Origin of the sequence: Azospirillum halopraeferens DSM 3675, from assembly GCF_000429625.1 — a bacterium.
Lineage (GTDB): Bacteria > Pseudomonadota > Alphaproteobacteria > Azospirillales > Azospirillaceae > Azospirillum > Azospirillum halopraeferens.
Map to the genome: position 1 here is coordinate 54,945 of NZ_AUCF01000020.1, position 55,899 is coordinate 110,843.

Sequence of the window (55,899 nt, forward strand, 5' to 3'; positions counted from 1 at the left end):
GGGATCGGTGTCGGGCAGCGACTCCAGCGGCACCATCCGGCGCCCCTCGCCGCGGTCCAGAGCCTCCACCGTGGCGACCAGCGAACCGGTCGCGGCAAGCACCCGCTCCACCCGTTCCGGTGTCGTACCGAGATGTTCGGCAATCAGATCGTTTCGGGTGCGTGCAATTGCGGCGCGGCCCTCGGCGTCGTCCGCGCCCGCCTCCAGCGCCAGGTCGCATTCGGTGTCCAGACCCATGGACCGATTGGCGAGGTTGGCCGAGCCGATGCGCAGCAGCCGGTCGTCGACGACCATCAGCTTGGAGTGGACGGTGATGCAGCGGTCGCCGTCGGTCACTGCGGCGTAGAGGCGGAAGCGCCCGTGCCGGTCGGCCGCCCGCAGCGCCTCGAACAGGCGGCAGCGGGCGGCCGACATCACCGCGTTCTCCATGCCGTTGGGGGTGCGGATGGGATTCACCACCACCACCTCCGGCCCGTCCGGTTCGGCCAGGCGGGCCTTCAGCGCCTCGGCCACGGCGTCGGCGGCGAAATACTGGCTCTCGATGTAGATCGAGCGGCGCGCCGCCGCGATGGCCGTGCGGAACAGCGTCTCCACCTCCACCACCTGCGGCCGGCCGTTCCACGCGGGATCGGTGCGGGCGATGGCCACCGTGCGGTCGCGCAGCAGCGGTTGCAGGCGCATCGGCCAGGGGTCGCGCCGCCCGCTGCCGCGCGGCGGCGGCGGCAGGACGGGGGGCGCCACCTCCTCCCCCGTGGCGCGGCGCCAGCGCTCGCGCAGCAGGTCGCCCAGCGCGCGGGCGGCATCGCCGTCCACCGCCATCATGGTGTCGTGGAAGGGTTCGTACGGCGTTCCGTCGGGCTGCCGGCGCAGCGGTTCGTCGGCGCGATGGGCGCGCGTGTCCCAGCGGTTGGCGGTGATGTCGATGCCGCCGCAGAAGGCGACGCGGTCGTCGATCACCAGGACCTTCTGGTGGTGGCAGCCGCCGGTGGGGTGGTCGGTGTCGATGCGGTAGCGCAGGCGCGGGTGGGTGAACCAGCTCTTGATGGCCAGCGGCTTCTGCCAGCGGGTGACGGCGAACAGCTCCGCATAGCCCCACTTCAGCACCCGGATCTCCAGTCCCGGCCGCGTCGCCGCCAGCCAGTTGAGGAAGGTGCCGAGCCGGTCGGGGCGGCCGTGGCGGCGGTCCTGCGGCGTCAGGCGGACGCGGGTGTCGACGTCCCAGGCGGCCAGCAGGATCGACCGGCGGGCGCGCCGCATCGCCTCCTTGGCGGCGGCGAAGTACTCCTCGGCGTCGACCAGGACGGCGACGCGGTCGGCCCGCTCCAGCCGCCAGCAGGTCTCGCCGGGGACCAGCAGAGGCCGGTCGGCGGAGGGATCGGACGCGGTTCGGGCGGACGGAGCGAACATGGATCGGCTTCGGTCGGTGGATGCACCCGAGAGTAACACCGCGGCGGCCCGGGTCTCCCCAACAACGTTCGGGCATCCCCCTACGGAGACCGGAAACCCTTGCCGCCCGGCGCTGCTGCGCTTACCGTCGCCGGGTCCGGGGCTGTCCGCACCGCCGGTCTCCGTCCCCCTCTCTTTCCCCGTCCCCGATGATCCCGTTGCCGCACCGGCCCGCCACCGCCCCCTCCCGATCGCCGCGACGGGCACGCCGATGCTGAGCGCGGCGGCGCGACTGGCCGGCCTGCTGGGGGGCCTGGCGCTGCTGGCGGCCGCGGTGGCGTTCGCCGCCCCGGAACCCGTCGCCGCCGCCCTGGCGCGGGCCGCCGCCGGCCTGCCGGACAGCACCGCACTGCTCCTGGCCGCCCTGGCCGGCGGCCTCGCCGCGGGCACGGCGCTGGGCCTGGCGGCCGCACGGCCGGCGGAACCGGGGACCGGCACCGACGGCACACCGGCAGGACCGGCGGTGCCGGCCTTCCTGATCGTGGCGGTGGCGGTCGCCGCGGCCGGCCGGCCGGGCACCGCGGTGCTCGCCGCCGCCCTGGCGGTGGTGCCGCTGGTGCACACGGCCCGTCTGGCCCGGCGCAGCCTCGGCGCGGCGCTCGGCGGCGGTGTCGTGCTGGCCGCCCGCGGCCGCGGCGCGGCCGCCCGCACCGCCCTGTGGCGCCACGCTTTGCCGACGTCCCTGGCGCCCGCGGCAGCCGCCATCGGGCCGCTGGCCGCGGCGCTGGTGCCGGGCGTGGTGGCGGCCGAGGCGCTGACGGGCCGGCCGGGCGCCGGCGCCACGCTGGTGGCGGCCCTGGGCGACGGCGACGGGGTGACGGCGCTGGCCGCCGCGGCGCTGCTGGCGGCCCCGGTGGCGGTGCTGCACGCCGCCGGCGTCACCCTGCGGGCGGTGCTCGACCCGCGGCCGCCGGCGCGCTGAGGAGGATCGCGATGGCCGGCTCCGGTACCGGGCACCCCCTCGAGACGCCGGCACGGCGCGCCTGGCGCCGCTTCGCCCGGCACCGGCTGGCCGTCCACGCGCTGGGCCTGCTGACCGCCCTGCTGCTGACGGGACTGCTGGAGCCGCTGATCAACGGCCGGTACCAGGCCGATCCGCTGCTGCGCGCGCTGGGCGCGGCACCCGAGACCCTGGCACTGGCGGTGCTGGCCGGGGGAACGGGCGCGGTGGCCGGGCTGGCCTGGGGCTGCGCCGCGGCCCTGGCGGGCGGGCGGGCGGCGCGGGCGCTGGTCGCCCCGGCGCGCGCCCTGGCCGTGCTGCCGCTTCCCCTGCTGCCGGTTCTCGCCGCCGGGCTGTGGGGCCGCGATCCCGGCCTGCTGGCGCTGGCCATCGGCGCCGCCATGGCCCCGGCGGTGGCCGTAGCGGCGCACCGGGCGACCGTCGCCTCGGCCCGGTGGACCCACCTGGCGGCGGCCGAGGCGGCCGGGCTCGGCGCCGGCCGCATCCTGATGCACCACCGCCTGCCCGGCCTGACGGGTCCCTTCCTGCTGGCCGCCTGGCCGGCCTTGCCCGGCGCCCTGGCGGCGGAGGGCTTCGCCGGGCTGCTCGGCTTCGGCATGCCACCGGAGCCGGCGACCTGGGGCACCCTGCTGGGCGCCGCGGCGGCGGGCCCGCTCGGCGCCGGTCTGCTGGCCCCGGCCGGGCTCCTGGCACTGGCGCTGGCGGCCCTGCACGTCATCGGCGACGGGGTGCGCCGCGCCGTGGGGGAGGTGGCGCCGTGAGCCATGCCGCCCCCCTGCGGGCCGAGGGGCTGACGGTCCGGGCGGGATCGGTCCTGCTGCTCGACCGCATCGCCCTGACGGTGGCGCCGGGCGAGGTGGTGGCGATCCGCAGCCACGGCGACCCGGGGGCCGGCCTGCTGCTGCGCGTGCTTGCCGGCCTGCCGCCGCCGGGCGTGGCGGTGGAGGGCACGGCCGCCGCACCGGCCCGCGCCGTGCTGCTGCCCCGCGGCGGGCCGCTGACGCCCCACCGCACCCTCGGCGCCCACTTCACCGAGGTGCTGGCCACCCGGGGCCTCGACCGCCGCGCCGCGGAACGCCGGGCGGTGGAGCTGCTGGAGGAGCAGGAGGTGCCGGCGGCGGCGCGCCGGCTGGTCCTGCGCCCGCACGAACTGACGCCCGGCCTGCGCTGGCGCGCCGTTCTGGCTCTGGCGCTGGCCGCCGCACCGGCGGCCATACTGGCCGACGCGCCGGCCGCCGAGCTGGACGCGACGGTGCGGGCGCACCTGCTGCACCGGCTGGCGGCGCGGGCGCGCGCCGACGGCATCGCGCTGCTGCTGGCCGGACGGGACGGCGACGGCACGTCCGCCCCGGCCGACCGGGTGCTCGACCTGGACGGCGGCCGGCTCGGCCCGGCTCCGGCGGCGGTGCCGCTGCCCGCCCTCGGCGACGCCGCGCCGGCCGGACCGCCGGCCCTGTCGGTGCGCGACCTGCGCGTCGTCTTCCCTCTGGGGGGCGGCAGGGACCTGGCCGCGGTGGACGGCGTCGGCTTCGATGCCGCCGACGGCGATGCCATCGCGCTGCTGGGCGAGAGCGGCAGCGGCAAGGCGATCCTGGCGCGCGCCCTGGTGCGGCTGGTGCCGGTAGCCGGCGGGCGCATCACCTGGCTGGGCCAGGACCTCACGGCCCGCGACCCCGCCACCCTGCGCCTGGCCCGCCATGTGGCGCAGCCGGTGTTCCCCGACGCGCGGGCGGCGCTGACCCCCGGCCTGACGGTCGGCGAGCAGATCGTCGAGGCGGTGGCGGCCCTGGTGCCCCGGGCCGACCCGGCGGCCCGCCTCGACCTGGCCCTGCGCGAGGCGGGGCTGCCCGCCGCGGCGGCCCGGCGCTATCCCGCCGACCTCACGCCGGGCGAGGCGGCGCTGGCCGGCCTGGCCCGCGCCCTGGCGCCGGGGCCGGCGCTGCTGGTCGCCGACGAGCCGCTGGCGATGCTCGACGCGGGCGAGCGGGCGGCCGTGCTGGACCGGCTGCTGCACGCCCGCAGCGCCCATGGCCTGACCCTCGTCCTGGCCACCGCCGACGCCGGACTGGCCCTGCGCGCCGCCCACCGCATCCTGGTGATGATGGGGGGGCGGGTGGTGGAAAGCGCCGACGCCGACACCCTGCGCCGCGGCGCCCTGCACCCGCTGACCCGGGCCCTGCTGGCGGTGGCCGACGGCCGCCCGCCGGACCTGACGGGCGACCCGCCGTCACCGCTGATGCCGCCGTCGGGATGCGCGCTGCGCCTGCGCTGCCCGCACGCCCGCGACCATTGCGCCGGCACCGTGCCGGACCTGGAAACCGTCGGCCCCGGCCACCGCGTGGCCTGCCACTTCCCGGCGGACGCCGGGGTGCCGCGGCCTCTTCCCCCGGCATAGGGACAAAAAGTCGCAACCCCCGTCCCTTGCCTGCGGATGAGTGTGTCGGTTCTGTTGCCGATGAGTCTATCGTACGAGTTGATGCCGAACGATCCTTGCCACTCGATGACCGCAATCCACCCAGAAATGACCGGGTGCGGCGGGTTCGGTCTGCTGGAGGGGCTGTCGACGCCGCTGTGGCTGCTGCGGTTCGACGGCAACGTGGTCTGGCTCAACCGGCCCGCCCGCGCTCTCCTGGACCTGCCCGACGGCTTGCCCCTCCGGACGGCGCGCGCCGACGTGCCGGCGGCGGTGCTCGACGCCCTTGCCGGGGCCGGGGCGGACGCCAGGGTTGATGCCCGCATCGCCTTCCGCTGCGGCGATCGCCGCGGCGAGGTCGCGGTGGACGCCCGCCTGTCGGTGGCCCGCGACCCCGCGACGGCGGCGCACGGGCGTCTGGTCCTGGTGGAGGCACCGGGGGACGCGCCGGCCCGGCAGGAGGTGATCCGCCTCACCGAACAGCTCGTGGCGCTCTCCTACGCCTATCCCGACATGCGCTTCGACCTGCGGCACGACGGCACGATCCTCGACTTCGCCGCCGCCAGCCCGTCGGAGCTGAACATCCCGGCCGAGCGGTTCCTGGCCCGGCGCGTGCAGGACGTGCTGCCCGATCCCGCCGGCGGCCTGATCGGCGCGGCGCTGGAGCGGCTGCGGTCGGGCGACACCGTCACCGGGGTTGAGTTCGAATTGCCCGGCCCGCAGGGGGAGCGGGTGTTCGAGGCGCGGATGGTGACGCTGCCGGATGGCGGGCGCATCCTGTGTTCAATCCGCAACGTGACCGAGCGGGTCACCGCCGAGCGCCGGGCGCGGCACGCCCACGCCCTGCTGATCCACGCCATCGAAAGCATCGACCAGGGCTTCGTGCTGTACGACGCCGACGACCGGCTGGTGCTGTGCAACGGGCGCTACCGCGAACTCTACTCCACCTGGGCGGACCTCATCCGGCCGGGCGCCCGCTTCACCGACATCCTGCGCGCCGGTGCCGAGCGCGGCCTCTACGCCGTGCCGCCGGAGGCGCTGGAGGCGTGGCTGGCGGACCGCCTGGACCGCCACCGCGATCCCGGTCCGCCCTTCGAGCAGTTGATGAGCGACGGCCGCTGGATCCTGGTGGAGGAGCGGCGCACCGTCGACGGCGGCACGGTCGGCCTGCGCACCGACATCACCGACCTGAAGCGCCGCGCCGCCGACCTGCAGGCGGCGCGCGACGAGGCCGAACGGGCCAACCGCCGCAAATCCGACTATGTGCACCACCTCAGCCACGAGTTGCGCACGCCGCTCAACGCCGTAATGGGCTTCGCCCAGATCATCGCCGACGAGATGATGGGGCCGGTCGGCACCCCCTGCTACCGCGACTACGCCGGCCAGATCGCCACCGCCGGCGTCTACATGCTGGACCTCATCAACGGCATTCTCGACCTGGCCAAGATCGAGGCGGGCCGGATGACCGTCGCGGACGAGCCCTGCAACCTCGCGCTGATCATCGACCTGACGTTCGGCATGATGCAGCCCCGTGCCGAACGGGCCGGGGTGGTGCTGGTCAGCGACGTCCCGCCGGAGTTGCCGGCGGTGCTGGGCGACGTGCCGCAGATCCGGCAGATGCTGACCAACCTGATCGCCAACGCCATCAAGTTCTCACGCGGGGAGGATCGCCGCGTCATGGTGCGCGCCGTGCGGTGCGACGACGGCGGCATCGTCGTGTCGGTGGAGGACAACGGCATCGGCATGGCGCCGCAGGACATCCCCCGCGCTCTCGATGCCTTCGGGCAGGTTCACGACCGCCCGCTGCCCGGCGACCGGGGCACCGGCCTCGGCCTGCCCCTCACCCGCGCGCTGATCGAGCTGCACGGCGGCAGCCTCGCCATCACCAGCACGCCGGGCGTCGGCACTACGGTGAGCCTCGCCTTTCCCGCATCACGGGTGGCGGCGGAATAGGCGGACAAAGAGAGAAAAAGCACAAAAGAAAAGGGCGGCGCACGGAACCGGCGGGCCGCCCGGCAGGAAAGACCGGCGCTCCGGCGGGCGCGAAAGGCCCGGCCGGGAGCGTCCCGAACGGGATCAGGCGGCCTTCTTCAATGACGCGGCCTCGCCGAAGGCCTTCACCACCTGCTCCACGAAGGCGGGCAGGTCATCCACCGAACGGGCGGTGATCAGGGTGTCGCCGACGACCAGCGGCTCCTCCGACACGGTGGCGCCGGCGGCGGTCAGCTCGTCCTTCAGCGCGTCGGGAGCGGTCAGGGTGCGGCCCTTCAGCTTGCCGGGAATGGCAAGGAGCTGCACACCCTCGTCGATGGCGGCCACCGGCTTGCCGGCGTCCAGGAAATGGCCGACGATGCGGCGGGTGTGGGCGTTCTGCAGCAGCTTGACGATGCTGCGCTCGCCACCGGGCAGCAGCAGCATGTCGTAGTCGGAACCGAGAACGTCGCCCACCTGCTTGTCGACCGGGAAATAGTGGCCCCAGGCCTTGCCGTGCCAGCCGTTCACCAGCCCCTGCTCGGGCGAGATGGTGCGCAGCGCCGCACCGGTCTTCAGCAGAGCCCGCTGGGGCTCCGTCATCGTGGTCTCTTCGAAGCCGTTGGCGACGAGAATGGCAATGGTCTTTCCTGCAAGGGGTTGATCCATGCTGTACGATCCTCTCGTTTGTTGGTCCTGAACGACGAAGCGGCCCGCGGCCGTCACCCCCTACGCCACCCGGCTTGCGCGCGCTTCGGACGCGCCCGGCCGGGTAGAGCCTTCACATCCGGAAACGGCGATCCGCCACCGGGCCGGGGAACGGGCGCGGTGCGGCGAAGGGACCCGACGCCGGTCCTTCATGGGGTGCCGGCGCAGGGGCAGGGATGCCCCGGTCGTTTCGATTTTTGCATGCAACACAAGTGGGGCCTCGAAGGTCCCGAGTCAATCATTAGATTCCGCGCTGCACCGTATGCCGGACCCGCGGCAGGCGCAGGCGAGGCCGTCGCCATTTGTGGCGTCGGCGCGCATGCCCTATGCTCGTCACCCGGACGACGGCTTCGGGGGCGGGTGATGCGGGGTGGACGGCGGACCGGGTGCGGCGGGCGGGCGGTCCCGGTGGTGGCGGCGGCGGTGCTGGCCGGTGCGGCGGGAAGCTGGCCGGCGGCGGCGCAGGTGGCTACCGATGGCACCATGGGCCCGGCGGTGACCCTGACCGGCCCCGACGTCGCCATCCCCGCCACGCTGGGCACCCGCACCGGCGCCAACCTGTTCCACTCCTTCGCCACATTCGGCGTGCCGGCGGGCGGCAGCGCCACCTTCGGCGCGCCGGCCGACGGGGCGCCGGTGAGCGCCGTGGTGGCGCGGGTCACCGGCGGCGGTGCCAGCGCCATCGACGGGCGCCTGGCGTCGGAGGTGCCGGGGGCCGACCTCTACCTGCTGAACCCGGCCGGCATCGCGTTCGGCCCGGGCGCGTCGCTGGACGTGCCGGGCGCCTTCCATGCCGCCACGGCCGACACCCTGCATCTGGCCGACGGTGGCCGGTTCGACGCGCGCGACCCCGGCGCCTCGGTGCTCACCGTTGCACCGCCCTCCGCCTTCGGCTTCGCCTCCGCCAACCCGCCGGCGGCGCTGACGGTGGATGGCGCGACGCTGGCCGTGGGAACGGGACGCACCCTGTCGCTCGCCGGCGGGGCGGTGGCGCTGAACGGGGGGCGGGTCGCCGCCCCCGGCGGCACGGTCACCGTCACCGCGGCCGACGGGCCGGTGACGATGGGCGGCGGGGCCGTGGTGTCGTCGAGCGGCAACGGCGGCGGGGAGGTGCGCATCGTTGCCGGGTCCCTGGTGGTGGAGGGCGCCGCGGTGCGCGCCGACAACACCGGTGCCGCCGACGCCACGGCCGGTGTCACCATCGCCGCCGGCACGGTGACGGTGCGCGACGGCGGCCAGGTCACCGCCCACACCGGCGGGGCCGGGCGGGCGGGCACCGTCGCCGTATCGGCGGACCATGTGGCGGTGATCGGCGACGGCCGGACGGTGAACACCGTCGTCGGCGCCCGCGCCCTGCGCGGCTCCGCGGGCGACGCCGGCACCGTGCGGGTCACCGCCGACGTGGTGGAGGTGCGCTACGGCGGCATGTTCAGCACCTCCAGCCTGGACGCCGGCAACGCCGGCCGCATCGAGGTGGAAGCCGGGCGCACCGTGATCAGCCACGACGACGGCGCGGTGGGATCGGGCACCGGCCTGTTCTCGCTGGCCTCCGCCGCCTCGCGCGGCGACGCCGGGTCCATCGTCATCCGCGGCGGCAGCCTGGAGGTGCTGGGGGGTGCCCAGGTCAGCACCCGCACCGCCTCGACCGGACAGGCGGGGTCGGTCGACATCAGGGTCGGCCACCTGGCGGTGAGCGGCCACAGCCGCGGCGACCCGTCGCTGATCAACAGCCAGAACGCCCCCGGCACATCCGGCGACAGCGGCAGCATCACCATCGTGGCCGACGCCGTCGAGGTCCGCGACGGCGGGCGCATCGGCTCCAACACCCGCGGGTCCGGCAGCGGCGGCGTCATCACCATCACCGCCGGCCGGCTGGTGATGGCCGACGGCGTGGCCGGGCTGGACACCGGCATCGGCAGCCGCGCCACCATCGGGTCCACCGGCAACGGCGGCACCGTGGTGATCCGCGCCGGCCACCTGGAGATCCGCGACGGCACGGGCATCACCACCTCCACCAGCAGCACCGGCCAGGCGGGGTCCATCACGGTGACGGCGGGGACGCTGGTGATCGACGGCGCCCGCGCACCGGCGGGGTCCACGCCGACGGGCATCACCTCGTCGGTGGAATCGACGGCCGCCGACGCCGGGAACGGCGGCAGCATCGTGGTGCAGGCCGACCGCGTGCGCATCGCCGCCGGCGGCCGCATCGCCGCCACCAGCGACGGCGGCGGCACGGCGGGCGACATCCGCATCACCGCCGCCGACCGGCTGGAGCTGCGCCCCGGCGGCTTCATCACCACCGCCACCACCCGGTCCGACGGCGGCAACGTGGCGGTGGACGCCGGCCACCTGGTCCACCTGTCGCAGGGCGAGGTGACCACCAGCGTCGCCGGCGGCGCCGGCAACGGCGGCAACATCGCCCTGACCACCCCCATGCTGGTGCTGCGCGACGGCACCATCCAGGCCAACGCCTGGGGCGGCAACGGCGGCAACATCGCCATCTCCGCCGAAAACCTGCTGTCCACCCCGGACAGCCGGATCGAGGCGTCCTCCCGGCTCGGCCTGTCGGGCAGCGTGACGGTGCAGGCACCCGACGGCAAGGCCACGGCCAACGCCGTGCCCCTGTCCACCGACGTCACCGACCCGGCGACCCTGCTGCCCGCGGCCTGCGCCGCCCGCGCCGCCGGGGCCCCGGCCAGCACGTTGGTGGGCGGCGGGCGCGGCGGCGTCGGCCCGCTGCCCGACGGGCCGCTGCTGGCCTCCGCGGAACCGCCGGCCGCCCCGGCAGCGGCCGGCGGCGGCCCGGTCGTCGTGGCGTGCGCCCCGTGATGGCGGCGGTCCGCGGCACCGTGTGCCGGGTCGCGGCGGTGCTGCTGCTGGCGGCCGGCCTGTTCCCGGCGGTTCCGGCGGCGGCGGCGGACACCGCGACGTCGGTGGACGGGCTGACCGCCACCCTGTCCACCCCCGGCACCGCGGCGGCCGAACGCGCCGCCCTGCTGCTGCGCCGCGCCGACGCCCACCGGCGCCTGGGCTTCGTGCCCCGCGCCGCCGAGGATTTCCGCCGCGCCCTGGCGGAGGCCGAAGCGGCGGGCGACGGCGCCCTGGTGCGGCGCGCCCACGCCGGCCTGGGCAACGCCTACCTGCGACTGGGCGAGCGGGAGGCGGCGCACCGCCACCTCGACGCCTGCGCCGGCCTGTCCCGCAGCGCGGGCGACGCCGCCACCGGTGCCGCGGCGCTGGTCGGGCTGGGGGTGCTGCACGACCTGTCGGGGGACCGGCCGGCGGCGGAACGGGCTTTCGCCGCGGCGCTGGAAGCCGCCGACGCCGGCGGCCGGCCGGTGGTGGCGGCGCGCGCCGCGCTCAACGCCGCCCGCCTCGCCCTCGACACGCCGGATGGCGCCGCGGCGGCCCGGCCCTGGCTTGCCGCCGCCGCGGCACGGCTGGCCGCGGCACCCGACGACGCGGACACGGCGATGACCCTGGTCGCCTTTGCCCGCCTCGACCACCGGGCCGCCGGCGGCGCCCCGACCGAGGCGGCGCACGGCTCCCTGGTGCGCGCCGCGGAGCAGGCGGAGCGCCGCGGCGACCGCCGCACCGCGTCCTTCGCCCTGGGCACGCTGGGGGGACTGTACGAGTCGGCCGGACGGACCGCCGACGCCCGGGCGCTGACGGCGCGCGCCGCCGCCGCCGCGGTCGCCGCCGGCGCGCCGGAAAGCCTGTACCTGTGGGAATGGCAGGCCGGCCGGCTGGCCGAGGCGGCGGGAGACGGCGACGCGGCGCTCGGCGCCTTCGCCCGGGCGGTGGAGGTGCTGGACACCGTGCGCGGTGAACTGGCCGCCGAGGCCCTGCCCGGCCCCGGCCTGTTCCGCGAGGTGGTGGAGCCCGTCTACCTGGCCTACGCCGACGCCCTGCTGCGGCGGGCCGGACCGGACGGCGACCCGGTGCTGCTGCGGCGCGCCCGCGCCGCCATGGAGCAGCTCAAGGCGGCGGAGCTGGAGGACTACTTCAAGGACGACTGCGTGGCGGCGCTGGAATCGCGCACCCGGCCCATCGACCGACTGGCCCCGCGCACCGCGGCACTCTACCCCATCCTGCTGCCCGACCGCACCGAACTGCTGGTCAGCATCGGCGACGACATCCGCCGCGTCACCGTTCCGGTCGGCCGGACCCTGCTGGCGCAGACGGCGGGCACCTTCCGCCAGCTTCTGGAGAAACGCTCCACCCACCAGTACCGCGAGCCGGCGCAGCAGCTCTACGACTGGCTGATGCGGCCGCTGGAAGGGATGCTGGAGGCAGCCGGCGTGGACACGCTGGTGGTCGTCCCCGACGGCCCGCTGCGCGCCGTCCCGCTGGGCGCTCTGCACGACGGACGGGACTTCCTGGCCGCGCGCTACGCCGTCCCGGTGTCGCCCGGCCTCACCCTGGTCGATCCCCGTCCGCTGCCCCGCGACAGGGTGGAGACGCTGCTGGCCGGCCTGTCGGTCAGCGTGGACGGCTACCCCGCCCTGCCGCAGGTGCGGGCGGAGCTGGAGCGCATCGCCGCCCTCTACCCCGCCCGCGTCCTGCTGGACGAGGACTTCCGCGCGGAGTCGCTGGCCGGCGCGCTGCGGCGCACCGCCTACACGGTCGTCCACATCGCCTCGCACGGGGAGGTCCTGGCCGATCACAGCCGCAGCTTCCTGCTGACCCACGACGGGCGCCTCACCCTGGACCGGCTGGAAGCGCTGGTGAAGCTCGGCCGCTTCCGCTCCGACCCGGTGGAACTGCTGGTGCTGTCGGCCTGCCGCACCGCGGCCGGCGACGACCGCGCGGCCCTGGGCCTGGCCGGGGTGGCGATCAAAGCCGGCGCACGCAGCGCCCTGGCCAGCCTGTGGTACGTCAGCGATGACGCCTCGGCCGAACTGATGCAGGGATTCTACGCCACCCTGCGCCGCCCCGGCATGTCCAAGGCCATGGCCCTGGCCGGCGCGCAGCGGTCCCTGATGGCCGACCCGCGCTTCCGTCATCCCTATTACTGGTCGGCATTCCTGCTGATCGGCAATTGGCTGTGACGATAACTTTCGCAGGCGCGGCGGGGGTGCTGCATACGCGGATACGCGATCAATTCAACCTATTTCGCAACCAGTGCGGATATGCTAAGGTCCCGCTCAGGTTTGAATGCGAACCGTGGGCGCGGCATGACCGCTGCACCGGATTCGGCGGGAAAGGCATCGGCACGATGACGCATCGGTCCGGAACGGTCCGGGTGATCATGGGGACGGCGATGGTCGCCCTGGCGTTGGGCCTGTCGGCACCGGCGGGTGCGGGCGAGGCGGACGGCATGGCCGCACACCCGCCCGCCACCGCCACCTCCATCGTCTTCAGTCCCACCGGCCGCGGCACGCCGGGAACCCGCATCATCGGCAGCGTGCGCGGTGTCGCCGGATCGCCGCTGGTGGCCGCCCTGACCCCCCCGGACACGGGTGAGACGACGCTGGCCCAGCCGACCCTCCACTGGTTCGTCTCCCACCCCGTGGAAGCGCGGGTGGAGATCACCGTGGTCGACGAACGCACCCAGCGCACCGTCCTGGAAACCACCGCCGATGGTCCGGTCCGTCCCGGCATCTGGGCCTTCCCCCTCGGTCCCCACCGGGTGACCCTGGAGCCGGGGGTGGAATACCGCTGGTCGGTGTCCCTGGTGCGCGACCCCGCACAGCGGTCGCTGGACCTGTTCGCCAGCGGCACCATCCTGCGCGTCGACCTGCCGCAGGACCTCGCCGCCCGCCTCAACCGTTCCCGCCCGGCGGAACTGCCCTACGCCCTGGCCGGAGCCGGGCTGTGGTACGACGCGCTGGCCATCCTGTCAGCCCAGATCGCCGCCGACCCCGCCGACCCCGCCCCCCGCGCCGCGCGCGCCGACCTCCTGCGCCAGGTGGACCTGCCGGAAGCGGCGGCGTTCGACGGGGCGAGGGGCTGACCGTCCGGCCCCGGCCCGCTCATACGGCCGGAAAAAGATCCGTTCCATTGGTTTCCGGCCGTGAAGCCCGACGGATCAATGCTTTGCATTGATCGATAGGGTGATACCGACGGCATCATTCTGATGCCGTCGGTATCAGAACGGGACCACGGTCAGGCGGAAATGGATGCCCCGGTCCTGGAGATCGGTGCGGCCCGGCATCTGCACCCGCTCGAATCCGTGGCCGTAGTAGACGGTCATGCCGATGTGGCGTGTCGGCGACCACAGCAGGCCGAAGCCGGCGCCGGTCAGCCGGTCGGGACCCGCCGAGTCGCCGCCGCGGTCGAAGGCGCGGCCGACGTCCACGAAGGCGGCAACCTGCACGGTGCCGTCGTCGGCATCGCTGCCACCGGGCGCCAGACGGGCGACCGGCACGCGCAGCTCCGCCGAGCCCACCAGGGCGTTGTCGCGCACCAGCAGGTTCTCCCGGAAGCCGCGCACGGTGGACAGGCCGCCGACGGCGAACCGCTCGATGGCCGGCAGCGGACCGTCGGCGAACTGGGCGTCGGCGCGCAGGATGAGCTGGGCGCCGCTTTCGGTCAGCCGCCGGGCGAACTGCACCTGCCCCAGCCAGGTGACGAAGCGGCCATCGCCCCCCTGCGCCGACCGCGTCGCCCCGAGGACAGGCAGGCCGAGGCTGAGGGTGGAGCGGGCGGCCAGCGCCGTGTCGGTGCCGCGCCGCGTCCAGGTCTGCCCCAGCCGCAGCACGCTGACGTCCACCACTCCGTCGGACCCGGAGAAGCCGAACCGCTCCCCCAGGAGCCAGGTGGAACTGCGCCGCCGCGCCGCCGTGACGTCCAGGCTGACGTCCTCCACCGCCGTGCGGTGCACGGGATGGCTCAGCCCGACCTCCAGGGTGGTGGTGCGGCTGACCAGGTCGAGAACGGAGAACGGCGCCTCCACCACCCGCGCGTCGGTGTGGTCGACGGCGACGCGCAGCCGGGTGCCCGCCGCCGCCAGCGGCACGTCGGCCGCCAGCCCGACGTCGGTGAGTCCGCGGGTGGCGGCCGCCCGCGCCCACCAGCGGTCGCCGGCCCCGGACAGGTTGCGCAGCAGCAGGTCGCCGCGGGCCGCGGTGGCGCCGGTGGCCGGGGTGCGGTCGTTGGCCAGGGTCACGGTGCCGGAGGCGAGCGGCGTCTCCTCCACCCGCACCGCCAGCACCCCCTCGCCGGGGCGCAGGCCGGGCTCCAGCCGCGCGTCCAGCCGTTCGATCATGGGGTCGCGCAGCAGCACGGCGATGCCGTCGCGCAGGGCGGCGATGTCCAGGGGCTCGCCGCCGGTCCGCTCCAGCCGGCGGACGACGTAGCCGGGGTCGAGCCGTTCCGGCCCCGACACCTCCACCGCCGTCAGCCGCCCTTCCACGGCCTGCATGACCACCACCCCGTCGACCACCCGCTGGTCGGGCAGGACGAAGCCGGAGTTGACGAAGCCCCGCTCCACGTACAGGGCGGTCAGGGCGCGGCGCAGCGCCTCCAGCTCCGCCGCGCCGACGCGGCGGCCCACATAGGGGGCGGCGGCGGCGCGGATGGTCTCCTGCGGCAGGACGCCGTTGCCGACGACGCGCAGCTCGCGCAGAAGGACGCTCGCACCGGACGACGGCGTGTCGGATGCCGGCGGCGGCAAGGGCGGCGGCGGCAGGGTGAAGGGCGGCGGTGCGGCGAAGTCCGGCAGCGCCGGCCGCACATCGCCGGGGCGCACCGCCGGCGGGGCCGCCGGCACGCCGATCCCCTGCGCCGCCCCCGGCGGCGCCGCCACGACCAGGGCGCACGCCAGCAGCAGCGCCGCCGACGACGACGGGCGGAAGGCGCGGCACCGGGGCGGACGGGCATGGGGCGGCGTCACGAGCGATCGCAGCGGTCGGGGAGCATCGAAGGGGCGCCAACTTAATGGCAAAGCCCGCGGCGGGCAAAAGCAATCGCCACCGGCAGGCGGTCGCGCGCATCCCGGCGCTTCCACTAGGCAAACGCGCGCGGATCGCCTAGAAATCGTCCATGAGCACTGCACTGCGAATCGGCACGCGCGGCAGCCCCCTGGCGCTGGCGCAGGCCCACGAGACCCGCGACCGCCTGGCCGCGGCGCATCCCGACCTCGCCGCCCCGGACGCCATCGAGATCGTGGTCATCAAGACCACCGGCGACCGCATCCTGGACCGTACCCTGGCCGAGGCCGGCGGCAAGGGCCTGTTCACCAAGGAGCTGGAGGAGGCGCTGGCCGACGGCCGCGTTGACCTGGCCGTCCATTCCATGAAGGACGTGCCGACCTGGCTGCCCGACGGCATGGCCCTGGCCTCCCTGCTGCCCCGCGAGGATCCGCGCGACGCCTTCTTCTCCCGCGGCGGTCACGGGCTGGACGACCTGCCGGCGGGGTCGGTGGTCGGCACCGCCGGGCTGCGGCGGCAGGCGCAGGTGCTGGAACGCCGCCCCGACCTGACGGTGGTGCCGCTGCGCGGCAACGTGCAGACCCGCCTGTCCAAGCTCGATGCCGGCGAGGTGGACGCCACGCTGCTGGCACTGGCCGGCCTGCGCCGTCTCGGCCTGACCGAGCGGATCACCGCCGTGCTGGAGCCCGACGTCATGCTGCCCGCGGTCGCCCAGGGCGCCATCGGCATCGAGACGCGCAGCGCCGACGACCGCACCCGCGCCTATGTGGCCGCCCTGAACTGCCCCGCCACCGCCACCCGCGTGACGGCGGAGCGGGCGCTGCTGGCGGCCCTGGACGGATCCTGCCGCACGCCCATCGCCGCCTTGGCCCGCCTGGACGGCGACGCCCTGACGCTGGAGGCCAAGGTGCTGTCGCCCGACGGTCGCCGGGTGTTCCGCGCCGGGCGCGCCGGCACGGCGGCCGAGGCCGCCGCCATGGGGGCCGACGCCGGCGCCGAGATCAAGGCGCAGTTGCCGCCCGACTTCTTCCGCACCTGACGGCGCGCCGGTGAGCGACGACCGCACCCGCGTCCTGATCACCCGCCCGGCGGAGGACGCCGCCCCCCTGGCCCGGCGCCTGGCGGCGCTGGGCTATGAGGCGTCGGTGGAGCCGATGCTGGACATCGCCTGGCTGGACGGGCCGGAGCCCGGCCTGGACGGCGTACGGGCCCTGCTGTTCACCAGCGCGAACGGGGTACGGGCGTTCATTCGGCGTACGGCCCGGCGCGAACGGCCGGTCTATGCGGTGGGCGACGCCACCGCGCGGGCGGCGGCGGACGCCGGTTTCCGCCATGTGGAAAGTGCCGGCGGCGACGTGTACGCCCTGGCCGATCTGGTGGCCCGCCGCTGTCCCGCCGGGGAAGGGCCGCTTCTTCATGTCGCAGGCACCGTGGTGGCCGGCGATCTGGCGGGCCTGCTGGGCGAAAAGGGCTTCGTCGTACGGCGCGAAGCCATGTACGAAGCCCTCCCTTCGGCCGGTCTGACGGCGCGAACGGCGCACGACCTGGACGAAGGTCACATCCGGGCCGTGCTGATTTTCTCTCCCCGTACGGCGCGTTCGTTTGTTAGTTTGGTCGGTGAGGCCGGGCTGATCGAACGCTGTCGTACGGTCGACCTCCTCTGCCTCAGCCCCGCGGTCGCGGAGGCTGCCCGTACGTGCGGCGAGGAGCCGGTCCCCTGGCGGTGCGTACAGGTGGCGGAACGGCCGGAGCAGGACTCCCTGCTCGCCTTGCTGCCGGATCGCAGCGGCGGTGCGGCGTAGGGGTTCCGAACGCGGACGAGGCTGCGGCGCATCCAACGCCGCGGCCCGGTTGCCGTTGAACCATTCAAGACGTGAATCAGTCAAGAACGCGACCAAGCGCGACCAAGAAGGCAGTTCATGACCCCTCGCCCAGGCTCTGATCACCCCGAGGGGGAACCGACCGGCCAGACGCCGTCGGAGTCCCCGTCCGCCACCGACGGTGCCGCCGTCGAACGCATCATCGAGCGGTTCGGGGGCATCCGCCCCATGGCCCACAAGCTCGACACGCCGGTCACCACCGTGCAGGGCTGGAAGAAGCGCGGCGCCATACCGCTGTCGCGCCACCCCGACCTGCGCGCCGCCGCCGTCAAGTTCGGCATCCCGCTGGACGAGGCCGACCTCGAAGCCGCCACCCCGGCAGAGGACCGCTCCCCGCCGACCGGCGAACCGGCCGACGCCGCCGGAACCGTGCCGGAGACCGGGGCCGCCGCGCCGGAGCCGCAGGACCGGGACGAGGCGCCCGCTGCCGCCGCCGCCACCCCGCCCACGGCCACACCCACGGCCGCCGGAGAGCGTCCCTATTCCCCGCCGACGCCGGTGGTCACGCAGGACACCCGGTCCGGCGGCGCCGGCTTCGCAACGTTCGTGTCGCTGGTCGCCCTGCTGGTCGGCACCGCGGCGCTCACCGAGCGCTGGTGGGCGCCCCACGTCCCCGGCTGGCAGGCCGAGGTCGCGGCTGAGCCGGACCCGGTGCTGAGCGAGCGCATCCGCACCCTCGACGACCGCATCGCCGCCCTGGAGAGCCGGCCCGCTCCGGCGGCCGGGGTCGCACCGGGCGAGGTGCAGGCGCTGGCCGACCGTCTCGCCGAGCTGGAACAGCGGCCGGCCCCGGCCGCCGGCAACGGGACCGCCGCCGGAGGGGCCGACCCGGCCGCCCTGGACGCCCTGGCCGAACGGGTCGCCGCCCTGGAGAACCGGCCGGCGGAACCCGCCGCGGCCGCCGAACCGGCGCCGGATCCGCGCGTCGGCCAGCTCGCCGACGCGGTGACGGGCCTGCGCGACAGCGTGGGAACGCTGGAGGGCCGGCTTTCCGCGGTCGACGCCAACGCCCGCGCGGCGGAACAGCTCGACCAGCGTCTCGCCGGTTTGCGGCAGGAGGTCGAACAGCTCGCCGGCCTGCGTCAGGAGGTCGAGCAGCTTGCCGGCCGGGTGCAGGCGGGCAACGACCGCGAGGCGGCGATGCAGGCGCTGGTGCTGGCCGCCGGCCAGCTCCGCAGTGCGCTCGCCGCCGGCCAGCCGTTCCGGCAGGAGCTGGATGCAGTGCGGTCCCTGGGCATCCGCGACGACGCGGTGGCGGGGGCGCTCGACGCCGTCGCGCCGTACGCCGACCGGGGCATCCCGACCCGGCCGCAACTGGCCGAGCGGTTCGAGCCGCTGGGCAGCAGCATCGTGCGCGCCGACATCCGGGGCGAGGGCGGCGACTGGCTGGACCAGGTGCGCGGCACCGTGTCGACGCTGGTCACCGTGCGGCGCCAGGGCGGCGGCGTGGTGGGTGACAGCGCCGAGGCGGTGGTCGCCCGCGCCGAGGCGGCGGTCCGCGAGGGCAGCCTCACCGATGCCGTGCGGGAGCTGGAAACCCTGCGCGGCCCGGCCGCCGAGGTGGCGGCCGACTGGGTGCAGGCGGCGCGCGCCCGCCTGGCCGCCGACACCGCCATGAACACCCTGTCCGGCCGCGCCATCGCCCTGCTGGGCGAAGGAGCCCGCTGATGGCCCGCGCCCTCTGGTTCCTCATCAAGGTGGCGATCGTCGTTGCGATCGCCGTCTGGCTCGCCGAACGGCCCGGAACGGTGGCGATCGCCTGGCAGGGCTGGGTGGTGGAAACCTCGGTCGGCGTGGCGGTGCTGGTCACCGTCGCGGCGCTCGGCCTGGCAGCCCTGCTGTACCGCCTGTGGCGGGCCGTGTGGGGCGGGCCGTCGTCCCTGCGCCGCTACCGCCGCACGCGCCGGCGCGAACGCGGCTATCAGGCGCTGACCAAGGGGCTGGTGGCGGTCGCCGCCGGCGACGCCGGCACCGCCCGGTCCATGGCGCGCAAGGCCGACGGGCTGCTGAACGAGCCGCCGCTGACCATGCTGCTGTCGGCCCAGGCCGCCCAGCTCACCGGCGACGACGCGGCCGCCCGCCGCTATTTCACCGCCATGCTGGAGCGTCCGGAGACCGCCTTTCTCGGCCTGCGCGGCCTGCTGACCCAGGCGCTGCGCAAGGGCGACCGGGTGGAGGCGCTGACGCTGGCCCGCCGGGCGCGGCAGATCCAGCCGGACACCCCGTGGCTGCTCGCCACGCTGTACGATCTGGAGGCGCGCTCCGGCGATTGGGCCGCGGCGGAAGCGACGCTCGAGGCGGCCGTCCGGGCCGGCGCCGTCACCCCAGAGGACGGCCGGCACCACCGCGCCGCCCTGCTGCTGGAACGCAGCTTCGAGGCGGAGCGCCGCGGCCGTTCCGATTCGGCCCTGCACCACGCCCGGGCGGCCCACGACCTGCTGCCCGGCTTCGTGCCGGCCGCCGCCCGTCTGGCCGGCCTGCTGGCCGGCGGCGACCGGCTGAAGCAGGCGGCCAAGGTGGTGGAGCGGACCTGGCGCCTGCTCCCCCACCCGGAACTGGCCGACGTCTACCGCCAGGTGCTGGAGGGCTACGACCCGCTGGCCCGCGTCAAGATGTTCCAGAAGCTGCTGTCCCAGTCCCCCAACCACGTGGAAAGCCATCTGGCGCTGGCCCGCGCCTGCCTGGACGCCAAGCTGTGGGGTGAGGCCCGCACCCACCTGACCAAGGCCATGGAGCTGCAGCCCTCGCGCCGCATCCACCGCCTTCTGGCCGAACTGGAGCGGGGCGAGCACCAGGACGAGGACGCGGCGCGCGCCTGGCTCGTCCAGGCCGCTTCCGCCCCCGCCGACCCGGCCTGGACCTGCCGCTCCTGCGGCGCGGTCAGCCGCGATTGGGCCGGCCTGTGCGGCCATTGCAGCGCTTTCGACAGCCTGGACTGGAAGCAGCCGACGGTGGCCTTGCACCCGGCACCGGCGGATGCGGTCACCGGCCCCGCCCCGGCCCTGCCCACCGCCATCGGGACGCTGCCCGCGGTCCCCGAACCGGCGCGCTGACCACCGCCCATCGCGTTCCGCCACAGCGCGGCGATCACCGGGGCCCCTCGTCCGCACGGCGGAGGAGGGGCCCCGCGTCGTTTGGCCGTCTGGATTCGCCCTGCGGGAGTCCCTAAGCTCGGCCGGACAACCGATCCCGGCCACCCCCAACCCGCAGGATGCGCATGACGTCCGATCCCCCCGACGCCATGCCCGAGAACCCGGCCCCCGAACATCCAACCGATGCCCTGCCGCGGGCCATCGTCGACGGTGCGCTCGACGCCATCCTCGTCATGGATGCCGACGGGCGCCCGGTGACGGTCAATGCCGCCGCCGAGCGCATCCTCGGCTTCGACCGCCACGCCGCGGCGGGACGCCCGGTCGAGGAACTGATCGTCCCACCCGACGGACGCGAGGCGTTCCGGCGGGCGGTCGCCACCTGCCCGGGACCCGGCGGCGCCGTGAACGGCCACCGGGTCGAGACGACCTGCCTGCGGGCCGACGGCAGCGCCTTCCCGGCGGAGATGACGCTGACCCGGACGCCGGTGAACGGCACACCATACGTCGCCATCCACCTGCGCGACATCGGCGAACGCAAGGCGCAGGAGCGGGCGCTGCTGGAGGCCAAGGCGCGGGCGGAGGCGGCGGCCCGGGCGAAGAGCGTTTTCCTCAACACCATGAGCCACGAGCTGCGCACCCCCCTCAACGCCATCATCGGCTTTTCGGAGTTGATCCGCGACGGCGCCCTGGGGCCGCTCGGCGATCCGAAGTACGGGGAGTTCGCCGCCGACATCACCGAAGGCGCGCGTCACCTCCTGGGGATCATCAACGACGTCCTCGCCGTCTCGCGGATCGAAGCGGGCGAGCAGCGGCTGATGCCGGAAACCATGGATCTGGGGGCCGTGGTGCGGTCCTGCCTTCAGATGGTGCGCGACCGGGCGGCCAAGGCCGGGGTTACCCTGGTCGACGACACCGGGGCGCTGCCGGTCGGCCTTCACGCCGACCGCGGCGCGGTCATGACCATCCTCGTCACGCTGCTTTCCAACGCCGTGAAGTTCACCCCGCCCGGCGGCGAGGCGCGCATCGGTGTGGCCATGGGGTCGGACGGCACGCTGCTGCTCACGGTGACCGACACGGGCATCGGCATCCCGCCCGACGCCGTGGACCGGGTGTTCGAACCCTTCCATCAGCTCGACGCCGGTCCCGGCCGCCGTTACGAGGGCGCCGGCCTGGGCCTGACCATCGCCCGTGCCCTGATGGAGCGTCACGGCGGCTCCATCGACCTGGCCGGCACGCCCGGCGGCGGGACCACCGCCACCCTGCGGTTCCCCCCGGTGGACCGGTAGAGGTATCCTTCAGCCCTCGGGACCGCCGCGGGTGCCGTCCAGGATGGCGCCGTCCAGCCGGGCGTCGGTGGCGATGCAGCCGGTGAGGTCGGCCCGCGACAGGTCGGCCCGGCGGAGGTCCGCCGCGATCAGCGACGCGCCGGCAAGGCGGGCGCGCACCAGGGAGGTGTGCAGCGTCTGCTTGGCCCCGGCGATCACCAGGGCCGACAGGTTGGCGCTCTCCAGGTCGGCGCCGATGAGGATGGCGCGGTCCAGCGTGGCGCCGCGCAGGTCGGAATGGCGCAGGTCGGCCGACCGCAGGTCGGCGCCGTCGAAGCGGACAGCCTGGAGCTGGGCGCCGGCCAGCACCGCGTTGCGCAGGTTCACCTCACTGCCCACCGCCAGCGTCAACACCGCACCGGTCAGGTTGGCGCCTTCCAGGTTGCGGCCGGACAGGTCCATCCGGCGCCCGACCTTGCCGCCGGAGCCGAGCCACAGCATGTGCTGGCGCTGCATCTCGGCAAACACCACCACGGTGCCGTCCGGGGGCGGCGCGGCCACCGGGGGGTGGTGCGGGGAGGCGGGCTGCCGCGCCTCCGCCGCCGCCGCCTGTTCGTCCGTGCGGACGGCGGCGGTCAGGTCCAGTTCGTTCATGAACGCGCCGTCCAGGCTGGCACCGCGCAGGTCGGCGTCGGTCAGATCGGCGCCGTGCAGATCGGTGCCGACGAAGGTGCAGTCGCGCAGGTCCGAACGGTCCAGCCGCGCCCCGATCAGGGAGCTGTTGGTGAAGTCGACGGAGCGGGCCAGGCTGCCGGTGAGCCGGGCGCGCGACAGGTCGGCGTTGGTGACCCGCGCCGTCGACAGGTCGGCCGGGCCGGGGATGAAGCCGACCACCTTCGTCTCCGCGGTGCTCTGCTTGGAGACGGTGCTGCTGTCGCGCAGGTCCACCTCCACCAGCGCCGCCCCTTCCATGTTGGCGCCGCGCACGTTGGCGCCGCGCAGGTCGGTGCGGAACAGGCGGGCGTTGCGCAGATCGGCGTTGCGCAGGTCGGCGCCGAACAGGTCGGCGTGGTCGAGGATGGCACCCTGAAGCCGGCCCCCGCGCAGGATGGCGCCGGAAAGGTTGGCGCCGGCCAGGTTGCGGCCGGAGAGGTCGAGACCGGTCAGGTCGAAGAACGGCAGGTTGGCGCGCGCTCCGCCCGGCCGGCCGTCGGCGAAGCGGGCATGCCGTTCGCAGACCCGGTCCAACTGCTCCTGGGTGAGGCGGATGCGTGTCCTGAGCTTGCCGTCGTAGGCCATGGTCCGTCAGGCGAATAGTTTGTCGATGTCGTCTTGCGAGAACTTCTCCACCTCGCCCGGCGGCGCGGCCGGAGGAGGAGGAGGTGGTGGTGGTGGTGGTGGTGGTGGTGGCGGCGGGGCCGCGGCGGGAGTCGGAGCCGGCGCCTCGCGCTCCAGCACCTCGGGCATGCTGGTGGCCATCTGGTCGAAGATGGCGTCGATCTCGCCCTGGCTGACCCCGTGGCCTTCGAGCTGCGGACCGTTCAGCAGATGGGCGTCGGGACGGTCGTCGTTGAGCTTGCGGTGGGCCGCCACCTCGCCGTCGCCGAATCCGAGGGCGGCGCGGTCGACCCCCCAAATCTCGATCATGGTGTTCACGCGCTGCTCGATGTAGCGCAGCGTGTTGACCACCTTCGTGGTGCGCTGGCCGGTGATGTCCTGGAACGAGCAGGCGGTCATGATGTCGATGCACTGCGCCTCGATCCCGCCGCCCAGTTCGGCCCAGTCGGGGTCGTCGCGGGGGATGCGGGAGGCGTAGTCGAGAATCCGCTCCGTGGCGTTCAGGATGTCGCTGGTCGCCCGTTCGGTGGCGGCCACGATGGCGTCCAGTTCGGCGGTGGCGGCCATGATGCGGTTGGCGCCGTTGTCCGACGGCTTCAGCGCCGCGATGTCGCTGCGCGCCTGCTGCACGAAGCGGCCGATGGCGTTCAGCTCCTCCTGGATGCGGGTCAGGGCGCCGTCGCCGGGACCGGGGGCGGGAGCCGCAACGGCGGCGCGCCCGGCGGAGGCGGCACCGTGCAGCGCGCCCAGCCGGTCCACCTGAGCCTTCAGGTGAAGGGCAACCCGCTGGAAGTCGTCCACGGCGGCCAGACGGGTGCGGCGATCGCGCATGCGCAGGAAGGCCCTGCCGCGGGCTGTTTGCGACAGAGCTTCTTCAACCTGAAGGTATTCCTGCTCGCTGATCTCGAGCAGAGGCATATCGGTCATCCCCGGCTCCGGCAAGGGCGGGTTGCATGGTTCGTCCGCTGGGCGGACTCTATCCTTCCCCCGGCGGTGCGTAAAGCCGCGCCGCTGCACTCAGGCAGCGACAAGTGTGCGCCGGCCCCATAATGTCGCTTATGATCCGTCTCATCCGGGATACATCGTTGCGTTCATGAAACGTTACCTGCTTCCCGCCGGCCCCCGTCCCCGCGATGCTGCGGCCGCCGATGCCCCCGGCGCGCCCGCCGGCTGGGGTGTGCGCCGGCACCTGGTGGCGCTGGTGCTGGCGGTCACCCTGCCCATGGTGACCCTGGCCGGCGTGCTGAGCGTGCGCCTGGCGCACGTCCAGGGCGCCACCCTGGAACGCTCCCTGGACGAGACCGCCCGCGCCCTGGCACTGGCGCTCGACGCCGACATCGGCGGCGTGGCGGCGGTGCTGGAGGCGGCGATGCTGGCCGGCGGGCTGCCGGCCGCCGACCCCGAACGGTTCGCCGCCACGGCGGCGGCGCTGATGGCGGCGCAGCCGTCCTGGCGTTCCCTGTTCCTCACCGACCCCTACGGCCACACGCTGGTCCGCGCCGGGGAGGCGCCCGACGCCGCGGCCGGTGCGGCGGTGGCGGCGACGGTGCGCGCCGTCATCATCGGGAACCGGATGATGGTATCGGACCTGCTGCCGGCGCCGGCCGGCGGCTCGCCGGTGGTGGCGCTGGCGGTGCCCGTGCGCCGGGAGGGCGCCGCGGAGGGGCCCGTGGACGGAGTCCTGGGTGTGACCCTCGCGGCGGCGCGGTGGAGCCGCATGCTCCAGGAACACCGGGTTCCGCCGGAATGGCTGGGCGTCGTCGTCGATGGCGGCGGCACGGTGCTGGCCCGCGCCCGCGACGCCATCGACTATGTGGGGCGCCGCGCGCCGGACTGGTACATCGCCGCCACCGCCGACGCCGAGGCCGGCATCGCCGAAGGGATGGCCCTGCAGGGGCATACGGTGACCCTGGCCTTCCGCCGCTCGCCGCTCAGCGGCTGGACGCTGGCCTACGCCGCACCCAGCACGGTGGTCGAGAGGCCCCTGTGGGAAAGCGTGTGGACCGCCCTGCTGGCGGGGACGGCGCTGACCCTGCTGGCCGGCCTGCTGGCCCTGCGCATCGGCCGCCGCATCGCCGAACCGCTGCGCAGCCTGGCCGCCGCCGCCCGCTCCGGCGCCCCGGTGCCGCCCCTGCCCGCCTCGGCGGCGCGCGAGGTGAACGAGCTGCGCTCCGCCCTGGCGACCGCCGCCGGGGAACTGGGCGCTGCCGCGGCCGAGCGCGAACGGCTGCTGGCCCGCGAGGCGGACCGCCGCCGCGAGGCCGAGCAGGCCAACGCCGCCAAGAGCCGGTTCCTGGCCGCCGCCAGCCACGACCTGCGCCAGCCCTTCCAGGCCACCCGGCTCTATCACCACCTGCTGGCCGACCACCTGGCCGATGCCAAGGGGCGCGACCTGCACGAGCGGCTGGGCACCGCCCTCACCTCCGGCGAGACGTTGCTCAACGCCCTGCTCGACGTGTCCACCCTGGAGGCGGGGACGGTGCGGCCGGTGCGCTCCCCCTTCCCGGTGCAGGACCTGCTGGACGCCAAGCTGGCCGAAGTGCAGGAGGCGGCGGCGGCCAAGGGGGTGCGGGTGACCTGCCGCCCCTGCCCGGCCATCGTCGACAGCGACCCCATGCTGCTGGGCCGCATCCTCGGCAACCTGCTGGGCAATGCGGTGCGCTACACCACCGCGGGGCGTATCCTGGTGGCCGGCCGCCGGCGCGGCGGCGCCCTGCGCATCGAGGTGTGGGATACCGGCGTCGGCATTCCCGCCGACAAGCTGGAGTGCGTGTTCGAGGACTTCGTCCAGATCGCCAACCCGCAGCGCGACCATCGCCACGGCCTGGGGCTGGGGCTGGCGGTTGTGCGGCGCACCGCCGCCCTGCTGGGCCACCCGGTGACGGTGTGCTCGCGCCCCGGCCGCGGCTCGTGTTTCGCCGTCACGGTGCCCTTCGCCGCAGCCGGGCCGCTGGCCCTGCCGCCGCCGCGTTCCGCCGCCGCCCCCGCCGCCACACGGCGAAGCCTGTCGATCCTGGTGGTCGAGGACCACCCCGACCAGCGCGCGGCACTGGTGCGGCTGCTGGAGGACGCCGGACACCGGGTCACCGCGGCCGGCGACGGCGACGAGGCCCTGGCCGTCCGCCTGTCCGGACCGCCCGACCTGGTGCTGAGCGATTTCCGCCTGCCGGGCGGACTCGACGGCATCGAGCTGGTGCGGCGCCTGGGTGTGCGCTTCGGGCGCCGCCTGCCCGCCGCCATCCTCACCGGCGACACCGATCCGTCCCTGCTGCGCCGGGCCGACCACCACGGCCTGCGCCTGTTGCACAAGCCCACCGGGCCGGCCGACCTGCACGCCGCCATCGCCGACCTGACGCGACCGCCGGCGGGCGGCGGGCGGTGACAGCCGCCGTCAGTCCGATGCCCGCCGCCGTCGCCGGGCCGGAGCGGGCGGCGGGAGGGGTGCCGGTACGGGTTCCGGTGCCGGGGCCGGCTCCGACCGGGACGCGGGCGCTCCGGCGGGGGCAGCAGGGCCGGCTCCGCCACCGGCCATGAACGCGCCGACCCACAGGGGCGGCGCCCAGTGGAAGGGCGATGCGGCCACCAGCACGCCGGCCGGCAGGAGCGGTGCCGTAGCGCGGGCAAAGCCGGCCCACCAGCGCAGGACGGCGAGCGCCGGCCAGGGCGCGTTCGGATAAGGCGCGGGCGTGGTCATGCCGATTCTCCTCGGGCGCGGCCGTCGCGAACGCGGCGGCTCTTCCGGCAGCTTGCGCCCTCCGCGGCTTGAATCAACACCCCGTTTCACCCAAATTTCGCGCGCCGTAACGCATGGGAGAGTGGAATGAACGCAGGACGCGGGCTGATGGTGGCCCTGGCGCTGGCCCTGGCGGCGGGCATCGGCGGCAACCCGGCGACGGCGGCCCTGCCGGCGGCGGTCAACGGCACCACCACCATCGCCCCCATGCTGGAGTCGGTGACCCCCGCGGTGGTCAACATCGCGGTGATCTCGCAGGCTCCCCAGCACGACAATCCCCTGCTGCGCGATCCCTTCTTCCGCCGTTTCTTCAACATCCCCGACATGCCGCAGGGGCGCCCCCAGGCCAGCGCCGGGTCGGGCGTCATCGTCGACGCGGCGCGCGGCTACGTCATCACCAACCACCACGTCATCGCCAATGCCCGGGAGATCCAGGTCACCCTGAAGGACCGGCGCCGCCTGCGCGCCCGGCTGGTGGGATCGGACGCGGCGACCGACATCGCGCTGCTGCAGATCGAAGCCGCGGGCCTGACGGCGCTGCGCTTCGGCGACTCGGACCGCGCGCAGGTGGGCGACTTCGTGGTCGCCATCGGCAATCCCTTCGGCCTGGGCCAGACGGTGACGTCGGGCATCATCTCGGCCCTGGGCCGCAGCGGGCTGCGGGTGGAGGGCTACGAGGACTTCATCCAGACCGACGCCTCCATCAACCCCGGCAACTCCGGCGGGGCGCTGGTCAATTTCCGGGGCGAGCTGATCGGCATCAACACCGCCATCATCGGCCCGGCCGGCGGCAGCGTCGGCATCGGCTTCGCCGTGCCGGCGGCCATCGTGCGCGCGGTGATGGACCAACTGGTTGAACATGGCGAGGTCCGGCGCGGCCGGCTGGGCGTCGCCATCCAGGACCTGACGCCCGACCTGGCCGACGCCCTGCAGGTCACCGGCGAGGCGGGAGCGGTGATCGCCCAGGTGGAGCGGGGCTCCGCCGCCGACCGCGCCGGCATCCGGCCGGGTGACGTGGTGATATCGGTGGACGATCAGCCCGTCGCCAGCGGCACCGAACTGCGCAACCGCATCGGACTCTTGCGGATCGGCACCCCGGTGCGGTTGACTTTTCTGCGCGGCGGCACGCCGCAGACCGTGACCGTCCGCACCGCGAAGTGAGGTCGATGCCGCTTCCACCGTCCCGCCGCTCCGCCGGCTCCCCCCGCGGCCAGCCGCCCGGCCGCCCCGGACCGGCCGCCGCCCCGCCCGACCCGGCGGCGCGGCGGCGCGAGGCGGCGACCATGCTGATCCGCCTGGACGAGATGCTGCGCACGGCGGGCGACCTGGCGGCGGCGGCCCGCGACCGCGTCAGCGTCGGCGGCCTGACCCGCTACCGCCGCTTCACCCGCAAGGTGCGTGATTTCTTCGCGCTGGCCGCCCTGGCGGACGAGAAGCTGGAGGCACTGCCGCCCGACCTGGCGGCACCGCTCGCCACCGCCCTGGACCGGCTGCACGCCCGCATGGTGCTGGTGTTCGTGGAGGAGAGCGCGGCCTTCTTCGCCATCTTCGTGCGCGTCAAGCACCTGCCCATCGGCACCCACGAGATGTGCGGGCTGGAGCTGCGCGGCCTGCTGGCGATCCGCGGCTTCCTGGACGATCCCCGCTACGAGGGGGAGCGCGGCCTGGCCCTGCGCGGCAAGGCCGACCGCATCGCCGAGCTGATGCGGGCGGTGATGGCCCGCATCCCGCCCCTGCCCGACTTCGGCGACCTGCCCAGCGTCGGCCCCAAGGGGTCGGTGAACAAGCCCATCAAGGCGGCCCGCGGCCGGCCCGCGGCACCGCCCCCGGCGGCCGGCCCGGCGGCACGGCCGGCGCCGCCGCCGGCTGCACCGCCGGCGGCGCCGGAGCGGCCGCCCGAGGTTCGCCAGCTCACGCTGGACGATTTTCAGTAACGCGCGCTCAGCGCTTGCCTTCCGGGGCCGTCAGGGCGCCCACGGCGGCACCGCCCGCGGCACCCACGAGACCGCCGACCAGCGCGCTGCCGCCGGTGACACCGCCGATCAGCGCACCGCCGGCACCGCCGACGGCGGCCCCCGTCAGGGCGCGGTTCTCACGGTGCGACAGCCCCTGGCAGCCGGCCAGAAGCAGGGCGGCGGCGAGGACGATTGCGGATGACTTGAACATGCTCCAACCCGTTTCTGTGGTTCGATGACCAGAGTTTTGGGGATCCGGCGCGGCCGCGGCCGTGACGAATTTGGGGTGGAGCCCCCGATCGAACGGGGTGGTGCCGGACGGACACAGGGGAGGGGGAGCGTCGCCGCACGCCCCCCGCCCCCCGCCATCCGCTCGCCGTCACTTCTTCAGCGCGGGGTCCTCTCCCTTTGAGCGGGCCTTGCCCGCCTCCTCGGCGCGGCGCAGGTCCTCGCCCTGGGGACCGTCGACGGCGTCGCGGGCGCGCCGGGCGTCACCCTCGACGTCATGGTTCTCCACATGATCACGCACCCCCTCGCGGTAATGACGGTCGGCGGTGCGGTTGCCTTCACCCTCATTGCCCTTGGCAGCCATGGTTTCCTCCGGTTTCGGGTTGATACCAATTTGCTTCAACCGGTGATCGGGCCGACGGTTTCATGGGGATGGAAGTCGATATCGATGGCATTACCGCATACGATACCCCACAATTCGTTTATGGCTTTTAACCGCTTCGGGGAATATTGAGATTACTTCGATGTTTCACTTTACGAGGAATGGGCGACCCGGTACATGAACGCCAGGTGATGCAACCGGGCGGTGGCGCGGCGGCATCCCTTTCACCCCTGACCAGACCGCCGAGTGATCGCCCCGATGCCGCCAAACGCCCATGCCTCGCTTCCCCGCAACGCGCACACGCCGGCCCCGACGCTGGGACGGGTGATCCATCTGCAAACCGCGGACGTCTGGGTGGTGCGGCACGGCGGCGCGCTGGCGGAACTGGACGGGCGCACCTTCTGGTCCACGCCCGAGGCGCTGCGGGCCGCCGCGGCCCGGGCGGGGCTGGCGCTGTCGGACCTGGTGTGCCGCACCGGCCACGACCGGTAGCGCCGCGCCCCGTCCGGGCGGTCGTCGCTTTCACGGCCGCCGGCCCCGGCGGTTTCACGGTCCGGGGCCGTTCAAGCGGAGGGAACGCTTCCGAAGTGCGGAACCGGTTCGCGAACCGCCCCGCGCAGGATGTCCAGGAACCTGGCCGGGGCCGGTGAGAGTGTTCGGCCGTTCTTGCGGATGACACCGATCTTTCTCGTCAATCCGGGGGTCCGGATCGGCATCATGGACACCCCCTCGCACGATGCGGAGTCAATGGCCGACTCGGGAAGAATGGACACACCCAGCCCGGCCCGCACCATGCCGATGGCCGTGGACATGTAGTTCGCTTCGCAGACGAGGTTCACCGCCAGGCCGTCCTTCTCCAGCGCCCGGTCCACGAGGGCGCGCACGCTGCTGTCCCGCGCGGTCAGAATGAGAGGATGTTTCGCGACATCGCGCAGTGTCAGGGCGCCCGACGTCCGCAAGGGATGGTTGGCGGGGAAGAAGGCGCACATGCTGTCCGTCAGGAGATCGGTGAATTCAATCTCCCGCTCCGGCCGCACGCGGGGGCCGACACCGAAGTCAACCTCCTCCGACCTGACCAGCCTGACGATGTGATCGGCCACGACGTCGACGACCTGGATCCTGATCCCGGGATATTCCGCCGTGAAGCGCCGGATGACCCTTGGAAGCAGGCCGGCGGCAACGGACGGCAGCGTCGCGACGGTCACCGTGCCGCGCTTCAGTCCCGCCAGGTCATGGGAGGAGTTCATCACGGCTTCCAGATCGACCAGAACCCTTTGAAGAGGGGGCATCAGGTCTTTTCCGGCCTCCGTCAGCATCACCTGGCGCTTGTTGCGATCGAACAGCTTCACGCCCAGCGCCTCTTCCAGTTGCCGGATCTGCACCGTCAGGGCGGGTTGGGAAACATGGAGTTCCGCGGCGGCTTTGGTGAAATTGCCGGTGCGTGCGACCGCGAGGAAAGCCTTGATATGGCGGAGCCCCTGAATCATAGCAGATGCCAAATAACCGTTACGCCTTCAGTTCCATAGAGAAACTAATATAGAAACGATAGCCTGTCAATCGCACCGCGTCTCAATTTCAAAGTCATGAATGTTTCGCAGGGTTTGTGATGTCGCGGCAATTCTCAAGGAATTTGGCAAAGGAGAACCTTCGGGCATCACCGTATTTTTCTGCGCCGCCGAACCCATCGGCCCGATGTCACCGCCCTGGCCGGGTTGCAGGGTCATGCCGAAGGCCATGCTGCGGCATTTCGCCATCCGCCCCTCTCCGGCCCACCGATCGCCGCGGCACATGCCGCCGCAACGGATATCCGCCCACGGTGCCGACCGTTGGCCGGTTGCCGGACATCCCCCGCCGGCGCCCCGCAAATCCGCCGTTTCGGTACCGCTCCCGACCGTCCGGCGGCCGGACACCGTGCCGTGCCGAGTGGGGAAACAAATTAAGAAAGCTGATCACTGTAATACCATAAATTAATTTCTATTATGAAATTCCGGCCGGTAATGTTCCATTTGAGCGGGGTTGTTGGCCACCGGCATGAACGGCACGTCACGCCAATCAAGCGGGGTCATCAACCGAATACGCGACGTCATGCTTGAAAAATTCACGCGATCACCGGGCGTATGAGGCTTTGGCATGGTTGCCATAAGCCAAGCATCACGCAATCAGGCGACGGCGCTTTCGCGCTCGCAAAGAATACACAACCCACAGAGTTGGTGTTGTATATAAGGAGGTGTCCATGATTGCGTTAGCCGGGCTTCTGACGATCGTACTCGTCTTGGCTGGCATTCTCAGCAAGAGACTGTCACCCATGGCGGCACTGATCGTCATACCGATCCTCGCCGCCCTTCTTGCCGGTTTCTCCGTCGCCGACACCGGAAAATTCGCGGTCTCCGGCATCCGGAACATCGCGCCCGTCGTCGGCATGTTCGTCTTCGCGATTCTGTTCTTCGGCATCGTGAAGGACGCGGGAACGCTGGACCCGATCATCGACGGAATCCTGCGCGCCGTCGGCGTGCGGCCGTCCCGCATCGTCGTGGGCGCGGCCGTTCTGGCCGCCATCGTCCACCTGGACGGCTCGGGCGCGGTGACGTTTCTCGTGACCATTCCGGCGATGCTGCCGCTGTTCGACCGCCTGAAGATGGACAAGCGCATCCTCGCCTGCGTGGTCGCCATGGCGGCGGGCACGGCGAACATGCTTCCCTGGGGTGGCCCGACGCTGCGCGCCGCCACATCCCTGCAGGTGCCGATCGGTGATCTGTATCTGCCGGTCATGCCGGTCCAGATCACCGGCCTGCTCTTCGTCTTCCTCTGCGCCTGGGTGCTGGGACGGCGCGAGGAGAAGCGTCTGGCGCTCACCGGCGCCGGTTCGGCAGCGGACATCGAGTACACCCGGCCGCCCCTGAGCGAGGCCGAGCAGAAGCTGGTCCGTCCGAAGCTGTTCCTGGTCAACATCGCGCTGGTGCTCGCCGTCCTGGGGACGATGATCGCCGAAGTCGCGCAGCCGGTGATCTGCTTCATGGTCGGCACGATCCTGGCGCTGATGATCAACTATCCGGACATGAAGGCCCAGCGCGAGCGCATCGACGCCCACGCCAGGGCCGCCCTGATGATGGCCTCCATCCTGCTGGCGGCCGGCGTGTTCACCGGTGTCATGAAGGACACCAAGATGCTGACGGAGATGGCCAGCTTCGCCGCCGCCCATCTTCCGAGGGATCAGGTGCAGCACATGCCCGTCATCCTCGGCCTGATTTCCATGCCGCTGAGCATGCTGTTCGATCCGGACTCCTTCTACTTCGGCATCCTGCCGGTCCTGGCCGAGGCCAGCAAGGTGATGGGGCTGGATCCCGTCCAGATGGGCCAAGCCGCCGTCCTCGGCCAGATGACGACGGGCTTCCCGGTCAGCCCGCTGACGCCCGCCACCTTCCTTCTGGTGGGGCTGTGCAACATCGATCTGGCCGAGCATCAGAAGTTCACCTTCCTCTTCCTCTGGGCAACGTCGGTCGTCATGACCATTGCTTGCCTCGTCTTCGGGGTCTTCTCTCTCTGAACGGGGATTGCCACCATGAAAACCATTCGCATCGGATCGGGCGCCGGCTACTCGGGCGACCGCATCGAGCCGGCAGTCGAACTCGCCGAGAGTGGCGACATCCAATACCTCGTCTTCGAATGCCTGGCCGAACGCACCATCGCCATCGCCCAGCAGGCCAAGCTGAAGGACCCGGCCAAGGGCTACGACCCGCTGCTGGCCGACCGCATGCACGCCGTGCTGCGCCTGTGCCATGACAAGGGCATCCGGATCATCACCAACATGGGCGCCGCGAACCCCGCGGCCGGCGCCGCCAGGGTCCGGGAGATCGCCCGGTCCCTCGGGCTGCGGAACCTGAAGATCGCCGCGGTGTCCGGCGACGACGTTCTGGAGACGCTCAAGGCCGGCGACCACCGCATCGAGGAAACCGGTGCCCCGGTGGCGTCGATGGCCAACACGCTGGTGTCGGCCAACGCCTATCTCGGCGCCGCCCCCATCGTCGAGGCGCTGAGGAACGGGGCCGACGTCGTCATCACCGGCCGGGTCGCCGATCCGGCGCTGTTCCTGGCGCCGCAGATCCACGCGTTCGGCTGGGCGATGGACGACTGGGACCGCCTCGGCAAGGGCACCGTCGTCGGCCATCTGCTGGAGTGCGCCGGCCAGATCACCGGCGGCTATTTCGCCGACCCCGGCGTCAAGGATGTGGCCGCGCTGGCCCGTCTGGGCTTCCCCATCGCCGAGGTGTCCGAGGACGGCAGCGCCGTCATCACCAAGGTCGAGGGCTCCGGCGGCGCGGTGACCACCGCCACCTGCAAGGAACAGTTGCTCTACGAGATCCACGACCCGTCCACCTACCTCACCCCTGACGTGGTGGCCGACTTCTCGCACGTCACCTTCGAGCAGGTCGGCACCGATCGGGTGCGGGTCTCCGGCGGCACCGGGCGCGCCCGGCCGGAGACGCTCAAGGTGTCGGTGGGCTACATCGACAGCTACATCGGCGAGGGGCAGATCTCCTACGCCGGACCGGGCGCGGTGGAGCGCGGGCGGCTGGCGCTCGCGATCGTCCGCGAGCGGCTGGCGCTCACCGCCGTTCAGACCACCGAACTGCGCTTCGACCTGATCGGCGTGGATTCCATCCATGGCGACCGCGTCGCCGCCGCCGCTCCCGAACCGTACGAAGTGCGCGTGCGGGTCACCGGGCGGGCCGACTCCCTGAAGGAGGCGGTGCGCGTCGGCAACGAGGTGGAGACCCTCTACACCAACGGCCCGGCCAGCGGCGGCGGCGCCACCAAGTCGGCCAGGGAGGTCGTCGCCATGCTGTCGGCGCTCCTGCCCCGCACCCTGGCGAAGCCCGCCGTCGAATTCCTGGAGGCATGACATGAAACTCCGCGACATCGCCCACTCGCGCACCGGCGACAAGGGCGACATCTCCAACATCTCCGTCATCGCCTTCGACGAGAAGGACTTCCCGCGCATCGCGGCGTACGTCACCCCGGAACGGGTGAAGGAGCACTTCGCCGGGGTCGTCCATGGCGACGTCGTCCGCTACGCGATCCCGAGCATCGGCGCCCTGAACTTCGTGATGCAGAAGGCGCTGGGCGGCGGCGTGACCCGCTCGCTGGCGCTCGACGCCCACGGCAAGTGCCTGGCATCGGCGCTGCTGGACCTGGAGATCCCGGACGGGGCGGCCTGAGGCTTTCGGACGCGGTGCGGGCGCGGCGCCCGCACCGCCCGGACGGTCGTCACAGGACGCACAACCGGCCGTGCCTCTGCCCGGCAGGCAATCGCACGGCATCAAATGCAGCGGCCCCCGCATCGATGCGCTCGAAGCGGTCCGGCGCGCGAACGAGGATCGGTCATGAAGAAAGTGGTCAAACTGACCGACGCCGTCTCCCGCATTCCCGACGGCGCGGTCCTGATGATCGGGGGGTTCATGGGAGCCGGCACCCCGCCCGGCCTCATCGACGAACTCGTCCGCCAGGGAAAGCGCGAGCTGACGGTGATCGGCAACGACACCGCCCGCCCGGGGGTCGGGATCGGCAAGCTCATCGCGGCGCGGATGGTGCGCCGGGTGATCACCAGCCACATCGGCACCAACCCCGAGACGCAGCGTCAGATGATCGCCGGCGAGACCGAGGTGGAACTGGTGCCGCAGGGCACGCTGGCCGAGCGCATCCGCGCCGCCGGCTTCGGCCTGGGCGGCGTGCTCACGCCGACCGGCGTCGGCACCGTGGTGGCGGACGGCAAGCGCACGATCGAGATCGACGGCCGCAGCTTCCTGCTGGAACTGCCGCTGAAGGCCGACTTCGCGCTGATCAACGCCTGGCGCGCCGATTACCTCGGCAACCTCGAATTCGCTCTGACCTCGCGCAACTTCAACCCGCTGATGGCGATGGCGGCCGCGGCCGTCATCGCGGAGGCCGAGAACATCGTGCCCGTCGGCGTCATCCCCCCCGACTCGGTCGGTGTGCCCAACGTGCTGGTCGACCATCTGGTCGGCAAGGAGCGGTCCCATGGATGAAAAGACGCTGATCGCCCGGCGCGTGGCGCTGGAGTTCCGGGACGGTGACCTGGCCAATCTGGGGATCGGGCTGCCGACCCTGGTGGCGCGTCACCTGCCCCCCGGCATCGATGTGTTCTTCCAGTCCGAGAACGGCATCATCGGCATGCAGGCTCTTCCGCACGAGGGCGTCGCCTGGAACGACCTGACCGACGCCGGCGGCAGCCCGATCGGCGCCGTTCCCGGTGCGGCGGCCTTCGACAGCGCCCTGTCGTTCGGCCTGATCCGCGGCGGGCACCTGGACGTGACGGTTCTGGGCGGCCTGCAGGTGGACGAGCAGGGGCAGCTCGCCAACTGGATGGTGCCCGGAAAGATGGTGCCCGGCATGGGCGGCGCGATGGATCTCGTCTCGGGCGCCAGGCGGGTGATCGTCGCCATGACCCACACGGCCAGGGGCGAGCCGAAGATCATGAAGCGCTGCACACTGCCGCTCACGTCGGTGCGCCGGGTCGATCTCGTGGTCACCGACATGGCCGTCATCGAACCGACGGCGGACGGCCTGGTGCTGAAGGAAACCGCGCCGGGCATCACGGTCCGCGACGTCCTGGCGGCCACCGAGGCCACGCTGATCGTCCCGCCCGACGTGCCGGTCATGCCCATCACGGCCTGACCCCCCTTCCCGTGGCCGGCACCCGATCCGGGCACCCCGGATCGGGCCCCCGTGCCGCACGCGTGCGCTCGCAGCGCATCGGCTCTCCCGACGCCTGAACAAGGACTCCCTCCCATGTCCGCATCCACCATCATCACCGTGACCGTGCCGGTCGCGTTCCGGATCTCCGTGGAGGTTCCGGCCAACGGGCCCGCCACGGCCGAGACGATCGCCGCATCGGCGGCGGAGCATTTCGCCCACGTCAGCCGGGCGCAGGTCCGTGCCTTCAACGAGGTGAACCGCATCCACGCGCCCGGCGCCGGCGTGGTCACCGCCGTGACCAGCGGCCTTGACGCCGCCCGGCAATCCGCCGCTTGAGGAAAGAGAGCAGAGCCATGACTGCCGTCGTGATCGCCGGCGCCGCCCGCACGCCGATCGGCGCGTTCAATGGGGGCCTGAGTTCCGTTCCGGCGCATGCGCTGGGTGCCATTGCCATACGCGAGGCGCTGAGGCGCGCGAACACCGATCCTGGCGACGTCGACGAGGTCATCCTCGGCCAGGTTCTGACCGCGGGACAGGGGCAGAACCCGGCCCGGCAAGCCGCGGTGAACGCCGGCATCCCGGTGGAGAGCAGCGCCTTCGGGATCAATCAGGTCTGCGGGTCCGGGCTGCGTGCGGTGGCCCTCGGCTATCAGGCCATCCGTCAAGGGGACGCCGAGGTGATGGTGGTGGGCGGCCAGGAGAGCATGAGCCGGTCCCCGCACGCCATGCACCTGCGCGGCGGCACGAAGATGGGCTCGGCCGAGATCCTCGACACCATGATCAGGGATGGCCTGTGGGAGGCGTTCCACGGCTATCACATGGGCACCACGGCCGAGAACGTGGCGCGCTCCCTGACCCTGACCCGCGAGGAGCAGGACGCCTTCGCGCTCGCCTCGCAGCGGAAGGCCGAGCTGGCCATCACCGCCGGCCGGTTCAGGGACGAGATCGTTCCGGTCACCATCAAGGGCCGCAAGGGCGACGTGATCGTCGATGCCGACGAGCACCCGAAGTTCGGCACCACCTTCGAGTCGCTGACCAAGCTGCGCCCGGCCTTCGCCGCGGACGGCACGGTGACCGCCGGCAATGCCTCGGGCATCAACGACGGTGCCGCGGCGCTGGTGCTGATGAGCGCCGACAACGCCGCCCGGCGCGGCGTCGCCCCGCTCGCCCGCATCGTTTCCCGGGCGACCGCCGGTGTCGATCCGGCGATCATGGGCACCGGCCCGATCCCGGCCTCCCGCCTCGCTCTGCGCAAGGCGGGCTGGACGGTCGAAGACCTCGACCTGATCGAGGCGAACGAGGCGTTCGCCGCGCAGGCGCTGGCCGTCAACCGGGAGATGGGCTGGGACCCGGCCAGGGTCAACGTGAACGGCGGCGCCATTGCGCTGGGGCATCCCATCGGCGCATCCGGCGCGCGGATCCTGACGACCCTGATCTTCGAGATGCAGCGGCGCGGTGCCAAACGGGGCCTGTGCACGCTGTGCATCGGCGGCGGCATGGGCGTCGCCCTTTGCGTCGAGAGGGACTGAACGCCGGCCCGACGGGCCATGGACGAGAACCGGGGGAGGCACGCAATCCCCCGGTTCTCGGCGCAATCGACAACGGTGCGCGGCCGGTGACCGGCCGTGGCGCAGAGGGATCGGACGGCGCCGGGAACCCGGCCGGGATCCCCCCGATCGGAGCGTCTCGCAATGCAAGCCAATGGTGAAGTCGGCGCCACTTCGAGCGCCATCGAGAACGTCACGTTCGACGCGATCCGGATCGACCAAAGCGCCGGTCCGGCGCTCGCCGTGGCCGCCGAGTGAGGAGCCCCGCCATGTCCGCACGCAAGGCGTACCTGATCATCAACGCCGGCTCGTCGAGCCTGAAGTTCTCCGTCTTTCACGGCAACGGCACGGCCGATCCGGAGGCCGTGATCACCGGCCAGATCCAGGGCATCGGCACCGGGCCCGGGTTCGAGGCGAGGGATGCCGCCGGTCGTGCCGCGGCCGGGCATTCCTGGTCCGGGGGCCGGTCGGTCGACCGGTCGGAGCTGCTGCGCTTCCTGCTGGACTGGCTGGAGCAGCGCCCGGAGGGCGCCGCGCTGGCGGCGGCGGGGCACCGGGTGGTGCACGGCGGCACCCGCTTCGCGGCACCGGTGCGCATCACACCGGCGGTGCTCGCCGAGCTGGAGGCGCTGGTGCCGCTGGCACCGCTGCACCAGCCGCACAATCTGGCGGCCATCCGGGCGCTGGCCGCGGTGTACCCGGAGCTGCCGCAGGTGGCGTGCTTCGACACGGCCTTCCACCGGACGCAGCCCTGGCAGGCGCAGACCTTCGCGATCCCGCGGGACCTCACCCGCGAGGGCGTGCGGCGCTACGGCTTCCACGGTCTGAGCTACGAGTACATTGCCCGGCGCCTGCCGCAGGTGGCGGCGGAGCTGGCCGACGCACGGGTGGTCGTGTGCCATCTGGGCAGCGGTGCCAGTCTCTGCGCCATGCAGGCGGGCAAGAGCCGGGACACCACCATGGGCTTCACGGCGCTGGACGGGGTGCCGATGGGCACGCGGCCGGGCACCCTCGATCCGGGGGCGCTGATCTACCTGATGCGCGAGAAGGGGATGGGAGCCGACGAGCTGGAGGCTCTGCTGTACAAGCGGTCGGGGCTGCTGGGTGTATCGGGCATCTCCAACGACATGCGCGACCTCCTGAACTCCGACGCCCCGGAGGCGGCGGAGGCGGTCGAGTTGTTCTGCCACGGCGTCGCCAAGCAGACGGCGGCGATGGCGGCATCCATGGGCGGGCTGGACGCGGTGGTGTTCACGGCCGGTGTCGGCGAGCATTCGGCGCCGGTGCGGGCCCGGGTGGCGGCGAAGCTGGGCTGGCTCGGCGTGTCGCTCGACGACGCGGCGAACCGGGCCAAGGCGACGCGCATCTCCGCCCCGGACAGCCGCATCCCCGTGTTCGTCATCCCCACCGACGAGGAGCGCATGATCGCGTCCCACACCCTTGATCTGCTCAACGCGCCGGCACCCTGACGCGCCCGGCCTTCTCGATCACAGGAAACCTGATGTACGCACCCTCGCCCACCGGCCACCGCTTGGCGGAACCGATCGCCGCTCCGTCTGAACCGGCGCGCAAACCCGGCAACCCCGCCGTCGTCGGGCTTGCCGGGTTCGGTCTCTCCACCCTGCTCCTGCAATTCCACAACGTCGGCTGGGTCGGCATCGGCCCGGTGGTCTGGCTGGGACTCGTCTTCGGCGGCGGCGCCCAGCTCGTCGCCGGTCTCCAGGAAATGAAGGCCGGCAACAACTTCGGCTACAGCGCCTTCACCGCCTACGGTTGCTTCTGGATCGCCCTTGCCCTGATGCAGATCGGCAATGCCACGGGACTGTTCACGGTGACCGAAACGGATGTCGGCTGGTATCTGGTGGCCTGGACCATCTACACCGCCGTGATGACCTTCGGCGCCCTGCGGATCAGCACGGTTCTGGGATTGGTTTTCGTCACACTTCTGATCGGCTTCATCCTGCTTGATCTGGCGCACTTCGTGTCCCCGGCATTTACGGTTGTCGCGGGCTACGAACTGATGCTCTGCGCCGGTCTGGCGCTCTACGGAATGGCGCACGCCATATTCGCGGATGTCTTCGGGCGCGACGTCCTGCCGATGGGAAAACCGCTCATCCCTTGACTGCCGAATACAGCGTTCCATCAACCGGGGAATCCTGCCATGCACTTACTGAGAAACGTCTCCATCCGCATCAAGCTGTCCGCTCTGGTGGCCGTCTCGTTGCTGGCGCCTCTGACCGTCATCGGCGTCAGCAGCACCTTCACCTATCAAAGAATGGTCGAAGACCGCGTCTCGACCATTCGTTCCGTGGTGGAAATGGCCGCCGGATTCGCGAAGACCCTCAACGCCGAGGTCGAGGCGAACGCCATCACGCGGGACGAGGCGCTGACGCGCTTCCGCAACGCGGTGCACGGCATGCATTACAACGGCGGCGCCGACTACCTGTTCGCCTACGACATGAGGGGTGTCGCGGTGGCGAACCCGTCCAATCCGAAGGTCGTGGGCAGCGACCGCACCCACCTCCAGGACAAGGCGGGGAAGTATTTCGTTCGCGAGATCGTCGACACCATGCAGCGGCAGGACAGCGCCATCATCCGCTATCAATGGCCGAAGCTGGGTTCCGACGTGCCGCTGGAGAAGACCAACTACGTGCAGCGCTACCAGCCGCTTGACCTCATCATCGGCTCCGGCGTCTACACCGACGATATCGACGCATCCTACTACAAGTTCATGACCGAGCTGGGCACGACGGCAGCCGTTCTTGTCTCTATCCTCTTATTAGCGGCCTTCCTGATCAACCGCAGCATCGTCGGCTCGCTTGAGGTCTTGCGGAACAAGATGGCGGCGCTGGCGGACGGCGATCATTCCGTCTCCTTCCCCGAGGCGGAGCGGCGGAACGAGATCGGCGGCATGGCGCGAGCGCTCAAGGTGTTCAAGGAGCAGGCGGAGGCCAAGGCCGACCTGGAAGCCCGTCAGGCCGAACTGGCCCGCCTCGCCGAGGAGGACAAGCGCCGGGCCATGTCCGCCCTGGCCGACACCTTCGAGCAAACGGTCGGCGGCATGATCCGGGCCGTCGCGGAGCAAGCCGGGGTCATGGAGGAACGCGCTCAGGGCCTGACCCGCATCGCCGACAAGGCCGGCCATCTCGCGGGCAACGTCGCCACGGCGACCGAACAGACCTCGGCCAATGTGCAGACGGTCGCGTCGGCCACCGAGGAGTTGTCGAGTTCCATCGCGGAGATCGGCAGTCAGGTTGGCCGGTCCTCGCAGATCGCCCACGAGGCGGTCGGCGTCGCCGAGCGCGCCACCGGCAAGGTGACCGGCCTCGCCACCGCGGTCGGGCGCATCGGTGCGGTCGTCGATCTGATCAACTCCATCGCCGGGCAGACCAACCTGCTGGCCCTGAACGCCACCATCGAGGCGGCCCGGGCCGGCGAGGCCGGCAAAGGCTTTGCCGTCGTCGCCAGCGAGGTGAAGGCGCTGGCGAACCAGACGGCCAAGGCGACCGAGGACATCGCCGCCCAGGTTGCCGGCATCCAGGCGGTGACGGAAGAGGCGGTGCAGGAAATAGGCGGGGTCACCCGCATCATCGCCCGGATCAACGAGGTCTCCGCCTCCATCGCGTCGGCCGTCGAGGAGCAGGGTGCGGCCACCCGGGAGATCAGCCGCAACGTCCAGCAGGCGGCGCACGGCACACGAGAGGTTTCCGGCAACATCGTCGATGTGAACACCGCCGTGGTCCGGAGCGGCGAAGTCTCCTACGAGGTGCTGGAGTTCGTTCGCCATCTCTCCGTCGACACCGAATCGCTCCGTCGCGAGGTGAACCACTTCATGGAGCGCGTGCGCGCCAGCTAGATCACACCGCGCGGTCAGGACCGTCCTGACCGCGCGTTACGCTTCCATGTTCAGCGTCTTGATGGTTTCGACCCGGATCTCTTCGGTCAGCCGCTCCTTGTAGGCGGCGAAGGCGGCGCTGGTCTTGACCTTGTAGGACCGGGGGTGCGGCAGGTCGATGGCGATGTCGCACTTGATGCGGCCGGGCCGCGCGGACATCACGACGACGCGGCTGGCCATGAAGATCGCCTCGTCGATGTCGTGGGTGACGAACAGCACGGTCTTGCGGTGCTGCTCCCAGATGCCCAGCAGCAGCTCCTGCATCAGTTCGCGCGTCTGGTGGTCGAGCGCGCCGAACGGCTCGTCCAGCAGCAGCACCCCCGGATCGTTGGCCAGCGCCCGCGCCAGCGCCGTGCGCTGCTGCATGCCGCCGGACAACTGGCTGGGCTGGTGGTTCTCGAAACCCTTGAGCCCGACCTGCGCCAGATAGCGGTCGGCGATCGCCAACTGCTCGGCCCGCGGCACGCCGCGCTCGCGCAGGCCGAAGCAGACGTTGTCGCGCACGCTCAGCCAGGGGAACAGGGTGTAGGACTGGAACACCATGCCGCGGTCCGGACCCGGCCGGGTGACCGGCCGGCCGTCCAGGGTGACGGTGCCGGCGGTGGGCGTCTCCAGCCCGGCGACGACGCGCAGCAGCGTGGACTTGCCGCACCCCGAGGGGCCCAGGATGGTGATGAAGTCGTTGTCGCGGACCTCCAGGTCTGTGGGCTCCAGCGCGCGCGTCGGCGCGGCGCGGCGGCGGCCGGGGAAGGTCTTCTCGATGCCGCGGATGGACAGTCGGCTCATCGCTCAGCGTCCCTTCGCCCAGGGGAACAGGCGGGCGTTGGCCGCCTGGAACAGGACATCGGTGATCAGGCCGATCATGCCGATGATGAAGATTCCGAAGATCATCTGCCCGGTGTCGAGGAAGCGCTGCGCCTCGATGATCATGTGGCCGATGCCGGCCGAGGCGCCGACCAGTTCGGCGACGATCACGTAGGTCCAGGCCCATCCCAGCACCAGGCGCAGCGACTCGGCCATCTGCGGTGCTGCGGCGGGCAGCAGCACCCGCAGCACCACGCCGCGCCGCGAGGCGCCCAGGGTGTAGGCGGCCTCCACCAGGTCGGTGCGCACGGACCCGACGATGACGGCGATCATGATGACGATCTGGAAGACCGAGCCGATGAAGATCACCAGGATCTTCTGCAGCTCCCCCACCCCCGCCCACAGGATCAGCAGCGGAATGAAGGCCGACGCCGGCAGGTAGCGGGCGAAGGAGACGAAGCCGGAGAAGAACGCCTCCACCGGCTTGAACGCCCCCATCAGGATGCCCAGCGGCACCGCCAGCAGCGCTGCCAGCGCGAAACCGGCGAACACCCGCCACACGGTCACCAGCACGTCCCCGGCGAAGCCGTACTCGACGAACAGCTCGCCGCCCTTCAGCAGCGTCTCGCCAGGGGAGGCCAGGAACAGGGGCTGCACGAAACCGCCGTAGGTGACGATCCCCCAGCCCAGGAAGAAAAGAACGAAACAGAGGATGCCGAGAACCGGGCGCAGCCCCGGCGGCACCGGCTTCAGCGGCGCGAACAGGCCGTCCATGACGGGGATCCGTGGATAGCGGGAAGGGAACGGCCGCCCGCGCCGGCGCGGGCGGCCGGAACGTTACCGGACGAAGGCGGGATTGGCCATCACGGCCAGATCCTGCGGGGCGCGGCGGATCAGCCGGGATTCCAGCATGACGTCGCGCACCTCCGCCAGGAACGGCGTCATGGTGTCGGCGAAATAGGCCCGGTTCATCTCCTTATCGTACCAGCGCACGTTCTTCGCCGAGGCGGCGAACTGCTCGGCCGACTGGTTGACATCCTTGCCCATCACCGCGTAGGCGGCCTGCGGGTCGGCCTTGATGACCTCCAGCGCCTCGAACCAGGCGTCGATCACCGCCTGCACCACCTTGGGGTTCTTCTCGATGTAGGCGGGCTGGAAGGCCAGGGTGTCGATGATGACACCCGGCGTCTGGTCCGACGTGACCAGAACCTTGCCGTCGGCGTTGCGCACGTTGGACAGGTACGGCTCGTACGTCACCGCCACGTCGGTCTGGCCGGCCACAAAGGCGGCGGCGGCGTCCTTGGGCGACAGGTTGGTCTGCTGCACGTCGGCCAGGGCCATGCCGTTCTTCTTCAGAACGTAGGCCAGCCAGAACTGCGGCACGCCGCCGGTCTCCACGGCGATGGACTTGCCCTTCAGGTCCTCCACCTTCGCGATGGCCCCGCGCACCGCAATGCCGTCGCCGCCATGGGAGCTGTCGAGCACCAGCACCTGCTGCACCGGCACGCCGGACGAGGCGTACACCATGTGGGTGTCCACGGTGGTGGCGATGGCGTCCACCTCGCCCGCGACCATCGCCTGGTGGCGGTTGGAGACGGGCATCTTTTTGATCTCCACCTGCAGGCCGCGCTTCTCGAACAGGCCGGTGTCCCTGGCCAGCGTCAGCGGCGCGAAGCCGGTCCAGCCGCTCATGGCGATGGTCAGCCTGGTGGTCTCCTGCGCGCCGGCCGTCGCGGCGCCCAGCCCCGCCAGCGCCCCCACCAGCGTCCCCAGCACCCAACTCCTCATGCTCATATCCCTGACTCCCTGTGTGCGACGTCGTGCGTCACGGACTTGGGGTCGGTCCCGCCGCTGTGGCATGGCGCCACAGGTGCCGCGCGGTCCGGCTCCGGATCGCCCATATTGACCGCTTTGCCGCCCCCTTGGAAGGCCCGCCCGGTCGCGCGCCGTTGCACTGCACCCGGCGGCATCCCTATATTCGGTGCTCGCCTTACCATATGTTGGGACCAGCGACGGGAGGCAGGCGGATTGACCCAGCAGCTGCATCGGAGCGGAACGGTCCGGCCCCTCAGCGACGACGATCGCCGGCGCACGCTCCAGTACTTCGAACGCCTGGGCAAGGACCGGGTGCGGTTGTACGCCGCCGTGGACTGCGACCGCTTCCTCGGCAACTGGCAGGTCCGCGAGCTGGCCGACGCCTGGCTGGCCGAGAAGGACGAAGAGGAACGCGCCGCCCCCTTCTGGCGCCGCCTGCCCTGGCGGCGCTAGCCCGGATCGCGTGACATCGGAACCGATTTGACGCGCGAATCCGATCGCTGATCAAATTGATAGGGCGCCTCCGCCATCAGTCGATCAGGCGGTCACCGTCGAAGAACGGGTAGGGTCCGTCGAAGGCACCGATCACCGCGGTGTGGCTGACGATCCCCTCACCGTCCCGCCACAGGTGGAGCTGGAAGCCGGGCGGCTCCATGACGAAGGCGGACGGCCCGTCGGGGCGCAGGTCCAGGGCCACCTGATGGGCCACCGACGGCGCGGTGGACGCGACGGTGCCGGCCCAGCGGGCCAGGATCGGACGGTGCAGGTGGCCGGCCAGCGCGCGTTCCACCTGCGGGTGGCGGCGCACCACCGTGGCCAGGGCGTCGGCCCCGGCCAGCCCGATGCGGTCCATGTGCGCGATGCCCGTGGCGAACGGCGGGTGGTGCAGCGCCAGCACGGTGGGACGGTCGGGCTGCTCCGACAGGCGGGCGTCGAGCCAGGCCAGCCGCTCGGCGCACAGCCGCCCGGCGCCCGAGCCGGGCTCCACCGTGTCGAGGACCACCAGCCGCACCGGCCAATCCTCCACCGTGTGGTGGAGAAAGCCGCCGTCGCGCGGCAGGCGGGGATCGTCCGGCCATGCCGCGACCATCGCGCCGCGGTCGTCGTGGTTGCCGGGGACGAGAATGGCCGGCGCTTTCAGCGGCCCGGTCAGGTCGCGGAAGAGGCCGTATTCCTCCGGCCGGCCGGCGTCCACCAGGTCGCCGGTGAACAGCACCACGTCGGGCCGCGGGTCGAGCGCATTGACTGCGGCGACGGCGCGTTCCAGACAGGCGGCGGTGTCCACCTGCCGGTAAGCGAGCCGGCCGCGCGGCTTGATGTGGGTATCGGTGAGCTGGGCGATGAGCATTCGGGTCCGCCGGTCAGGGTGATGGCGCTCAGAGCGAGAGGAAACGGGCGGGGTCGAGGCGCAGGCCGACGGTGTCGCCCCGCGCGACGGCGGCACGCCCGGCGGCGTCCACCGTCAGGGTGTGGCCGCAGGCGGTCTCCACCACCACGCGGGTGCGATCGCCCAGGAAGACGGCCGCGGCGACGCTCCCGCGCAGGTGCGCGTCCGCGTCCGCCAGCGCCACGTCCTCCGGCCGGACCAGCACCTCGGCAGGGCCGGCCGGGCCGGCCCACGGCAGCGCCGCCCCGCCCAGCGCCAGCATCCCGTCGGCCGCCTGCCCGTGCAGGCGGTTCATGGTGCCGACGAACTCCGCCACGAAGGCATCCGCCGGACGGTAATAGATCTCGCGCGGGGTGCCCACCTGGGCGACGCGGCCCCTGGCCATCACCACGATGCGGTCGCCCAGCGCCATCGCCTCCGCCTGGTCGTGGGTGACGTAGACGGCGGTCACCCCCAGCGTGCGCAGCAGGCGGTCGATCTCCAGCCGCAGGCTGTCGCGCAGCTTGGCGTCCAGCGCCGTCAGCGGCTCGTCCAGCAACAGCACGCGCGGGCGCACCACCAGGGCGCGGGCCAGCGCCACCCGCTGCCGCTGGCCGCCGGACAGCTGGTCGATGCGGCGCCCGGCGAGGTCGCCGATGCGCATCAGTTCCAGCATCTCCCCGGCCCGGCGGCGCCGCTCCGCCGTCGCCACCCCGCGCACCCGCAGGCCGTAGGCGACGTTGTCGGCAACGCTCATGTTGGGGAACAGGGCGTAGCTCTGGAACACCATGCCGACGTTGCGCCGCTCGATGGGCAGGCGGGTCACGTCGTCGTCGCCGAACCACACGCGCCCGCCGGGGTCGGGGCTTTCCAATCCGGCGATCAGGCGCAGCGTGGTGGTCTTGCCGCAGCCGGACGGTCCCAGGAACACCACCGTCTCGCCGCCGGCGATGGACAGGTCCAGGGGTTCCAGCGCGCGCACGCCGCCGTCGTAGGTCCGGGCGCAGCCCTCCAGCCGGATGGGCACGCCGTCCAGATGGAAACTCCCGCTCATCGGCGCCCCCGGCGGCCGAGGAGCTGGAGCAGGATCAGGCTGGGGATGATCATCAGGAAGAACACCAGGGTGTAGGCGCTGCCGATCTCGATCCGCATGGAGGCGTAGCTGTCGGCCAGGCCGACGGGCAGCGTCTTGGTCAGCGGCGTGTGCAGCAGCCAGGTCAGGTTGAATTCGCCCACCGACAGGGTGAACACCATCAGCGAGCCGGCCAGGATGCCCGAAGCGCAGTTCGGCACGACGACCTGAAAGAAGCGCTGGACAAAGGAGGCCCCCAGGCTGGCCGCCCCCTCCTCCAGCGTCTTCAGATCGATGGACGTCATCACCGCCAGCACGGCGCGCACCATGAAAGGCAGCGTGAACAGCACATGCCCCACCAGGATGAAGAGCCAGCTCCGCCGGAAATCGCCCGCACCGCCGTAGGTGACGATCAGCGCCAGGGCGGTGGCGAGGCCGGGCACCGCCACGGGCATGACCAGCAACTCCTCGATGGCGCGGGCCACCGGCCCCTTCGCCCGCGCCAGCACATAGGCCGCCGGCACCCCCAGCACCAGCGTGCAGGCGAGGCAGGCGACGGCGATGCCCAGCGACAGCCGGATGGTGTCGGCGTAGAGCGCCCACACCTCCGCCACCCAGCGCAGCGTCAGCCCGCTGCGGATGCCGACGAAGTAGTTGACGGTCAACCCCGCCGCCATGGACAGCACCACCGGGACGACCAGCAGCGCGCACACCAGCAGCGTGAAGGAAAGCTGCGCCCAGAAGGCGGGTCCGTAGCGCCGCATCGCCGTCACCCCGCCGCCGCGACGGTGGAGCCGGCGAAGCTGCGCGCCAGCGCCAGCGCCGCCCAGGTGACCAGCCCCAGCACGAAGCTGAGCGCCGCGGCCATGGCGATGTTCGCCTGAAGTGTGAATTCCGTGTAGATGACCATGGGCAGCACGTTGATCCGGGTGGCGAGGGTGAAGGCGGTGCCGAAGGCGCCCATGGCGGTGGCGAAGCAGATGGCGCCGGCCGACAGGAAGGCGGGCTTCAGCGCCGGCAGCACCACATGGGCCACCACCTGCCACGGCCGCGCGCCCAGGGAACGCGCCGCCTCCTCCAGTTGCGGGTCCAGCTTCTCCGCCGCGGCCATGACCGTCAGGATCACCCGCGGGATCGAGAAGTAGATGTAGCCGAGGAACAGCCCGGCCATGGAATAGGCGAAGACCACCCGCCCGCCGGTCAGCGCGTGGGTCGCCTCGCCGATCAGGCCCTGGCGCCCGGCCAGCATGATCACCATGAAACCGACGACCACGCCGGGAAAGGCCAGCGGAAAGGTCAGCATGGCCAGCAGCAGCGCCCGCCCGGGAAAGCGGTTGCGCACCAGGAACAGCCCCGACACGGTGGAAATCGCGAGCGTCGCGGCGGTGACCCCGGCCGACAGGGTCACGGTGGAGACCAGGCTCTGAAGATGGCGCGGGTTGGTGACCACGGAGGCATAGGCGGCCCAGCCCTGCGGCCCGCTGCCGCCGATCACGAACAGCTCGGCCAGCGGCAGCAGGAAGAAGGCGCCGAACACCACCGCGGCGGGGGCGATCAGCAGGGCCAGGGTGAAGGGGTCGCGGCGGTGCATGGCGGTCGCGGGGACGGTTCCGGACAGGGGCCCCCGCGGCGCCGCCGCGGGGGACGGGAGGACGGCAGCGGTCAGTTCACGTCCGCCAGATAGCGGTCGGTGAAGCCCTTCTGCGCCGCGGCCATGCGGTCGAGGTCCACGGCACGCGCGCGGGCATAGTCGGCGGCCGGCAGGAACTTCGCGGCCAGGTCCGGCGCCATGGCGCCGGCGCGCACCGGGCGCATGAAGGCGTTGGCCCACAGCCCCTGCCCCTTGTCGGACAGCACGAAGTCCAGCACCGTCTTCCCGTGGTCCGGATTCGGGCCATTGGCGACCAGCGCCATCACATAGGGCACAGCCACCGTGCCCTCGGCCGGGATGACGAATTCCACCGGCGCCTTGTCGGTGTGCATGGCGCGGTACGCGTTGAAATCATAGTCGAGCAGGATCGGGATCTCGCCCGACAGGACGCGGGCGTAGGAGGTCTGCTTCGGCACGATCGGGCTGTTCCGGTGCAGGTCCCGGAACCAGCCGATGGCCTTGTCGAAACTGTCGTAGTCGCCGCCCAGCGCCAGATTGACGGCGACCGCGCCGACATAGCCGACGGCCGCGCTGGTCGGGTCCAGATAGCCCACCATGCCGGCGTAATCGGGCTTCAGCAGATCGGCCCAGGACTGCGGCACCGGCTTGCCGCCCAGGGCGTCGCGGTTGACGAAGAAGCCCAGCGTGCCGGAGTGGATGGTGACCCAGTGGCCGTCGGGGTCCTTCATGTCGGCCGGGACCTCGTCCCAGTTGGCCGGCCGATAGGGGGCGGTAACGCCCGCCGCCTTGGCCTGGATGCCGAACGGCCCGCCCAGATAGACCACGTCGGCCACCGGATTGGCTTTTTCGGCGATCAGGGCCGCCAGCGACTGGCCGGAGTTCTTGTTGTCGTGCGGGACGGTGACGCCGGTGTCCTGCTTGATGGCGCGGAGCTGGGAGGCCCAGTCCGCCCATTCCGGCGGGCAGTTGTAGCAGATGGCGGTCTGCGCCGCGGCCGGGGACACAGCGACGGCCAGCAGGGCCGCCGCGCCAAGGAAGAGGTGCTTCAGCATGGCGATCATATCCTTGCGTCGGGTTGGGACGTGAGGTCGGGTCCGGACGTGCGGAGGGCGGGGGCGGGCCCCAGCGTCTCCCCCGTGCGGACGGAGAAGGGCAAGGTCACCTGTCCGGGGCGTGGACCACCGGCCAGATGGGCGAGCAGATCCTGCATGGCCCGCGCGCCCATGGCGCGGGCGGGCTGCACCAGGGTGGTCAGGGCGGGGGACACCAGCGCGCCCACCGCGATGCCGTCGAAGCCGGTGACCGACACGTCCGCCGGCACCGCCAGCCCCAGGTCGCGCAGTGCCCGCACCGTCGCCAGCGCCACCAGATCGTTGGAGCCGAACAGCGCGGTCGGCCGGTCGGGCCCGTCCAGGCGGACGGCCAGCCGCCGCTCCGGCGCGGCGTCGGCGAAGTCCACCTCGATCAGCGGTCCGGGGGCGAGGCCGGCGGTGTCCAGTGCGGCGCGGTAGCCGTCATGGCGCAGGCGCGAGCGGTCGGACTGGCGGAAGCGGCCGGCTACCATGCCGATGCGCGTGTGGCCCAGCGCGATCATGCGCTCCACCATGGTGCGCGCCGCCGCCACGTTGTCCACCGACACGAAGGGGCGACCGCTCGCCCGCGGCTGGTTGTAGACAAGGACATAGGGCAGATCGGCGGCATCCAGCGTGTCCAGCACCGCGCTGCCGTCGGCGTCGGCGACCGTCAGCACCAGCCCTTCGACCCGGTGCGACAGCAGGCTTTCCACCGCCTGCGCCTCGCGCCCGGGATCGTAGTCGGTGGAGGCGATCAGCAGCGAGTAGCCGGCATCGGCCGCCGCGTCCTGCACGCCGGCCACGCTGTCGGCGAACACCGGGTTGGACAGCGACGGGATCACCACACCCAGGGTGCGGGTGCGGGCGGCCTTCAGGCTGCTGCCGATGCGGTTGGGCCGGAAGCCCAGCTCCGCCACCGCGGTGCGCACCCGCTCCGCCGTGTCCGGCGCGGCGGTGCCGGCGCCGTTCAGCACCCGCGACACGGTGGCGATGGACACGCCCGCCCTCTCCGCCACGTCGCGTATGGTCACCGCCTTCGCCATGCCGCCTCCCCCGTTCGCGGGGGATGATGCGCCGGACCCGTTGCAGCTTCATGACGGCCTGTAAACGTTTCCATGACATTTGGAAACGTTTACAGGACCGGAAAATGCGGGCGGGACGGCGTCCGGCCGTCAGATCGGCGCCGTCAACTCCCGCACCTCCGCCGGCCCCGGCCGCGCGTGGTCCGGCCAGTGGCGCAGGTTGAGCACCTGGCCCTCACGGCGCACCCGCTCCACGGCGGCGAGGTCGAGGTCGGCGTAGAGCCAGCCGGGCTCGTTCATGGTGCCGATGGCCACCACGCCGTCGTCGGGCATGCCCACGTCCGGCGGGGCGTAGACGGCGGCGGCGCCGACGTTGACGTCGATGGCCGGGCACCAGGGGGCCGCGCCCACCGTCGGGGACTGCACCACGAAGCACTGGTTCTCCAGCGCCCGCGCGGCGGCGCCGACGCGCACGCGGTGCCAGCCGGCCGCCGTGTCGGTGCAGCTCGGCACCAGCAGCAGCACCGCCCCGGCCTCCGCCTGGGCGCGCGCGATCAGAGGAAACTCGGCGTCGTAGCAGATGCACACCCCCAACCGCCCCCACGGCGTGCCAAAGACGCGCACGGCGTCGCCACCGCCGAGGTCCCAGTGCTCGCGCTCGAAGCGGGTGGGGACCAGCTTTTCCTGCTCGCCGGCGCGGCCGTCGGGCGCGATCAGGCGGGAGACGTTGCGCAAGCGGCCGTCGGGCCGCCGCACCGGCACGCCCGGCGCCAGCACCCACACCCCGTGGCGCCGGGCGAGATCGGCGAACGTCCCGAACACCAGCGGCACCAGGGGCTGCAGGGCGGCGGTCTGGGCGGCGAGGTCGCCGTCGGCGCCGGCCGTCGCCGTCAGCTCCATGGCTCCGTATTCGGGGAAGACCAGCAGCTCCGCCCCGTTGCCGGCGGCCTCGGCCACCCAGCGTTCGGCCCTGGCCCGCCAGGCGTCCGGGGAGGCGACGCGCTCCGGCGGGTACTGGGCGGCGGCGACGCGCAGCCGGGCCATCACGCCAGGTCCTTGATCCAGAAGCGCATGAGCTTTTCGCTCTCGCCGTCCTCGTCGAGGTCGCGCCAGGAGAAGCGGCAGGTCACCCCCGGCAGCGGCCGGAAGCCGCGGTTGCGCCAGAACCCGTCCAGGGGGACGTGGCCGGCGGGACGGCGGGGATGGTCGTCCGGGCGGTCGACGGCGCAGAACACCGCATGGTCGAAGCCGCCGAGGCGCCGGGCGTGCGCCTCCCGCTCCGTGAAGAAGCGCACGCCGACGCCGCGGCCGCGGTAGTCCGGCAGCAGCACGGACTCGCCGTAATAGAAGACGCGTCCGACGTCCAGCCCGGCGTCGGCCAGCGGCCGGGTCACCGTGTCGGGTTCATGGCGCAGCGGCAGCCCGGTCGCCGCCCCCACCAGCCGGTCGCCGTCGCGGGCGCCGACGATGACGCTGCCCGGCGCGTCGGCGTAGGTGGCGAGGTAGCGCTCCTCGTACGCCCGTGACCCCTCGTACAGGTAGGGGAAGGCGCGGAACACGGCGATGCGCAGATCCGCCAGGTCCGCCAGGTGCCGGCGCAGGGCGTCGCCGGTCAGGGGTTCGATGCGCAGGGCGTCGGCCATGCCGGTCCTCCCTCGTCCTCCGGTTCGCGGTCACGATCCTTCGTAGGCAGGGGATGGCGGACGGTCAAGGGCGCGTACGGAACCGGCCCCGCCGGCCGGTGTTGTTGACAGGCCATGGACACCACCCTCCGCATGCCCCCTCGCCGCACCGCTCCCGACGGCTCGCCGCGCCGCGTCGGCGTGGAGCTGGAGTTCGCGAACCTGGATGCGCCGGCCGCCGCCCGGACCGTGCGCTCCCTGTACGGCGGCACCGTCGCGTCCGAGAATCCCCACCGCTGCCGGGTGTTCGGCACCCGGCTGGGCGACTTCGCGGTGGAGCTGGACATGCAGGCCGCCCACAAGAAGCCGGACGCGCCGCCGGCGATGCCCGACACCCTGGACGCCGCGCTGGACGCCGTACTCGACCGGCTGCGCCCGCTGTGGGGCAGCATCGGCAGCCTGGTCATGCCGTTCGAGATCGCCGCCCCGCCCATCCCCATGGAGCGGCTGGGCGAGCTGGACGCGCTGGTCCACGCCCTGCGCGCCGCCGGCGCCGCGGGGACGGAGGCGAGCCCGCTGTTCGCCTTCGGCCTGCACTTCAACCCCGAGGTGGCGGACACCGGCGCCGACTACGTGCTCGACCACCTCAAAGCGTTCCTTCTGCTGGGGCCGTGGCTGCGCGCCGGCATCCGCGTCGACCCGACCCGGCGTCTCAGCGGCTTCGTCGCCGCCTTCCCGGCGGACTACGCCGCCACCGTGGTGGACCCCGCCTACCGGCCCGACCTGCCGGGGCTGGTGGCCGACTACCTGGACGCCAACCCCACGCGCAACCGCGAGCTGGACCTCTTCCCCCTGTTCGCCCACCTGGCGCCGGAGGTGCTGTTCGCCAGGGTCAGCGACCCCCATGTGCGCGCCCGCCCCACCTTCCATTACCGCCTGCCCAACGCCCGCATCGGCGATCCCCGGTGGTCGCTGGTGACGGAATGGAATCGCTGGGTGGTGGTGGAGGAGCTGGCAGCCGACCGCGAGCGGCTGGACGGGCTGGGCCGCGACTACCGCCGCCACGCCGCCGAGGGCCGGCTGGCCGGCTGGGCGGCGGAAACGGGGCGCCGGCTCGCCTCCCCGGCGGGTTAGGGCCATGGCGGCGCGTCCGCTCATCGGCGTCACCGCCTCGATCCACGGCAGCCGCGCCGCCTGGTGGGCCAACCGGCTGGCCCTGTGGCGGGCCGGTGCCCGGGCGGTGCGGATCACGGCGAACCGGCCTTATCCGATCGAGCGGCTGGACGGGCTGGTGGTGGGCGGCGGCGACGACATCGACGCCGGCCTCTACGGCGCCGGGGCCGATCCGCAGGTGCGCATCGACCCCGCGCGCGACCGGCTGGAGCTGGCCGCACTGGACGTCGCCGAACGGCTGGGCCTGCCCGTGCTGGGCATCTGCCGCGGCTCGCAGATGATCAACGTGCACCGCGGCGGCTCGCTGCACACGGACATCCACGCGATCTACGAGGAGGCGCCGCGCATGCGCACGGTGCTGCCGCGCAAGCGCGTGTGGATCGAACCGGACAGCGGCCTCTACCGCGTGCTGGGCCTTGGGGAGTGCCTGGTCAACGCCCTGCACCACCAGTCGGTCGACCGGCTGGGCGACGGCCTGGCGGTGGTCGCCCGCGACCGCCACGGCATCGTCCAGGCGACCGAAGCGGCCGGCGCGCCGCTGCGGCTGGGCGTGCAGTGGCACCCGGAATACCTGGTGGCCGACGACCGCCAGCAGAACCTGTTCCGCACCCTCGCCGCCGCCGCCGCCGGCACGGCGACGGCGTTGACGGGGCGCGAGGCCCCCTACCGCTCCACCCACCACGCATCCGGCATCGCCCCGTAGAGGGGGATGACGGCCGGATGCTTCACGTGAAACCATCGGGCGATGCGGTCGGCCGAGGGATGGAACAGGGGCACCCGGTAATGCCCCCACATCAGCACGCGGTCCAGCGCCCGCACCCGCGCCACCAGATCCTCGCGCGTGCGCGCCGCGGCGATGGAGCCGGCGATGGCGTCCACCACGGGGTCCCGGATGCCGGCGTAGTTGCGGCTGCCCGGCTGGTCGGCCGCTTCGGACCCGAAGTAGTAGAGCTGCTCGTTGCCCGGCGACAGGCTGGACGCCCACCAGCGCACGGTCATATCGAAATCAAAACTATCCAGCCGCCCCTGGAACTGGGCGCTGTCCACCGTACGGACCCGGGCGCGGATGCCCAGCCGGTCCAGACCGCGGGCGTATTCCAGCGCCACCCGTTCGTCGCCGGGATCGCCCAGCAGGATCTCGAAGGTGAAGGGACGGCCGGAGACCGCATCCACCAGCCGCCCGCGCTCCAGCCGCCAGCCCGCCTCGGCCAGCAGGCGCAGGGCTTCGCGCTGATTGTTCCGGCTGGCGAACGGACCGCTGCCATCGGTTTCGGGCAGGCGGAAGGGGCGGGTGAGCAGCTCGGGCGGCAGGCGGTCGCGGAACGGCTCCAGCACCGCCAGTTCCTCCCCCTCCGGCGGGCCGTCCGACGCCGCCAGCTCGGAGTTGGGGTAATAGCTGGGGGAGCGGTCCAGCCCGCCGTGGAACAGGGTGCGGTTGATCCACGCGAAGTCGGCGGCGTAACCCAGTGCCGCGCGCACCCGCACGTTGTCGAAGGGCGGCCGGCGGGTGTTGAAGATCAGGCCGCGCGCCGCTTCCGGCCGGCCGTGGGGGAACTGATCCAGCACCATGGCGCCGCGGGCCAGGGCCGGCCCGGCGTAGCCGGCCGCCCAGGTGGCGGGGCTGGCCTCGCGCCGCAGGTCCAGGTCGCCGGCCTTGAACGCCTCCAGCGCGATGCGGTCGTCGCGGTAGTAATCGACCTCGATGCGGTCGGGGTTGTAGAGGCCCCGCCGCACCGGCAGGTCGGCGCCCCAATAGTCGGGCCGCCGTTCGTAGACGATGCGCCGGCCGGGATCGACCGCGGCGATGCGGTAGGGTCCGCTGCCCGGCGGCGGCTCCAGCGTGGTGGCGGCGAAGTCGCGCCCCTGCCACCACGCCTCCTGATGGATCGGCATCAGCCCCATCAGCAGCGCCATCTCCCGGTCGAGGGCGCCGTCGGGCATGGGCGCGAAGGTGAAGCGCACCGTCCGTGCGTCCAGCCGCTCCGCCGTTGCCCGGCCGTAGTACAGGCGCCGGTTGGGGCTGCCGTGGCGGCGCTGGGCGTCGAAGGAGAACAGCACGTCGTCGGCGGTCACCGGCGTGCCGTCGGGCCAGCGCGCCCCGGACCGCAGGACGAAGGTGGCAGAGGAGCGGTCGTCCGGCACCGCCACGCTTTCGGCCAGCAGGCCATAGAGCGAAAACGGCTCGTCCCAGGCCCGGGCCATCAGCGTTTCGAAGACGCCGCCCGCCGTGTCGTAGGGGCTGCCCACCCACCGCGCCGGCACCCCCTTCACCACGTGCGGGTTCAGCGTGTCGAAGGTGCCGGGCGCCGCCACCCGCAATCGCCCCCCCTTGGGGGCGTCGGGGTTGACGTAGTCGAAGTGGCTGAAGTCCGGCGGGTACTTGGGTTCGCCGTGCATGGCGATGCCGTGCCGCGGCTCGGCGGCACCGGCCCCGAGGGTCAGCAGCAGGACGAGGAGGGCCGGGAGGGCGGCGGGGATCGGTCTCATGGCCGGGAAAATGTCGCAGCGCAGCAAAACCGCTGCAAGCGGATTGGACTCCTTATGCCTTTGCGCCTAAACTCCGCGCGCGTGCGCCCCCGTGCGGCGGGTCCGCCGCCGGAACGGTCGCGCGCCAAGCTGATGCCAGGCAAAGGACCGCACTCTATGGATCTGAGCAAGGTTCCGGTGGGCAAGAACCCGCCGTGGGACGTGAACGTGGTCATCGAGATCCCGTTTCGCGGCGAACCGGTGAAGTACGAAGTCGACAAGGACTCCGGCGCCATGTACGTCGACCGGTTCCTGCACACGGCCATGTACTACCCCTGCAACTACGGCTTCGTCCCGCACACCCTGTCGGGTGACGGCGATCCCGTGGACGTCTGCGTGGTCGGCCGCACCCCGGTCATCCCCGGCGCCGTCCTGCGCTCGCGCCCCGTCGGCGTGCTGTACATGGAGGACG

Annotated in this window: 52 protein-coding genes (2 of these 52 running past the window's edge); 30 read left to right on the forward strand and 22 right to left on the reverse strand. The window is 72.6% G+C overall.

The genetic code is table 11. The features are described from left to right. On the reverse strand, positions 1 to 1,407 hold the 5' portion of the coding sequence (locus G472_RS34035; RefSeq protein ID WP_051340972.1) for a VTT domain-containing protein. The gene continues 801 nt to the left of window position 1, outside the view; only the first 1,407 of its 2,208 coding nucleotides appear in the window; its start codon is at positions 1,405 to 1,407; its stop codon lies off the left edge, out of view. A gap of 250 nt (positions 1,408 to 1,657) precedes the next feature. Here G472_RS34035 and G472_RS34040 point away from each other — a divergent pair, with 250 nt between their 5' ends. From G472_RS34040 to G472_RS37380, 4 genes are all read left to right on the forward strand, one after another. Next, a complete protein-coding gene (locus tag G472_RS34040; RefSeq protein ID WP_035692908.1) occupies positions 1,658 to 2,368 on the forward strand; it encodes an ABC transporter permease subunit in 711 nt (236 codons plus the stop codon). Between the two features lie 11 nt (positions 2,369 to 2,379). Further along, positions 2,380 to 3,168 (forward strand): hypothetical protein, encoded by a 789-nt coding sequence (locus tag G472_RS34045; RefSeq protein WP_051340973.1) that lies wholly within the window; start codon positions 2,380 to 2,382, stop codon positions 3,166 to 3,168. Further along, a complete protein-coding gene (locus tag G472_RS34050) occupies positions 3,165 to 4,802 on the forward strand; it encodes an oligopeptide/dipeptide ABC transporter ATP-binding protein (protein ID WP_051340974.1) in 1,638 nt (545 codons plus the stop codon). The genes G472_RS34045 and G472_RS34050 overlap by 4 nt, the downstream gene beginning before the upstream one ends. 105 nt (positions 4,803 to 4,907) lie before the next feature. Then, a complete protein-coding gene (locus G472_RS37380) occupies positions 4,908 to 6,773 on the forward strand; it encodes a PAS domain-containing sensor histidine kinase (RefSeq protein ID WP_156927168.1) in 1,866 nt (621 codons plus the stop codon). A 123-nt stretch (positions 6,774 to 6,896) separates the two neighbouring features. On the opposite strand, the gene G472_RS0117955 is transcribed toward G472_RS37380, so the two are convergent. Continuing rightward, on the reverse strand, positions 6,897 to 7,460 hold the full coding sequence (locus G472_RS0117955; protein ID WP_029009474.1) for a DJ-1/PfpI family protein: 564 nt from the start codon (positions 7,458 to 7,460) through the stop codon (positions 6,897 to 6,899). 402 nt (positions 7,461 to 7,862) lie between these two features. Here G472_RS0117955 and G472_RS0117960 point away from each other — a divergent pair, with 402 nt between their 5' ends. The 3 genes from G472_RS0117960 (at position 7,863) to G472_RS0117970 (ending at position 13,455) form a co-directional block, all read left to right on the forward strand. Continuing rightward, the gene (locus G472_RS0117960) at positions 7,863 to 10,328 is read left to right on the forward strand and encodes a two-partner secretion domain-containing protein (RefSeq protein WP_084536741.1); all 2,466 of its coding nucleotides are present in this window, start codon (positions 7,863 to 7,865) and stop codon (positions 10,326 to 10,328) included. Beyond that, complete coding sequence (locus G472_RS34060) at positions 10,328 to 12,550, forward strand: CHAT domain-containing protein (RefSeq protein WP_156927169.1); 2,223 nt, start codon at positions 10,328 to 10,330, stop codon at positions 12,548 to 12,550. Before G472_RS0117960 ends, G472_RS34060 begins: the two co-directional genes overlap by 1 nt. A 167-nt stretch (positions 12,551 to 12,717) precedes the next feature. Continuing rightward, a complete protein-coding gene (locus tag G472_RS0117970; protein ID WP_084536742.1) occupies positions 12,718 to 13,455 on the forward strand; it encodes a DUF928 domain-containing protein in 738 nt (245 codons plus the stop codon). Positions 13,456 to 13,590: 135 nt separating this feature from the next. Here G472_RS0117970 and G472_RS0117975 read toward each other — a convergent pair whose 3' ends face one another. After that, positions 13,591 to 15,336 (reverse strand): ShlB/FhaC/HecB family hemolysin secretion/activation protein, encoded by a 1,746-nt coding sequence (locus G472_RS0117975; protein ID WP_029009477.1) that lies wholly within the window; start codon positions 15,334 to 15,336, stop codon positions 13,591 to 13,593. A gap of 149 nt (positions 15,337 to 15,485) precedes the next feature. Here G472_RS0117975 and hemC point away from each other — a divergent pair, with 149 nt between their 5' ends. The 5 genes from hemC (at position 15,486) to G472_RS34080 (ending at position 21,631) form a co-directional block, all read left to right on the forward strand. Beyond that, positions 15,486 to 16,412: a hydroxymethylbilane synthase gene (hemC, locus tag G472_RS0117980; RefSeq protein ID WP_029009478.1), complete on the forward strand. Its 927-nt coding sequence runs from the start codon at positions 15,486 to 15,488 to the stop codon at positions 16,410 to 16,412. Between the two features lie 10 nt (positions 16,413 to 16,422). After that, the gene (locus G472_RS34065; protein ID WP_035692910.1) at positions 16,423 to 17,175 is read left to right on the forward strand and encodes a uroporphyrinogen-III synthase; all 753 of its coding nucleotides are present in this window, start codon (positions 16,423 to 16,425) and stop codon (positions 17,173 to 17,175) included. 117 nt (positions 17,176 to 17,292) lie between these two features. Beyond that, positions 17,293 to 18,921, forward strand: coding sequence for a mitofilin family membrane protein (locus G472_RS37385; protein ID WP_029009479.1), 1,629 nt, complete (start codon positions 17,293 to 17,295; stop codon positions 18,919 to 18,921). Further along, positions 18,921 to 20,306, forward strand: a complete 1,386-nt coding sequence (locus G472_RS34075) for a heme biosynthesis protein HemY (protein WP_051340977.1) — start codon at positions 18,921 to 18,923, stop codon at positions 20,304 to 20,306. Before G472_RS37385 ends, G472_RS34075 begins: the two co-directional genes overlap by 1 nt. Positions 20,307 to 20,470: 164 nt before the next feature. Then, a complete protein-coding gene (locus G472_RS34080) occupies positions 20,471 to 21,631 on the forward strand; it encodes a sensor histidine kinase (protein WP_051340978.1) in 1,161 nt (386 codons plus the stop codon). Positions 21,632 to 21,640: 9 nt separating this feature from the next. On the opposite strand, the gene G472_RS0118005 is transcribed toward G472_RS34080, so the two are convergent. Beyond that, positions 21,641 to 22,909, reverse strand: a complete 1,269-nt coding sequence (locus tag G472_RS0118005) for a pentapeptide repeat-containing protein (RefSeq protein WP_029009480.1) — start codon at positions 22,907 to 22,909, stop codon at positions 21,641 to 21,643. Positions 22,910 to 22,915: 6 nt separating this feature from the next. Beyond that, complete coding sequence (locus G472_RS34085) at positions 22,916 to 23,875, reverse strand: protein phosphatase CheZ (protein ID WP_035692912.1); 960 nt, start codon at positions 23,873 to 23,875, stop codon at positions 22,916 to 22,918. A 166-nt stretch (positions 23,876 to 24,041) separates the two neighbouring features. Between G472_RS34085 and G472_RS37390 the strand changes: the two genes are divergently transcribed. Continuing rightward, positions 24,042 to 26,330 carry an ATP-binding response regulator gene (locus G472_RS37390; protein ID WP_051340979.1) on the forward strand — a complete coding sequence of 763 codons (2,289 nt, stop codon included), beginning with the start codon at positions 24,042 to 24,044 and terminating at the stop codon, positions 26,328 to 26,330. 9 nt (positions 26,331 to 26,339) lie between these two features. On the opposite strand, the gene G472_RS38205 is transcribed toward G472_RS37390, so the two are convergent. Next, on the reverse strand, positions 26,340 to 26,642 hold the full coding sequence (locus G472_RS38205) for a hypothetical protein (RefSeq protein ID WP_084536745.1): 303 nt from the start codon (positions 26,640 to 26,642) through the stop codon (positions 26,340 to 26,342). Between the two features lie 126 nt (positions 26,643 to 26,768). Between G472_RS38205 and G472_RS34095 the strand changes: the two genes are divergently transcribed. Both G472_RS34095 and G472_RS34100 read left to right on the forward strand, forming a co-directional pair. Continuing rightward, complete coding sequence (locus G472_RS34095) at positions 26,769 to 27,842, forward strand: Do family serine endopeptidase (protein ID WP_035692914.1); 1,074 nt, start codon at positions 26,769 to 26,771, stop codon at positions 27,840 to 27,842. A gap of 5 nt (positions 27,843 to 27,847) precedes the next feature. Beyond that, entirely contained in the window at positions 27,848 to 28,615 is a 768-nt protein-coding gene (locus G472_RS34100; protein WP_051340980.1) for a hypothetical protein, read from the forward strand. 7 nt (positions 28,616 to 28,622) lie between these two features. Here the strand turns inward: G472_RS34100 and G472_RS0118030 are convergent, their stop codons facing one another. Both G472_RS0118030 and G472_RS34105 read right to left on the reverse strand, forming a co-directional pair. Next, on the reverse strand, positions 28,623 to 28,847 hold the full coding sequence (locus tag G472_RS0118030; RefSeq protein WP_029009481.1) for a hypothetical protein: 225 nt from the start codon (positions 28,845 to 28,847) through the stop codon (positions 28,623 to 28,625). Between the two features lie 168 nt (positions 28,848 to 29,015). Beyond that, entirely contained in the window at positions 29,016 to 29,228 is a 213-nt protein-coding gene (locus tag G472_RS34105; RefSeq protein ID WP_035692916.1) for a hypothetical protein, read from the reverse strand. Positions 29,229 to 29,504: 276 nt separating this feature from the next. On the opposite strand from G472_RS34105, the gene G472_RS38900 reads away from it, so the two are divergent. After that, entirely contained in the window at positions 29,505 to 29,738 is a 234-nt protein-coding gene (locus G472_RS38900) for a hypothetical protein (RefSeq protein WP_029009482.1), read from the forward strand. 71 nt (positions 29,739 to 29,809) lie between these two features. Here G472_RS38900 and G472_RS0118045 read toward each other — a convergent pair whose 3' ends face one another. Together G472_RS0118045 and G472_RS38905 are read right to left on the reverse strand one after the other, a co-directional pair. Then, positions 29,810 to 30,733 carry a LysR family transcriptional regulator gene (locus tag G472_RS0118045; RefSeq protein WP_029009483.1) on the reverse strand — a complete coding sequence of 308 codons (924 nt, stop codon included), beginning with the start codon at positions 30,731 to 30,733 and terminating at the stop codon, positions 29,810 to 29,812. A 66-nt stretch (positions 30,734 to 30,799) separates the two neighbouring features. Then, a complete protein-coding gene (locus G472_RS38905; protein WP_156927170.1) occupies positions 30,800 to 31,000 on the reverse strand; it encodes a hypothetical protein in 201 nt (66 codons plus the stop codon). A 479-nt stretch (positions 31,001 to 31,479) separates the two neighbouring features. On the opposite strand from G472_RS38905, the gene G472_RS0118050 reads away from it, so the two are divergent. From G472_RS0118050 to G472_RS0118100, 10 genes are all read left to right on the forward strand, one after another. Continuing rightward, positions 31,480 to 32,790 carry a CitMHS family transporter gene (locus tag G472_RS0118050; protein WP_029009484.1) on the forward strand — a complete coding sequence of 437 codons (1,311 nt, stop codon included), beginning with the start codon at positions 31,480 to 31,482 and terminating at the stop codon, positions 32,788 to 32,790. Positions 32,791 to 32,805: 15 nt separating this feature from the next. Further along, positions 32,806 to 34,146 carry an acyclic terpene utilization AtuA family protein gene (locus G472_RS0118055; RefSeq protein WP_029009485.1) on the forward strand — a complete coding sequence of 447 codons (1,341 nt, stop codon included), beginning with the start codon at positions 32,806 to 32,808 and terminating at the stop codon, positions 34,144 to 34,146. A 1-nt stretch (position 34,147) separates the two neighbouring features. Further along, entirely contained in the window at positions 34,148 to 34,462 is a 315-nt protein-coding gene (locus G472_RS0118060) for an AtuA-related protein (RefSeq protein WP_029009486.1), read from the forward strand. A gap of 165 nt (positions 34,463 to 34,627) precedes the next feature. Next, entirely contained in the window at positions 34,628 to 35,290 is a 663-nt protein-coding gene (locus G472_RS0118065) for a CoA transferase subunit A (RefSeq protein WP_029009487.1), read from the forward strand. Beyond that, positions 35,283 to 35,939 carry a 3-oxoacid CoA-transferase subunit B gene (locus G472_RS0118070; protein ID WP_029009488.1) on the forward strand — a complete coding sequence of 219 codons (657 nt, stop codon included), beginning with the start codon at positions 35,283 to 35,285 and terminating at the stop codon, positions 35,937 to 35,939. The genes G472_RS0118065 and G472_RS0118070 overlap by 8 nt, the downstream gene beginning before the upstream one ends. Before the next feature lie 114 nt (positions 35,940 to 36,053). Continuing rightward, entirely contained in the window at positions 36,054 to 36,296 is a 243-nt protein-coding gene (locus G472_RS0118075; protein ID WP_029009489.1) for a hypothetical protein, read from the forward strand. Between the two features lie 17 nt (positions 36,297 to 36,313). After that, positions 36,314 to 37,489 carry an acetyl-CoA C-acetyltransferase gene (locus G472_RS0118080; RefSeq protein WP_029009490.1) on the forward strand — a complete coding sequence of 392 codons (1,176 nt, stop codon included), beginning with the start codon at positions 36,314 to 36,316 and terminating at the stop codon, positions 37,487 to 37,489. A gap of 287 nt (positions 37,490 to 37,776) precedes the next feature. Continuing rightward, on the forward strand, positions 37,777 to 38,976 hold the full coding sequence (locus G472_RS0118090; RefSeq protein ID WP_035692918.1) for an acetate/propionate family kinase: 1,200 nt from the start codon (positions 37,777 to 37,779) through the stop codon (positions 38,974 to 38,976). 32 nt (positions 38,977 to 39,008) lie between these two features. Then, positions 39,009 to 39,629 carry an acetate uptake transporter gene (locus G472_RS0118095; RefSeq protein ID WP_084536747.1) on the forward strand — a complete coding sequence of 207 codons (621 nt, stop codon included), beginning with the start codon at positions 39,009 to 39,011 and terminating at the stop codon, positions 39,627 to 39,629. A 39-nt stretch (positions 39,630 to 39,668) separates the two neighbouring features. Further along, entirely contained in the window at positions 39,669 to 41,363 is a 1,695-nt protein-coding gene (locus G472_RS0118100) for a methyl-accepting chemotaxis protein (protein ID WP_029009493.1), read from the forward strand. A gap of 36 nt (positions 41,364 to 41,399) precedes the next feature. On the opposite strand, the gene G472_RS0118105 is transcribed toward G472_RS0118100, so the two are convergent. The 3 genes from G472_RS0118105 to G472_RS0118115 all read right to left on the reverse strand — a co-directional run bounded on the left by G472_RS0118105 (position 41,400) and on the right by G472_RS0118115 (position 44,000). Next, positions 41,400 to 42,188, reverse strand: coding sequence for an ABC transporter ATP-binding protein (locus tag G472_RS0118105; protein WP_029009494.1), 789 nt, complete (start codon positions 42,186 to 42,188; stop codon positions 41,400 to 41,402). Positions 42,189 to 42,191: 3 nt separating this feature from the next. Further along, the gene (locus tag G472_RS0118110; protein ID WP_035692920.1) at positions 42,192 to 42,980 is read right to left on the reverse strand and encodes an ABC transporter permease; all 789 of its coding nucleotides are present in this window, start codon (positions 42,978 to 42,980) and stop codon (positions 42,192 to 42,194) included. Positions 42,981 to 43,043: 63 nt separating this feature from the next. After that, the gene (locus tag G472_RS0118115) at positions 43,044 to 44,000 is read right to left on the reverse strand and encodes an ABC transporter substrate-binding protein (protein WP_169732831.1); all 957 of its coding nucleotides are present in this window, start codon (positions 43,998 to 44,000) and stop codon (positions 43,044 to 43,046) included. A gap of 234 nt (positions 44,001 to 44,234) precedes the next feature. Between G472_RS0118115 and G472_RS0118120 the strand changes: the two genes are divergently transcribed. Then, a complete protein-coding gene (locus G472_RS0118120; RefSeq protein WP_029009497.1) occupies positions 44,235 to 44,474 on the forward strand; it encodes a hypothetical protein in 240 nt (79 codons plus the stop codon). 76 nt (positions 44,475 to 44,550) lie between these two features. On the opposite strand, the gene G472_RS0118125 is transcribed toward G472_RS0118120, so the two are convergent. The 8 genes from G472_RS0118125 to G472_RS0118160 all read right to left on the reverse strand — a co-directional run bounded on the left by G472_RS0118125 (position 44,551) and on the right by G472_RS0118160 (position 51,809). Further along, a complete protein-coding gene (locus G472_RS0118125; protein ID WP_029009498.1) occupies positions 44,551 to 45,369 on the reverse strand; it encodes a phosphodiesterase in 819 nt (272 codons plus the stop codon). 28 nt (positions 45,370 to 45,397) lie between these two features. Next, on the reverse strand, positions 45,398 to 46,441 hold the full coding sequence (locus tag G472_RS0118130) for an ABC transporter ATP-binding protein (protein ID WP_029009499.1): 1,044 nt from the start codon (positions 46,439 to 46,441) through the stop codon (positions 45,398 to 45,400). Then, positions 46,438 to 47,223, reverse strand: coding sequence for an ABC transporter permease (locus tag G472_RS0118135; protein WP_029009500.1), 786 nt, complete (start codon positions 47,221 to 47,223; stop codon positions 46,438 to 46,440). The genes G472_RS0118130 and G472_RS0118135 overlap by 4 nt, the downstream gene beginning before the upstream one ends. A gap of 5 nt (positions 47,224 to 47,228) precedes the next feature. Next, positions 47,229 to 48,050, reverse strand: a complete 822-nt coding sequence (locus G472_RS0118140; protein ID WP_029009501.1) for an ABC transporter permease — start codon at positions 48,048 to 48,050, stop codon at positions 47,229 to 47,231. Positions 48,051 to 48,121: 71 nt separating this feature from the next. Further along, positions 48,122 to 49,123: an ABC transporter substrate-binding protein gene (locus G472_RS0118145; protein ID WP_029009502.1), complete on the reverse strand. Its 1,002-nt coding sequence runs from the start codon at positions 49,121 to 49,123 to the stop codon at positions 48,122 to 48,124. Positions 49,124 to 49,128: 5 nt separating this feature from the next. After that, on the reverse strand, positions 49,129 to 50,187 hold the full coding sequence (locus G472_RS0118150; RefSeq protein ID WP_029009503.1) for a LacI family DNA-binding transcriptional regulator: 1,059 nt from the start codon (positions 50,185 to 50,187) through the stop codon (positions 49,129 to 49,131). A 129-nt stretch (positions 50,188 to 50,316) separates the two neighbouring features. Beyond that, complete coding sequence (locus G472_RS0118155; RefSeq protein WP_029009504.1) at positions 50,317 to 51,210, reverse strand: carbon-nitrogen hydrolase family protein; 894 nt, start codon at positions 51,208 to 51,210, stop codon at positions 50,317 to 50,319. Then, positions 51,210 to 51,809 (reverse strand): GNAT family N-acetyltransferase, encoded by a 600-nt coding sequence (locus tag G472_RS0118160; protein WP_029009505.1) that lies wholly within the window; start codon positions 51,807 to 51,809, stop codon positions 51,210 to 51,212. The genes G472_RS0118155 and G472_RS0118160 overlap by 1 nt, the downstream gene beginning before the upstream one ends. A gap of 114 nt (positions 51,810 to 51,923) precedes the next feature. On the opposite strand from G472_RS0118160, the gene G472_RS0118165 reads away from it, so the two are divergent. Together G472_RS0118165 and G472_RS34110 are read left to right on the forward strand one after the other, a co-directional pair. Next, positions 51,924 to 52,922 carry an amidoligase family protein gene (locus tag G472_RS0118165; protein ID WP_029009506.1) on the forward strand — a complete coding sequence of 333 codons (999 nt, stop codon included), beginning with the start codon at positions 51,924 to 51,926 and terminating at the stop codon, positions 52,920 to 52,922. 4 nt (positions 52,923 to 52,926) lie between these two features. Beyond that, on the forward strand, positions 52,927 to 53,664 hold the full coding sequence (locus tag G472_RS34110) for a gamma-glutamyl-gamma-aminobutyrate hydrolase family protein (protein WP_051340983.1): 738 nt from the start codon (positions 52,927 to 52,929) through the stop codon (positions 53,662 to 53,664). Here G472_RS34110 and G472_RS0118175 read toward each other — a convergent pair. Beyond that, positions 53,625 to 55,448, reverse strand: coding sequence for an extracellular solute-binding protein (locus tag G472_RS0118175; protein WP_029009507.1), 1,824 nt, complete (start codon positions 55,446 to 55,448; stop codon positions 53,625 to 53,627). The genes G472_RS34110 and G472_RS0118175 overlap by 40 nt on opposite strands. A gap of 156 nt (positions 55,449 to 55,604) precedes the next feature. On the opposite strand from G472_RS0118175, the gene ppa reads away from it, so the two are divergent. Beyond that, a protein-coding gene (gene ppa, locus G472_RS0118180) for an inorganic diphosphatase (RefSeq protein WP_029009508.1) crosses the window boundary here: on the forward strand, positions 55,605 to 55,899 show its 5' portion. Its footprint extends 263 nt past the window's final position; the window shows 295 of its 558 coding nt (coding positions 1-295); the start codon lies at positions 55,605 to 55,607; its stop codon lies off the right edge, out of view.

Coding starts and splice junctions, on each gene's coding strand:
- G472_RS38905 (WP_156927170.1), bottom strand. CDS start 31,000: ATGGCGAAATGCCGCAGCATGGCCTTCGGCATGACCCTGCAACCCGGC.
- G472_RS34045 (WP_051340973.1), top strand. CDS start 2,380: ATGGCCGGCTCCGGTACCGGGCACCCCCTCGAGACGCCGGCACGGCGC.
- G472_RS0118165 (WP_029009506.1), top strand. CDS start 51,924: ATGGACACCACCCTCCGCATGCCCCCTCGCCGCACCGCTCCCGACGGC.
- G472_RS34040 (WP_035692908.1), top strand. CDS start 1,658: ATGCTGAGCGCGGCGGCGCGACTGGCCGGCCTGCTGGGGGGCCTGGCG.
- G472_RS34105 (WP_035692916.1), bottom strand. CDS start 29,228: ATGGCTGCCAAGGGCAATGAGGGTGAAGGCAACCGCACCGCCGACCGT.
- G472_RS0118005 (WP_029009480.1), bottom strand. CDS start 22,909: ATGGCCTACGACGGCAAGCTCAGGACACGCATCCGCCTCACCCAGGAG.
- G472_RS0118070 (WP_029009488.1), top strand. CDS start 35,283: ATGGATGAAAAGACGCTGATCGCCCGGCGCGTGGCGCTGGAGTTCCGG.
- G472_RS0118090 (WP_035692918.1), top strand. CDS start 37,777: ATGTCCGCACGCAAGGCGTACCTGATCATCAACGCCGGCTCGTCGAGC.
- G472_RS0118095 (WP_084536747.1), top strand. CDS start 39,009: ATGTACGCACCCTCGCCCACCGGCCACCGCTTGGCGGAACCGATCGCC.
- G472_RS37385 (WP_029009479.1), top strand. CDS start 17,293: ATGACCCCTCGCCCAGGCTCTGATCACCCCGAGGGGGAACCGACCGGC.
- hemC (WP_029009478.1), top strand. CDS start 15,486: ATGAGCACTGCACTGCGAATCGGCACGCGCGGCAGCCCCCTGGCGCTG.
- G472_RS0117955 (WP_029009474.1), bottom strand. CDS start 7,460: ATGGATCAACCCCTTGCAGGAAAGACCATTGCCATTCTCGTCGCCAAC.
- G472_RS0118050 (WP_029009484.1), top strand. CDS start 31,480: ATGATTGCGTTAGCCGGGCTTCTGACGATCGTACTCGTCTTGGCTGGC.
- G472_RS0118065 (WP_029009487.1), top strand. CDS start 34,628: ATGAAGAAAGTGGTCAAACTGACCGACGCCGTCTCCCGCATTCCCGAC.
- G472_RS37380 (WP_156927168.1), top strand. CDS start 4,908: ATGACCGCAATCCACCCAGAAATGACCGGGTGCGGCGGGTTCGGTCTG.
- G472_RS34080 (WP_051340978.1), top strand. CDS start 20,471: ATGACGTCCGATCCCCCCGACGCCATGCCCGAGAACCCGGCCCCCGAA.
- G472_RS0118175 (WP_029009507.1), bottom strand. CDS start 55,448: ATGAGACCGATCCCCGCCGCCCTCCCGGCCCTCCTCGTCCTGCTGCTG.
- G472_RS0117970 (WP_084536742.1), top strand. CDS start 12,718: ATGACGCATCGGTCCGGAACGGTCCGGGTGATCATGGGGACGGCGATG.
- G472_RS38205 (WP_084536745.1), bottom strand. CDS start 26,642: ATGACCACGCCCGCGCCTTATCCGAACGCGCCCTGGCCGGCGCTCGCC.
- G472_RS0118080 (WP_029009490.1), top strand. CDS start 36,314: ATGACTGCCGTCGTGATCGCCGGCGCCGCCCGCACGCCGATCGGCGCG.
- G472_RS34100 (WP_051340980.1), top strand. CDS start 27,848: ATGCCGCTTCCACCGTCCCGCCGCTCCGCCGGCTCCCCCCGCGGCCAG.
- G472_RS0118115 (WP_169732831.1), bottom strand. CDS start 44,000: ATGAGCATGAGGAGTTGGGTGCTGGGGACGCTGGTGGGGGCGCTGGCG.
- G472_RS0118110 (WP_035692920.1), bottom strand. CDS start 42,980: ATGGACGGCCTGTTCGCGCCGCTGAAGCCGGTGCCGCCGGGGCTGCGC.
- G472_RS38900 (WP_029009482.1), top strand. CDS start 29,505: ATGCCGCCAAACGCCCATGCCTCGCTTCCCCGCAACGCGCACACGCCG.
- G472_RS0118045 (WP_029009483.1), bottom strand. CDS start 30,733: ATGATTCAGGGGCTCCGCCATATCAAGGCTTTCCTCGCGGTCGCACGC.
- G472_RS0118130 (WP_029009499.1), bottom strand. CDS start 46,441: ATGAGCGGGAGTTTCCATCTGGACGGCGTGCCCATCCGGCTGGAGGGC.
- G472_RS0118135 (WP_029009500.1), bottom strand. CDS start 47,223: ATGCGGCGCTACGGACCCGCCTTCTGGGCGCAGCTTTCCTTCACGCTG.
- G472_RS0118155 (WP_029009504.1), bottom strand. CDS start 51,210: ATGGCCCGGCTGCGCGTCGCCGCCGCCCAGTACCCGCCGGAGCGCGTC.
- G472_RS34075 (WP_051340977.1), top strand. CDS start 18,921: ATGGCCCGCGCCCTCTGGTTCCTCATCAAGGTGGCGATCGTCGTTGCG.
- G472_RS34110 (WP_051340983.1), top strand. CDS start 52,927: ATGGCGGCGCGTCCGCTCATCGGCGTCACCGCCTCGATCCACGGCAGC.
- G472_RS0118140 (WP_029009501.1), bottom strand. CDS start 48,050: ATGCACCGCCGCGACCCCTTCACCCTGGCCCTGCTGATCGCCCCCGCC.
- G472_RS37390 (WP_051340979.1), top strand. CDS start 24,042: ATGAAACGTTACCTGCTTCCCGCCGGCCCCCGTCCCCGCGATGCTGCG.
- G472_RS0118145 (WP_029009502.1), bottom strand. CDS start 49,123: ATGCTGAAGCACCTCTTCCTTGGCGCGGCGGCCCTGCTGGCCGTCGCT.
- G472_RS0118160 (WP_029009505.1), bottom strand. CDS start 51,809: ATGGCCGACGCCCTGCGCATCGAACCCCTGACCGGCGACGCCCTGCGC.
- G472_RS0118055 (WP_029009485.1), top strand. CDS start 32,806: ATGAAAACCATTCGCATCGGATCGGGCGCCGGCTACTCGGGCGACCGC.
- G472_RS34095 (WP_035692914.1), top strand. CDS start 26,769: ATGAACGCAGGACGCGGGCTGATGGTGGCCCTGGCGCTGGCCCTGGCG.
- G472_RS34060 (WP_156927169.1), top strand. CDS start 10,328: ATGGCGGCGGTCCGCGGCACCGTGTGCCGGGTCGCGGCGGTGCTGCTG.
- G472_RS0118060 (WP_029009486.1), top strand. CDS start 34,148: ATGAAACTCCGCGACATCGCCCACTCGCGCACCGGCGACAAGGGCGAC.
- G472_RS0118100 (WP_029009493.1), top strand. CDS start 39,669: ATGCACTTACTGAGAAACGTCTCCATCCGCATCAAGCTGTCCGCTCTG.
- G472_RS0118030 (WP_029009481.1), bottom strand. CDS start 28,847: ATGTTCAAGTCATCCGCAATCGTCCTCGCCGCCGCCCTGCTTCTGGCC.
- G472_RS0118125 (WP_029009498.1), bottom strand. CDS start 45,369: ATGCTCATCGCCCAGCTCACCGATACCCACATCAAGCCGCGCGGCCGG.
- G472_RS0117960 (WP_084536741.1), top strand. CDS start 7,863: ATGCGGGGTGGACGGCGGACCGGGTGCGGCGGGCGGGCGGTCCCGGTG.
- G472_RS34085 (WP_035692912.1), bottom strand. CDS start 23,875: ATGACCGATATGCCTCTGCTCGAGATCAGCGAGCAGGAATACCTTCAG.
- G472_RS0118075 (WP_029009489.1), top strand. CDS start 36,054: ATGTCCGCATCCACCATCATCACCGTGACCGTGCCGGTCGCGTTCCGG.
- G472_RS0118150 (WP_029009503.1), bottom strand. CDS start 50,187: ATGGCGAAGGCGGTGACCATACGCGACGTGGCGGAGAGGGCGGGCGTG.
- G472_RS0118105 (WP_029009494.1), bottom strand. CDS start 42,188: ATGAGCCGACTGTCCATCCGCGGCATCGAGAAGACCTTCCCCGGCCGC.